The sequence below is a fragment of the Nonomuraea turkmeniaca genome, assembly GCF_005889735.1.
Lineage (GTDB): Bacteria > Actinomycetota > Actinomycetes > Streptosporangiales > Streptosporangiaceae > Nonomuraea > Nonomuraea turkmeniaca.
Map to the genome: position 1 here is coordinate 1 of NZ_VCKY01000072.1, position 42,825 is coordinate 42,825.

The 42,825-nt window shown below is 70.2% G+C and carries 46 protein-coding genes, 1 tRNA gene, 1 pseudogene and 1 riboswitch; of the genes and pseudogenes, 20 read left to right on the plus strand and 28 right to left on the minus strand.

The window, feature by feature from the left end; all coding sequences use genetic code 11:
* The coding region (locus ETD86_RS57100) for a hypothetical protein (protein WP_211370221.1) at window positions 1-196 on the minus strand (196 nt) is incomplete at its 3' end.
* A 70-nt stretch (window positions 197-266) separates the two neighbouring features.
* Between ETD86_RS57100 and ETD86_RS21925 the strand changes: the two genes are divergently transcribed.
* From ETD86_RS21925 to ETD86_RS21955, 6 genes and pseudogenes are all read left to right on the plus strand, one after another.
* The gene (locus tag ETD86_RS21925; protein ID WP_138668027.1) at window positions 267-1,700 is read left to right on the plus strand and encodes a protein kinase family protein; all 1,434 of its coding nucleotides are present in this window, start codon (window positions 267-269) and stop codon (window positions 1,698-1,700) included.
* Between the two features lie 49 nt (window positions 1,701-1,749).
* Window positions 1,750-2,862 (plus strand): DUF2510 domain-containing protein, encoded by a 1,113-nt coding sequence (locus ETD86_RS21930; protein ID WP_170223198.1) that lies wholly within the window; start codon window positions 1,750-1,752, stop codon window positions 2,860-2,862.
* A 68-nt stretch (window positions 2,863-2,930) separates the two neighbouring features.
* Window positions 2,931-3,524 carry an oligoribonuclease gene (gene orn, locus ETD86_RS21935; protein WP_138668029.1) on the plus strand — a complete coding sequence of 198 codons (594 nt, stop codon included), beginning with the start codon at window positions 2,931-2,933 and terminating at the stop codon, window positions 3,522-3,524.
* Window positions 3,525-3,628: 104 nt separating this feature from the next.
* Window positions 3,629-3,704 (plus strand) — tRNA-His (locus ETD86_RS21940).
* Between the two features lie 159 nt (window positions 3,705-3,863).
* On the plus strand, window positions 3,864-4,088 hold the full coding sequence (locus ETD86_RS21945) for a helix-turn-helix domain-containing protein (protein WP_138668030.1): 225 nt from the start codon (window positions 3,864-3,866) through the stop codon (window positions 4,086-4,088).
* Between the two features lie 222 nt (window positions 4,089-4,310).
* Window positions 4,311-5,531 (plus strand): annotated as a pseudogene (locus ETD86_RS21955) (NAD(P)/FAD-dependent oxidoreductase).
* On the opposite strand, the gene lat reads toward ETD86_RS21955, so the two are convergent.
* From lat to ETD86_RS21970, 3 genes are all read right to left on the minus strand, one after another.
* On the minus strand, window positions 5,521-6,795 hold the full coding sequence (gene lat / locus ETD86_RS21960; protein ID WP_138668033.1) for an L-lysine 6-transaminase: 1,275 nt from the start codon (window positions 6,793-6,795) through the stop codon (window positions 5,521-5,523). The pseudogene ETD86_RS21955 and the gene lat overlap by 11 nt on opposite strands.
* Window positions 6,796-6,893: 98 nt before the next feature.
* On the minus strand, window positions 6,894-7,541 hold the full coding sequence (gene trhA, locus ETD86_RS21965; protein ID WP_170223200.1) for a PAQR family membrane homeostasis protein TrhA: 648 nt from the start codon (window positions 7,539-7,541) through the stop codon (window positions 6,894-6,896).
* Window positions 7,542-7,561: 20 nt separating this feature from the next.
* Window positions 7,562-9,076, minus strand: coding sequence for a penicillin-binding transpeptidase domain-containing protein (locus ETD86_RS21970; protein ID WP_211370222.1), 1,515 nt, complete (start codon window positions 9,074-9,076; stop codon window positions 7,562-7,564).
* A gap of 70 nt (window positions 9,077-9,146) precedes the next feature.
* Between ETD86_RS21970 and ETD86_RS21975 the strand changes: the two genes are divergently transcribed.
* The 3 genes from ETD86_RS21975 to ETD86_RS21985 all read left to right on the plus strand — a co-directional run bounded on the left by ETD86_RS21975 (window position 9,147) and on the right by ETD86_RS21985 (window position 10,595).
* Window positions 9,147-9,968, plus strand: a complete 822-nt coding sequence (locus ETD86_RS21975) for a spermidine synthase (protein ID WP_138668035.1) — start codon at window positions 9,147-9,149, stop codon at window positions 9,966-9,968.
* A gap of 115 nt (window positions 9,969-10,083) precedes the next feature.
* Entirely contained in the window at window positions 10,084-10,404 is a 321-nt protein-coding gene (locus ETD86_RS21980; protein WP_138668036.1) for a MarR family transcriptional regulator, read from the plus strand.
* Window positions 10,401-10,595: a hypothetical protein gene (locus ETD86_RS21985; RefSeq protein WP_211370224.1), complete on the plus strand. Its 195-nt coding sequence runs from the start codon at window positions 10,401-10,403 to the stop codon at window positions 10,593-10,595. Before ETD86_RS21980 ends, ETD86_RS21985 begins: the two co-directional genes overlap by 4 nt.
* Here ETD86_RS21985 and ETD86_RS21990 read toward each other — a convergent pair.
* From ETD86_RS21990 to ETD86_RS22030, 10 genes are all read right to left on the minus strand, one after another.
* Window positions 10,588-10,917, minus strand: coding sequence for a nuclear transport factor 2 family protein (locus tag ETD86_RS21990; protein ID WP_138668037.1), 330 nt, complete (start codon window positions 10,915-10,917; stop codon window positions 10,588-10,590). The two genes, ETD86_RS21985 and ETD86_RS21990, sit on opposite strands and share 8 nt — an antisense overlap.
* Complete coding sequence (locus tag ETD86_RS21995) at window positions 10,914-12,023, minus strand: low temperature requirement protein A (RefSeq protein ID WP_138668038.1); 1,110 nt, start codon at window positions 12,021-12,023, stop codon at window positions 10,914-10,916. The genes ETD86_RS21990 and ETD86_RS21995 overlap by 4 nt, the downstream gene beginning before the upstream one ends.
* Before the next feature lie 73 nt (window positions 12,024-12,096).
* A complete protein-coding gene (locus tag ETD86_RS22000; RefSeq protein WP_138668039.1) occupies window positions 12,097-12,657 on the minus strand; it encodes a superoxide dismutase family protein in 561 nt (186 codons plus the stop codon).
* 103 nt (window positions 12,658-12,760) lie between these two features.
* A complete protein-coding gene (locus tag ETD86_RS22005; RefSeq protein ID WP_138668040.1) occupies window positions 12,761-13,036 on the minus strand; it encodes a 4a-hydroxytetrahydrobiopterin dehydratase in 276 nt (91 codons plus the stop codon).
* A gap of 9 nt (window positions 13,037-13,045) precedes the next feature.
* A complete protein-coding gene (locus tag ETD86_RS22010; protein ID WP_138668041.1) occupies window positions 13,046-13,909 on the minus strand; it encodes a carbohydrate ABC transporter permease in 864 nt (287 codons plus the stop codon).
* The gene (locus ETD86_RS22015) at window positions 13,910-14,824 is read right to left on the minus strand and encodes a carbohydrate ABC transporter permease (protein ID WP_138668042.1); all 915 of its coding nucleotides are present in this window, start codon (window positions 14,822-14,824) and stop codon (window positions 13,910-13,912) included.
* A 4-nt stretch (window positions 14,825-14,828) separates the two neighbouring features.
* Complete coding sequence (gene ngcE / locus ETD86_RS22020; RefSeq protein WP_138668043.1) at window positions 14,829-16,274, minus strand: N-acetylglucosamine/diacetylchitobiose ABC transporter substrate-binding protein; 1,446 nt, start codon at window positions 16,272-16,274, stop codon at window positions 14,829-14,831.
* Window positions 16,275-16,484: 210 nt separating this feature from the next.
* Window positions 16,485-16,643 (minus strand): hypothetical protein, encoded by a 159-nt coding sequence (locus ETD86_RS55335; RefSeq protein WP_170223202.1) that lies wholly within the window; start codon window positions 16,641-16,643, stop codon window positions 16,485-16,487.
* A gap of 71 nt (window positions 16,644-16,714) precedes the next feature.
* A complete protein-coding gene (locus tag ETD86_RS22025; protein ID WP_138668044.1) occupies window positions 16,715-17,929 on the minus strand; it encodes an aminotransferase class III-fold pyridoxal phosphate-dependent enzyme in 1,215 nt (404 codons plus the stop codon).
* The gene (locus ETD86_RS22030) at window positions 17,926-18,843 is read right to left on the minus strand and encodes a carbohydrate kinase family protein (protein WP_138668045.1); all 918 of its coding nucleotides are present in this window, start codon (window positions 18,841-18,843) and stop codon (window positions 17,926-17,928) included. The genes ETD86_RS22025 and ETD86_RS22030 overlap by 4 nt, the downstream gene beginning before the upstream one ends.
* A gap of 47 nt (window positions 18,844-18,890) precedes the next feature.
* Here ETD86_RS22030 and ETD86_RS22035 point away from each other — a divergent pair, with 47 nt between their 5' ends.
* Both ETD86_RS22035 and ETD86_RS22040 read left to right on the plus strand, forming a co-directional pair.
* On the plus strand, window positions 18,891-19,475 hold the full coding sequence (locus ETD86_RS22035; protein ID WP_138668046.1) for a TetR/AcrR family transcriptional regulator: 585 nt from the start codon (window positions 18,891-18,893) through the stop codon (window positions 19,473-19,475).
* Window positions 19,476-19,555: 80 nt separating this feature from the next.
* Complete coding sequence (locus ETD86_RS22040) at window positions 19,556-20,188, plus strand: class II aldolase/adducin family protein (protein ID WP_138668047.1); 633 nt, start codon at window positions 19,556-19,558, stop codon at window positions 20,186-20,188.
* A 26-nt stretch (window positions 20,189-20,214) separates the two neighbouring features.
* On the opposite strand, the gene ETD86_RS22045 is transcribed toward ETD86_RS22040, so the two are convergent.
* Window positions 20,215-21,804 (minus strand): DUF885 domain-containing protein, encoded by a 1,590-nt coding sequence (locus ETD86_RS22045; protein WP_138668048.1) that lies wholly within the window; start codon window positions 21,802-21,804, stop codon window positions 20,215-20,217.
* A gap of 22 nt (window positions 21,805-21,826) precedes the next feature.
* Here ETD86_RS22045 and ETD86_RS22050 point away from each other — a divergent pair, with 22 nt between their 5' ends.
* Window positions 21,827-23,035 (plus strand): DUF4032 domain-containing protein, encoded by a 1,209-nt coding sequence (locus tag ETD86_RS22050; protein WP_211370225.1) that lies wholly within the window; start codon window positions 21,827-21,829, stop codon window positions 23,033-23,035.
* 7 nt (window positions 23,036-23,042) lie between these two features.
* On the opposite strand, the gene ETD86_RS22055 is transcribed toward ETD86_RS22050, so the two are convergent.
* Window positions 23,043-23,645, minus strand: coding sequence for an NAD(P)-dependent oxidoreductase (locus tag ETD86_RS22055; protein ID WP_138668049.1), 603 nt, complete (start codon window positions 23,643-23,645; stop codon window positions 23,043-23,045).
* Between the two features lie 54 nt (window positions 23,646-23,699).
* Between ETD86_RS22055 and ETD86_RS22060 the strand changes: the two genes are divergently transcribed.
* Window positions 23,700-24,050, plus strand: a complete 351-nt coding sequence (locus ETD86_RS22060; RefSeq protein WP_138668050.1) for a winged helix-turn-helix transcriptional regulator — start codon at window positions 23,700-23,702, stop codon at window positions 24,048-24,050.
* Between the two features lie 33 nt (window positions 24,051-24,083).
* Here the strand turns inward: ETD86_RS22060 and ETD86_RS22065 are convergent, their stop codons facing one another.
* The 3 genes from ETD86_RS22065 to ETD86_RS22075 all read right to left on the minus strand — a co-directional run bounded on the left by ETD86_RS22065 (window position 24,084) and on the right by ETD86_RS22075 (window position 26,444).
* Window positions 24,084-24,923 (minus strand): alpha/beta fold hydrolase, encoded by an 840-nt coding sequence (locus tag ETD86_RS22065; protein ID WP_170223208.1) that lies wholly within the window; start codon window positions 24,921-24,923, stop codon window positions 24,084-24,086.
* A 43-nt stretch (window positions 24,924-24,966) separates the two neighbouring features.
* A complete protein-coding gene (locus tag ETD86_RS59645) occupies window positions 24,967-25,761 on the minus strand; it encodes a hypothetical protein (RefSeq protein ID WP_342779293.1) in 795 nt (264 codons plus the stop codon).
* Between the two features lie 182 nt (window positions 25,762-25,943).
* Window positions 25,944-26,078, minus strand: a riboswitch (cyclic di-AMP (ydaO/yuaA leader).
* A gap of 165 nt (window positions 26,079-26,243) precedes the next feature.
* Complete coding sequence (locus ETD86_RS22075) at window positions 26,244-26,444, minus strand: DUF5302 domain-containing protein (RefSeq protein WP_138668052.1); 201 nt, start codon at window positions 26,442-26,444, stop codon at window positions 26,244-26,246.
* Between the two features lie 183 nt (window positions 26,445-26,627).
* Here ETD86_RS22075 and ETD86_RS22080 point away from each other — a divergent pair, with 183 nt between their 5' ends.
* Complete coding sequence (locus ETD86_RS22080; RefSeq protein ID WP_138668053.1) at window positions 26,628-27,617, plus strand: rod shape-determining protein; 990 nt, start codon at window positions 26,628-26,630, stop codon at window positions 27,615-27,617.
* 17 nt (window positions 27,618-27,634) lie between these two features.
* On the opposite strand, the gene ETD86_RS22085 is transcribed toward ETD86_RS22080, so the two are convergent.
* Window positions 27,635-27,928, minus strand: coding sequence for a hypothetical protein (locus ETD86_RS22085; RefSeq protein ID WP_138668054.1), 294 nt, complete (start codon window positions 27,926-27,928; stop codon window positions 27,635-27,637).
* A gap of 57 nt (window positions 27,929-27,985) precedes the next feature.
* Between ETD86_RS22085 and ETD86_RS22090 the strand changes: the two genes are divergently transcribed.
* A complete protein-coding gene (locus ETD86_RS22090) occupies window positions 27,986-28,621 on the plus strand; it encodes a TetR/AcrR family transcriptional regulator (RefSeq protein ID WP_138668055.1) in 636 nt (211 codons plus the stop codon).
* 31 nt (window positions 28,622-28,652) lie between these two features.
* Here ETD86_RS22090 and ETD86_RS22095 read toward each other — a convergent pair whose 3' ends face one another.
* Genes ETD86_RS22095 through ETD86_RS22110 form a run of 4 tightly spaced genes read right to left on the minus strand, consistent with a single transcriptional unit; the run spans window position 28,653 to window position 32,373 of the window.
* Window positions 28,653-29,873 carry an ABC transporter permease gene (locus ETD86_RS22095; protein WP_246148075.1) on the minus strand — a complete coding sequence of 407 codons (1,221 nt, stop codon included), beginning with the start codon at window positions 29,871-29,873 and terminating at the stop codon, window positions 28,653-28,655.
* Entirely contained in the window at window positions 29,873-30,700 is an 828-nt protein-coding gene (locus ETD86_RS22100; RefSeq protein ID WP_138668068.1) for an ABC transporter ATP-binding protein, read from the minus strand. The genes ETD86_RS22095 and ETD86_RS22100 overlap by 1 nt, the downstream gene beginning before the upstream one ends.
* An 8-nt stretch (window positions 30,701-30,708) precedes the next feature.
* Entirely contained in the window at window positions 30,709-31,854 is a 1,146-nt protein-coding gene (locus ETD86_RS22105) for a peptidoglycan-binding protein (RefSeq protein ID WP_138668056.1), read from the minus strand.
* The gene (locus ETD86_RS22110) at window positions 31,855-32,373 is read right to left on the minus strand and encodes a hypothetical protein (protein WP_138668057.1); all 519 of its coding nucleotides are present in this window, start codon (window positions 32,371-32,373) and stop codon (window positions 31,855-31,857) included.
* 229 nt (window positions 32,374-32,602) lie between these two features.
* Between ETD86_RS22110 and ETD86_RS22115 the strand changes: the two genes are divergently transcribed.
* Window positions 32,603-33,259: a response regulator transcription factor gene (locus ETD86_RS22115; RefSeq protein WP_138668058.1), complete on the plus strand. Its 657-nt coding sequence runs from the start codon at window positions 32,603-32,605 to the stop codon at window positions 33,257-33,259.
* Window positions 33,256-34,455, plus strand: coding sequence for a sensor histidine kinase (locus tag ETD86_RS22120; RefSeq protein ID WP_138668059.1), 1,200 nt, complete (start codon window positions 33,256-33,258; stop codon window positions 34,453-34,455). Before ETD86_RS22115 ends, ETD86_RS22120 begins: the two co-directional genes overlap by 4 nt.
* On the opposite strand, the gene ETD86_RS22125 is transcribed toward ETD86_RS22120, so the two are convergent.
* From ETD86_RS22125 to ETD86_RS22135, 3 genes are read right to left on the minus strand one after another with little or no spacing between them, the layout of a single operon-like run.
* Window positions 34,449-35,723: a cytochrome P450 gene (locus ETD86_RS22125; protein ID WP_138668060.1), complete on the minus strand. Its 1,275-nt coding sequence runs from the start codon at window positions 35,721-35,723 to the stop codon at window positions 34,449-34,451. The genes ETD86_RS22120 and ETD86_RS22125 overlap by 7 nt on opposite strands.
* Window positions 35,720-37,900 carry an MMPL family transporter gene (locus tag ETD86_RS22130; RefSeq protein ID WP_138668061.1) on the minus strand — a complete coding sequence of 727 codons (2,181 nt, stop codon included), beginning with the start codon at window positions 37,898-37,900 and terminating at the stop codon, window positions 35,720-35,722. The genes ETD86_RS22125 and ETD86_RS22130 overlap by 4 nt, the downstream gene beginning before the upstream one ends.
* Window positions 37,901-37,914: 14 nt before the next feature.
* On the minus strand, window positions 37,915-39,117 hold the full coding sequence (locus ETD86_RS22135) for an aminotransferase class I/II-fold pyridoxal phosphate-dependent enzyme (RefSeq protein WP_170223205.1): 1,203 nt from the start codon (window positions 39,115-39,117) through the stop codon (window positions 37,915-37,917).
* Window positions 39,118-39,253: 136 nt separating this feature from the next.
* Between ETD86_RS22135 and ETD86_RS22140 the strand changes: the two genes are divergently transcribed.
* Together ETD86_RS22140 and ETD86_RS22145 are read left to right on the plus strand one after the other, a co-directional pair.
* Entirely contained in the window at window positions 39,254-40,387 is a 1,134-nt protein-coding gene (locus tag ETD86_RS22140) for a GNAT family N-acetyltransferase (RefSeq protein WP_138668063.1), read from the plus strand.
* On the plus strand, window positions 40,384-41,343 hold the full coding sequence (locus tag ETD86_RS22145) for an NAD-dependent epimerase/dehydratase family protein (RefSeq protein ID WP_246148076.1): 960 nt from the start codon (window positions 40,384-40,386) through the stop codon (window positions 41,341-41,343). The genes ETD86_RS22140 and ETD86_RS22145 overlap by 4 nt, the downstream gene beginning before the upstream one ends.
* Here ETD86_RS22145 and ETD86_RS55340 read toward each other — a convergent pair.
* Window positions 41,318-41,461: a hypothetical protein gene (locus tag ETD86_RS55340; protein ID WP_170223206.1), complete on the minus strand. Its 144-nt coding sequence runs from the start codon at window positions 41,459-41,461 to the stop codon at window positions 41,318-41,320. The two genes, ETD86_RS22145 and ETD86_RS55340, sit on opposite strands and share 26 nt — an antisense overlap.
* A 153-nt stretch (window positions 41,462-41,614) precedes the next feature.
* Between ETD86_RS55340 and ETD86_RS57105 the strand changes: the two genes are divergently transcribed.
* On the plus strand, window positions 41,615-42,825 hold a 1,211-nt coding region (locus ETD86_RS57105; protein ID WP_211370226.1), incomplete at its 3' end, for a serine/threonine-protein kinase.

Consider the following 42,825-nt stretch of genomic DNA (forward strand, 5'->3'; position numbering starts at 1 on the left):
CCGAGACCCGGACCACCAGCCGGCCGACCCAGTCCACGCGGCCGCCGACAACGCCGACGACCACAGAGCCGACCCCTACGGAAACGGACCCGGGAGACGAGGTGCCGACCGGGGAGCCCACGATCGACGCCGTCGGCAAGGCACAGTCCGGGCTCGTCGCGCTCGGCCTGATGACGTCCGGCGCGGTTCCGGTCACACTTGCGGTGAAACGCCGTATGGCGGGACGCCATAGAAGGAAGCGCTAGCAGCGCCGGGGGGCAACGGCGATGAACAACCCTGCGAACGATATCGCCGGATTCCGGCTCACCGAACACACCTGGATGACCGAGCTGGGCAACTGGATCGACGCGATCTCGCCCGACGGTCGCCGAGCCGGGGCCCTGCTGTTCGATCCGAGGGTCATCGGCCTGCCCGGCGTGCGGGACCGCGTCGTGCAGGCGGTCATGACCGACCAGCGGCTCGTGCTGAGCGGGATGACCGGCCTGATCCCGGTGGCGGACGTGGTGGCTGCGGGCGACCAGGTGTGGTTGCTCACCGGGCAGGCGGTCAGCCCGACCCTGGCCGACCTGCTCGCCGGCGGTCCCGTCGGCCCGGCGGCCGCGGCGTCCGCCCTGGTGGAGACCGCCCAGACGCTGATCGCGCTGCACGCCGCGGGGGTCACGCACGGCTCCGTGCACCCGGGCACCGTGGTGATCACCGCGGAGGGCGTCGCCCTGTTGTCCGAGCGCGGCCTGACCGACGCGATCCGCGGCCACGTGTCTCCGCCCGAGCGCGACACGGCCGGCTGGGCGGCGCTCGCCCGCGGGCTGGCCGCCTCCTTCGCGCCCGCCCCGCCACAGGCGGGCTCGCCCGGTTCAGGTCCGCAGCGGCCGGGTTCCTTCGGATCCGACCCGCAGCAGGCCGGCTTGTCGCAGGCGGCTCAGCTGTTCGAACGGGTCGCGGCCATGGCCGGGACGCTCGGCCTGGCCGCCGCGCGCAGCACGCTGCTCAACGAGCAGGCGGCGCTGCCCGGCGGCGCGATCAGCCGGGAGGGGCTGGTGCGGGCGGCGCGCGGCAGGTCGGCGTTCGCACAGCCCCGGGCGTACGCGCAACCGCCCGCCCTGCCCAGGGACGAGGGAGACATCGTCACCCTCCTGCACGTGCCCAAGGAGGGATCCTCGAGGCCGCTGCAGTTCGGGCCGGGCGTCGGCACGCAGGTGCAGCGGCCGGAGACCACGGCGGAGCGGATCTGGCGGGCGGGGCGGGACGAGGAGTCCACCGTGCACCGCCCCGGCGGCAAGCGGCCCAGAGCCTCGCGGGCGCGGCGCTGGCGGACGATCTGGGCCACGGCCGTCTTCGCGGTGATCATGGCGGGGGCGATCCTGGCCTGGTTCAGGCTGGGCAGCACACCCGAGCTGACGGTCCAGTCGATCGACGTGGTGGCGCCGAAGAAGACGCAGGGCTGCAACAGCAAGGTCCTGATCACCGGGAAGGTCGTCACCAACGGCGCGCCCGGCGAGATCACCTTCGAATGGCGCAAGAGTCTGGACGACGAGGTCGTCAAGGGATCGTTGCGCACGAGGTCCGACGAGACGTCCTATGAGCTGCCGCTGAGGTGGTCGCTGTCGGGCAAGAGCAACGTCAAGGCCACCGCCACGTTGCGGATCCTGACTCCGGGCCCGGTGCGCACGGACAAGGCCACCTTTACGTACAAGTGTTGATGCCTGTCTGGCAATGCATATCAAAGCGGTTCTTACTAATCTGGCGAACATGACCTCGCAGACCCCCGCGGGCTGGTACCCGGACCCGTACGGCGAGCCCCAGCTGCGTTGGTGGGACGGCAACCAATGGACCGACGCCACCCATGCGCAGGAGCCGGCGCAGCAGCCCGCCTCCGGGCCCCAGCAGCCCCAGCCGCAGACCGCCTCCGGGCCCCAGCCGCCTCAGCCGCAGGCCGCCTCCGGGCCGCAGCAGCAGTCGCCGCCGGCCTGGTCGGCGACGCCGGCGAACCCCACGCTCCAGTACGGGCAGCCCATCTTCGGGCAGTCCGCCTACGGCCAGCCGACACCGCCCACCCAGCAGTGGGGCGGCGCGCAGTTGCCCGGCCCCGGTTACGGCCCGCCGCCCAAGCAGAGCAACCCGCTGCCCTGGGTGTTCGGCGGGCTGGCGGCGCTGGTGGTCGTCGCGCTGATCGTGGTGGCCGGGATCTTCTTCGTCAACAGGAGCAACACCGAGATCGCGCTGCCGTCGCCGACGGAGACGGCGGAGTCGCAGGAGCCGCCCACCGACGAGCCGCCGCCCAGCCAACCGCCGCCCAGCCAGGGCGCCGAACAACTGCCGCAGCCGATCGACAGCCGGATCACCGACCCACAGGCCGGGGTCTCGTACCAGGTGCCCGAAGGCTGGACGGTGCCCGAGCGCATCAACAGTCCGACCCCGAGCCCGACGCAGCAGCTGTACACGGCGGGGGCGCAGGCCGTCTCGCAGGAGGACTTCGTCGAGGACGACGACTGGATCGGCAACGTCTACTCGGGACTGCTCAACGAGCTCTACCCCTACAGCGGCGCCTCTGGCCTGGGCGATACGGCGAAGGCCGTGTTCGTGGACTTCTCCACCAAGTACTACGGGCCGCCGCACGAGAGCAAGATCGTGGCGGACAAGGCCATGAAGGTCGGCGATCGGGACGCGTGGCTGCTGCAGTTCGAGCTCGACTTCACCAAGGTGTCGGAGGAGAAGGGCTACAAGTGGAAGAAGGAGAACGGGGCGATCGTGCTCGTCGATCGAGGCTCCGGTGAGCGACCGGCCATCTTCTACGTCTCTGTGCCCGACAATCTCGGCACCGACGTGGTGGGCAAGGTTTTGAGCTCGCTCAAGCCCGCGTGAATAGTGGCACTAGGCTGGTGGGGTAACAAGCGGGCGGATTGCTCCGAGCCGCTGGGCGAGGAGATTTCATGAGTGACTTGCTGGTCTGGATCGACTGCGAGATGACCGGACTCGACCTCGGGCGTGACGCTCTGGTGGAGGTGGCGTGCGTCATCACCGACAGCGAGCTCAATCAGCTGGACGAGGGCGTGGACGTGGTCATCAAGCCGCCGCCCGAGTCGTTGGAGCAGATGTCGCAAGTGGTGCGCGAGATGCACACCGCCTCCGGGCTGCTGCCCGAGCTGGGCAGCGGGGTGACGTTGTCGGAGGCGGAGTCGCTCGTGCTCGACTACATCCGCCGCCATGTGCCGGAGCCGAAGAAGGCGCCGCTGTGCGGTAACTCGATCGGCACCGACCGCACGTTCCTCGCCAGGGACATGCCGGCGGTGGACGCCTTCCTGCACTACCGGATGATCGACGTCTCGTCGATCAAGGAGTTGGTGCGGCGCTGGTATCCGCGGGTCTACTTCGCCGCGCCGGAGAAGCAGGGCGGGCACCGGGCTCTGGCCGACATCACGGAGAGCATCAGAGAGCTGCGTTACTACCGTGCGGCGATCTTCGTGGGGCAGCCGGGACCCGACTCGGCGACCGCGAGATCGCTGGCAGAGCGTGTCAGCGGCTAAAGGAGTGGCGTAAAGACTCCTGGATCCCGCTACACTTTTCCTGTGCCGCCATGCATGGCGATCTCAGAAGTCGGCATGAGATTGCGATGACACCGGTGGCCGTGGTGGGTGTAGCTCAGTTGGCAGAGCGCCAGGTTGTGGTCCTGGATGTCGAGGGTTCAAGTCCCTTCACTCACCCCAGTGCACGACAGCCGGTCCCAGACGGGACCGGCTGTTGTCGTTTTCTTCCGACAACGTCCCCAAATCATGACATTGCGAGTTATGCTCGCTGTCTACCGCTAACGCCGGAAGCACGGGGGCCCTCGGCGATCTGATCGTCTTCGCGCCCCCGGAGGCCGGATGAGAGTCGACGACGCAGCGTTCGATAGCGTGTTCACGTCCCTGAGCAAACGCGAGGCCGAGGTCATGGACCTCATCGCCACAGGCCAGTCCAACGGCCAGATCGCCCAACGGCTGTTCCTCAGCGAGAAGACCGTCAAGAACCACGTCAACCGCATCTACGCGAAGCTTGGCGTGGACTCCCGTGTCACCGCCATCGGCCTCTGGTTGTCCCGCCGGCAATAGCCGGTGCGGCCTTCCGACGCCGAGGCCGGAGCCGGACCCGGTCGATCGCGGCCGTGGGCGGACTGCCGTGCCCGCCAGGAGCATGGTCGTCCTGACGGGGCCCCGTCGTGCGCGGCTTGGCGATAGGCCTGTCCGCACACACACCGCGTCCGCGGGCCGCCCGTGCCGAACGACCTCCTGTGGTTTAACGGCGGCCCAAGGTGTCATAGAAGTCCCATGAACATGACGCGCAGAACGCGGGTGGTCGTCGTCGGGGCGGGCTTCGCGGGTCTGGAGGCGACACGGGAACTGGCCAAGGGCGGAGCGCTGGTGACGCTCGTCGACCGGAACCCGTACTCGACGTTCCAGCCGCTGCTCTACCAGGTCGCCACGGCCGGCATGGGCACGTCCGACGTGTCGTACCCGATCCGCACGTTCGCCGCCAGGTAGCCGAACGTGCGGGCGCGCCGGGCCGCGTTGAGCAAGGTGCTGGCCGGTGAGCAGCGGGTGGAGCTCGACGACGGCAGCTCGCTGGAGTACGACTACCTGGTGCTGGCGACCGGCGTCACGACCAACTGGCTCGACGTGGCGGGCGCGCGGGAGAACGCGTTGCCGATCTACTCGCTCAACGACGCGGCCGCCCTGCGGCGGCGGCTGCAGCACTCCATGGAGGACACGGCCGCGGGCCGGCGCGAGAGCACCCACGTCGTGGTGGTGGGCGCGGGCGCCACCGGCGTGGAGGTGGCCGGCACGCTGGCCGAGCTGCGGCGGCGGACGTTACCGCTGACCCATCCGGAGATCAAGCCCGCGCAGACGAGCGTGAGCCTGGTCGAGCGGTTCGACTTCGTGCTGGCGCCGTACAAGCCGCGGCTGCGGGACGCGGCGGCGGCCGCGCTGCGCAGACGGGGGACGCGGCTGCATCTGGGCTCCACGGTGGCGTCCGTTGAGCCGGACGCGGTGGTGTTGTCGGACGGGACGCGGTTGCCGAGCGACGTGACCGTGTGGGCGCTCGGCGTCACCGCGCCCGACTACGTGGCCGACTGGGGGTTGCCTCAGGGCAAGGGCGGCAGGATCACGACCACGGAAGAGCTGCGCGTCCCCGGCCACCCCGAGATCTTCGTGGCCGGCGACCTGGCCGGCCCACCCGCACCGCTGCCTCAGCTCGCCCAGCCGGCGATCCAGATGGGCCGGCACGTGGGCCGGCAGATCCTGGCGGCGGCGCGGGAGCGGCCGGTACAGGCGTTCTCGTATGACGATCCGGGCATCATGGCGACCGTGGGCAAGGCCGAGGCGGTGCTGCAGACCCGCAACGGGATGACGATGCGAGGGCTGCCCGCGTGGCTGGTGTGGATTTTCATTCACGTGGCGTACCTGCTGGGCGGGCGCAACCGGGTGACCGTGTTGATCAACTTCTTCTGGCGTTACTTCGGGCCGCGCCGCGCCGCCACCAGCGTCACCCAGTGAGGGCGGCCGACAGGGCGCTCAGGCCGTGGTCGAGGTCGGGCTCCGGGATGTTGAGCGCCGGGCGCAGGCGTACCGAGCGGGGGCCGCAGGGCAGGACGAGCACGCCGTGCTCTTCCCTGAGCCGGGTCACCAGGGCGTCGCGAGCGGCCTGGTCGGGCAGGTCGAACGCGCACATCAGGCCGCGCCCCCGGACGCCGGACACCGCCTCGGGACGCTCGGCCTCCAGCTTGGTGAGGCGTTCGAGCAGCACGTTGCCGAGCACGGCGGCGCGCTGGATGAGGCCGTCGCGTTCGATGATCTCCAGGATGCCCCGGCTGCGGACCATGTCCACCAGACCGCCGCCCCACGTCGAGTTGATCCGGCCGCTCAGCTGGAACACGTTGTCGGTGACCTGGTCGACCCTGCGGCCCGCCATGATCCCGCCGACCTGGACCTTCTTGGCGAACGCCACCACGTCAGGGGCCAGCCCCAGCTGCTGGTACGCCCACGGCGTCCCGGTCGTGCCGCCGCCCGTCTGGACCTCGTCGAGGATGAAGAGGGCGTCGTACTCGACGCACATGTGCTGCATGGCCTGCAGGAACTCAGGCCGCATGTGGTTGTCGCCGCCCTCGCCCTGGATCGGCTCGGCGATGAAGCAGGCGATGTCGTGCGGATAGCGTACGAACGCCTCCCGCGCCTGTGCCAGCGCACGTTCCTCGGCCGCCGCCACGTCGCCGAGGTGGATGGCGGGCACGTCGATGCGCGGCCAGTCGAACCTGGGGAACCGGTCGGTCTTGCCCGGCTCGGTGTTGGTCAGGCTCATGGTGTAGCCGCTGCGGCCGTGGAAGGCCCGCGTCAGGTGCAGGACCTTGGTGCCCAGCTCGCGGGAGCGGCCCTCGGCCTCGTTGCGGCGGCTCTTCCAGTCGAAGGCGGTCTTGAGCGCGTTCTCGACGGCCAGGGCGCCGCCCTCGACGAAGAACAGGTGCGGCAGCTCGGGGTCGCCGAGCACGCGGACGAAGGTGTCGACGAAGTCGGCCAGATGCTCGGTGTACATGTCGGGGTTGGCCGGCTTGTTGCGCGCGACCTGGCCGAGCAGCTGGACGAAGTCGGGGCCGAACGGCGGGTTCACGCCCAGCGGGGCGGAGGCGAAGAACGTGTAGAAGTCGAGGTAGCGGCGGCCGTTGCGGGCGTCGACGAGCCAGGAGCCGTGGCTCAGCTCCAGGTCGAGCACCAGACGGTAGCCGTCGACGAGCAGGTGGCGGGCAAGGCGGGTATGTACGTCCATGTCCACTCCACTGTGGGCAGATGGGCCGTACGTTCCTCCGGCGGAACGCCGACACACACGTAAAATTTACGGTACATCTACCCACAAAGCGGAGTTATTTATGCGTGAGAGTAGACCACGATCGACACCGCGACGTACTGGACGAGATAGGCGGCGATGGTGAACGCGTGGAACACCTCGTGGAAGCCGAACCAGCGGGGCGCCGGATCAGGGCGGCGCAGCCCGTACACGATGGCGCCAGCCGAGTAGAACACGCCGCCGACGGCCACCAGCACGACGGCGGCCACGCCCGCGCCCTCGAGCAACTGCGGCATCACGAAGATCGCGGTCCAGCCGAGCGCCAGGTAGAGCACGGTATAGAGCCAGCGCGGCGCGCTCATCCAGAACACCCGGAACAGCACGCCCGCCAGCGCACCACCCCAGATGATGCCCAACACCGCCACCCGGGCCACCCCGTCCAGGGCCAGCAGGGCGAACGGCGTGTACGTGCCCGCAATGATCAAATAGATGTTGGCGTGATCGAACCTCCGCAGGAACTCCGCCAGCTTCGGGCCGAGCGTGCTGCGGTGATAAGTAGCGGAAATGCCGAACAACAACGCCGACGTGATGGCGTAGACAGCGGAGGCCACACGGGCCTGCAACGTCGGGCCGAGCGCCACCAGCACGAACCCGGCGACCAGCGTCACGGGCAGCGCTCCAGTGTGCAACCAGCCTCGCAGCCTGGGCTTAACGGTGATGGTCGTCATGTAACCTACGGTACCGTAGGTTAAAGCCCATTAAGGAAGCGGGCGGCTATCGGGGCGGCGGTCGCGCCACCGGCGCCGCCGTGCCGGACGAAGACGCAGAAGGCCAGGTCGTCGCGGTAGCCGATGAACCAGGCGTGCGGCTCCTCGTCGTCGCCGACCTCCGCCGTGCCGGTCTTCCCCGCCACACCCTCGGGCAACCCGGCGTCGGCGGCCGTGCCGTAGTCGACCACGGCGGTCATCAGGTCCCTGAGCGCGGTCACGACACTCTCGTCCATGGGGACGTCCTCGTGCGGCGTGCCCTCGATGCGGCTGACCTGCTTCTTCGACAGCAGCCTTGGCGAGCGCCACGTGCCGTTCTGCACGGCGGCGGCCAGCGCGGCCATGCAGAGCGGAGTGGTGACGACCTCGCCGTGGCCGATCACGTTCTCGGCGAACAGGTCCACCTCGTCGGTGTCCGGCACGGTGCCGCAGCTCCCGCGGATGCCCGTCATGATCTGCCGCCCGAATCCCCACTCGTTCGCCGTGTCCACCAGGTCCTTGGAGGTCAGCCTGGTGGTGGCCTGCTCGATGAACGTCGTGTTGCAGGAATGGGCGAACGCGTCGGTGAAGGTCACGACCCCGCGATCCATGTCGCCGTCGTTGATGATGGTCCGATGGCCGGGGATGGTGTACGCGCTGGGGCACGGGACCTCCGCCAACGGTTCCAGGCCGCTCTTGAGCAGCGCCGCCGCCGTGATCGTCTTGAAGACGGACCCCGGCGGGAAGACGTCCCGGACGGCGCTGTAACCCTCCTCCAGGCGGTCGGCCAGCCCCAGGATCTCACCGGTGCTCGGCTGGATGACCACGATCGTGGAGTCCTCGACCCCGTCCAGCGCCCTGGCGGCCGCCGCCTGGACCGGCCGCGACAGCGTCGTGGGCTCGACGTTCGCCTCGGGCTGCTTGCTGAGCAGCGGCCGGTCGGGCTGCCCCGGCGCCTTCAGCACCAGCTCCCAGCCCTGGTTGGCCTCGGCGAACTCGGGTTTGAGCGGTTCGAGGTACGCCTCGGCGTAGCTGTCGTTGGGGATCGGGAGTCGCTCCCTCGTGACGAGCTCGGCCGCCGCCATGTCGATCTCGCTCAGCTCAAGCCTCCCCCCGTCCTTCAGCAGCGGGTGGAGCGTCTCGGGCGCCCATAACACCTTCCACACCCGGTCGCGCACGGCCAGCCGCAACGTGCTGTCGAACGGCCACGCCCCGAACTCGGCCAGCTGCCGCACCCCCGCGAACGGCACCTCGGCGGCCCCGTCCCCCACGCTCTTCAACGGCCCCGGAGACAGCTGGATGGACTCGACGCGCAGCTCATCGGACAACCCCCGATGCCGGGCCACGAAGTCGGGCGGCGGCTGGTAGACCAGCCGCTCCATGCCCGTGATGTCACCCTTGCGCCACGCCGCGAAGTACGCGGCCGCCGTCTGCGACGCGCTCCCCTTGACCCGGCTGGACGCCAAGACCGCGAACGTGCTCGCCCCGACTATCGCGACAACCGCGATAACGAGCACAATCAGCCTTCTGCGTCGCATACGGTTTCTCCCGGGAGGGATCAGCGTGACACGTGGACAGCGGGAACCGATGCCTGGCCTTTATCCGGTGACGTTCGGCGAGGTCGAACTCCTCCGGGACCTGGACAGGCAGGACGGCTGGGTGCTGTCCAAGGATGGCGTACCTCAGTCGTATGTTGATCTAAAAGATCCCACATTCCTCGAATTCGAGTACGTCCGCCTCATGGCGGACGTTATCGACCTTCTCCAGGACGGACCGCTCAGCTGTGTCCATGTCGGCGGCGGCGCCTGCACGATCCCCCGCTACGTGGCCGCCACCCGCCCCGGCTCCCGGCACATCGTGATCGAGCCCGACGGCCTGCTGGTCAATCTGGTACGCGAGCAGCTGGAGCTGCGTTCCGTGCCCCGGCTGAAGATCATCGTGGAAGGCGGCCGCGAGGGCACCGCCAAGGTGTGGGACGGTTCGGCGGACCTGCTGGTGCTGGACGCGTTCACCGGGGCGACGATGCCGGTGGAGCTGGCCACGATCGAGTACATGGGCGACATCGCCCGGGTGCTCCGCCCGGACGGCACCCTGCTGATCAACCTGGCGGACGGCAAGGGCCTGGCCTTCGCGAGACGCCTGCTGGCCACGGCGACCTCCACGTTCCGCCATGTGGCGTTGCTGGCGGAGCCGGGCATCATGCGGGGGCGCCGCTTCGGCAACCTCATCGTGGCCGCCTCACGGACGGAACTGCCGGTGGACCTGCTCACTCGGCGGGCGGCAGGCGGCCTGACCCAGGCCAGGTGCGTGCACGGGGAGGCGCTGACGAACTTCATCGCCGGGGCGTACCCCATCAAGGACGGCGACTCCGTCCTGGCCCCCGTCCCCCCGCCGGCCGTCTTCGGGTAGGCCGCGTCCCCGAATTCCTGGTCCGTGTCCGGACACATGCACGTACGGCTGGCGTGCGATATCTGGACTCGAGGCCGCGGCCGCCGTCCGCACCGCTTTTCAGGCCGTCGAGCGCATGCGGGCCCACGGCAGCGAGGGTCGCGGGCTCAGCTCCGGGGCGATGGACATCCTGTTGCGCCTGAGCACGGCGGAAGGCGGAGGCGTCAGCATCGGGGAGCTGGCCCAGTCGGCGGGCGTGAGCTCCAGGAACGTCACGGGCCTGGTGGACACGCTGGAGCGGGACGGGCTGGTGCGGCGGGTGCCCGATCGGCGGGACAGGCGGTCGGTGCTGGCGCAGATCACGGCGGAGGGCCGGGCAGCTTCCGCAGCCCGTTCATCTCCTCCGGCGACCCTGCCGGACATCTGGCCGGGCTGGAGGCGTTCCTGGGGGTGGTGACGGGGTTGGACCTGATCAGCGAGCTGTACGGCGACGCGGAGGCCACGCTGGTCTACGACGTGCACACGGCGACCCCGGCGGGCACCCAGCGCACGGCGGAGCACTTCCGGCTGCGCGGCGGGAAGATCAGCGAGATCCTGCTGATCTTCGACGCCGCGCCGTGGCAGCCGATGGCGTCCGTGATCAGGTGACCGGGAGCGCGGCGGCCGTCTGGCGCCAGATACTGCCGTCCTTCACCACGAGGGTGCCGTACGTGGTGACGCGGTTGCCGCCGATCGTCATCACCGCGTTGTAGAAGATCACGTCCTCGGTCACCTGCAGCGAGAGAATCTCCTCGACCTGGGGCTTCGCCGACAGATACGCCGTGAACAACTCCTTGATCTCGGCGGGGCCCCTGGCGACGCGGTCGAAGCGGATCACCGTGGCGTCGTCGTGGTATTGGGCCAGGAGGCCTTCGAGGTCCTGGCCGGCGATGGCGGCCAGCTGCCGGTCGAACAGGTCCTTGGTGGTCATGCGGCGCCTTCCGGTCGTGGGCGGAGCAGGTCGTAGGCCACCTGCGCGGCCGCGTACAAGAGGATGAGCGGGAGCGCCGCCGCGGTGGGCAGCGCGGACGTGGCGAGGGCGAGCACGGCGGCGCCGAAGCGGATGGCGGCGGCGCGGCGGTCGCGCGAGCACAGGTGCTGCACCCCGATCATGGCGAGCACCAGAGCGGTGGGCACCCCGACGGACCAGCTCGTGCTGGACGGGTGCGCGATCGTGTGCTCGATGCCGATCCCGAACGCCACCAGCCCCAGCGACAGCGGCAGGTGCGAGTAGACCCACACCTGCCCGGCCAGCCGGGTGCGCAGGACGACGGACTCGTCGAGGTGGCCGAAGTAGAGCCACCAGAAGCCCATCGCGATGGCCACGCCGGCCAGGGCGATCAGCAGCGTGCCCGGCGTGACGTCGTGGCCCTTGAGCCCGATGACGACCGCGGCGACCACCTCGCCGAGCACGATCACCACGAACAGGCCGAAACGTTCGGGCAGGTGCTCGGTCTGCGGGGGCAGCCTGCCCTGGTAGCGGCGCGCCAGCAGCGGCGTGGCCAGGTCGATGACGATGGCGGCGGCCCAGAACCAGTAGCGCGCGGGCGGCTCGACGGCGAGCGAGGCCAGCCAGAGGACCACGGCCACGGCGAACCCGGCGGCGTAGCGGGTGGCCAGCGGCCGCGCCTCGGGCACGTGGCGGCCGGCGCGGGCGTAGGCCACGATGAGCAGCACCCGGGCCACCGCGTACGCGATCGCGAAAAGGGCGGAACGCTGCTCGATGTCGCCCACGCTGGCGGCCATGGTCGCGACCGCGAGGATCTGGGGCAGCGCGAGCAGCCGGTGGCTGACGTCGTCGGTGTCGAACCTGTTGGCGTAGAAGACGTATCCGGCCCATGCCCACCAGACCGGCACGAACAATCCCACGAAGGTGAGGATCCGGCCGAGATCGTTGCCGCCGGCGAGCACGGCGGCCAGCTCCGCGACCGCCACGACGAAGACGAGGTCGTAGAGCAGCTCCAGCCAGGTGGCGCGGCGGTGCGCCTCCTCGAAGAGCCTTAATCGGGGTGGCTGCCACTGGCGGCTGCTGGTCACTGCTCTTCAACCTCCGTTATGTAATTGTGTAAGTATGCCCTCTTCCGCCGGTGCTCAGGGCATCGTTTCGCCTTCAGCTCAGGGTCAGGCAGGCGACTCGGTCACCTGCCTGACCGGCCTGAGGGCCGCTGGTGACCGTGGGCTTGGCGTGGATCACGAGCGAGCCGGGCAGGCGGTCAGGGGCCAGCACCCAGTCGTTGCGGGCGGAGGAGCGACCCGTGCCCTCGCCGTCGGTGGTGATGTCCAGCCAGACCTCACTGACCGGGTCGATCTTGCCCGCGTGGTGCTGGTAGTGCGGCCCCGAGTCGTTGGGCTTCTTGCCGCACGGCTTGGTGTGCAGGTGGGCGCCGTACGTGCGGCTGGGCAGAAGGCCCTCGACGACGAGCGAGGTGCGGGTCTGGCCGCCGGAGGACTCGACGCTGACGCTGGCCTGGGCGCCTTCCGGCACCAGCTTGCGGTCGTAGACGATGGCGTCGGTGTCGGCCGGTGTGAAGTCGCCGGCGCCGGACAGCGTGACCTGGCCGTCCGGGGACGCGCCCCGCGCGGGGGCGTTCTGCAACGGGGCGGACGGGCCCGCGCAGGCGCCGACGCCGGCTGCGGCGAGCAGGATGAGTAGGAATGCGGGCACACGCATGAGAACTCCCCATAGTCCGAGCCCTACGGCTGACGGGCTCCGAGAGAGCACCCACTCTAACGAGTAATCAGTCCACTACAGCGAGTATTCCGTGCGGAGTCTTTCAAGCGCCGTGTTCCGCCGCGATCTCGTCGATGACGGCGGCCAGAGTGAAGTCGAGGTCGGTGAGGCCACCCTGGTCGTGGGTGGTGAGCGCCAGATGCAGCGTGCGCCACCGGATGTCGATGTCGGGATGGTGGTTGAGCTCCTCGGCCTTGACCGCGATCTCGTCGACGATGCGGATGGCGGTGGGGAAGTCGGGCGCGGTGACCGTGCGCCGGATCTCGTCGCCTTCCCGCCGCCACTCCGGCAGGGTTTTGAGCTTGCTCTCGACGTCCATGACAGCACCCTATTTGAGCGCACCCGAGCCGAGCCCGGACTGGATCTGACGCTGGAAGATGATGTAGACGATCATTACCGGCAGGATCGTCATGCTGAGGGCGGCGAACAGGCCCGGCCAGTCCGCCTCGTACCCGGCCAAGGTGGAGATCTTGGCGATGCCTTGAGTCAGCACCCATTTGTCCGGGTCGCCGGCGAGGAGCACGAGAGGCAGCAGATACTGGTTCCACTGGCCGAGCACGTTGAAGATCGTGATGCTGATCAGGCCGGGCTTGGCCATGGGGACCATGATCTGGAAGAACGTCCGGGTGTGCGAGGCGCCGTCGATGAGGGCTGCCTCGGCGACGGCATCCGGCAATGTCCGGAAAAATGCCGCCAAGAAGAACACCGTGAACGGCAGCGAATAGGCGATGTACACCAGCACCAGGCCGACATGTGAGTTCAGCAGGCCGAACTGCTTGACGACGAAGAAGAGCGGCCCCAGCGCCAGGAAGACCGGAAACGCCAGACCGGCCACGAAGTAGTAATAAATCAGCTTGTTGCCCACGAACCGATAGCGCGCCAGCACATATGCCGCCATCGACCCGAACAACATCGTCCCGGCCGTCCCGAAGAACACGACGACGACCGTGTTGAGCATGTACTGCCCGATATGCGCCTTACCCCAGGCCCGGCCCCACGAGTCGAGCCGCAGGGCGCCGGGCAACTGCAGCGGGTCGCCGAAGATCTCGGTGTTGGTCTTGAACGACGCCAGGAACGTCCACGCCAGCGGCGCGAAGATCAGCAATGCCCAGACCGCCAGCGCCACGTGCGACAGCCCACTGAGCACACTGGGCCGCGGCCGGCCGATATCCCGCGCACTCCCTCGCGACATTTACAGCTCAATCCTTTCGCGCCGGGTCGTGCGCAGGGTCAGCACGGCGAACGTCACGGTCAGGAAGAACAGGGCCACGCCCATCGCGCAGGCGTACCCGACCTTGTTGTAGGCGAAGGCCGTCTTGTAGATGGTGACGGGCAGGATGGTCGTGGCGCCGTCGGGCTCGCCCTTGTCCCCCGCCAGCACCTGGATCAGCGCGAACCCGTCGAAGGCGGCGATGCCGAGGTAGATCCAGCCCACCTGGACGGTGTCGCGCAGCAGCGGCAGCGTGATCGAGAAGAACAACCGCGCGCGCCCGGCGCCGTCGAGCGCCGCGGCCTCGAAATAGTCCCGGGGAATGGCGGCCATTCCCGCGGAGAAGAGCACGACGTAGAACCCGACGGCCTGCCAGACCATCACCGCGATGATCGACCAGAGGGCGAGCCCGGGCTCGGTGAGCCAGCCGACGGGATCGACGCCGAGCCGGCCGAGCACCCCGTTGAGCACGCCGTCCTCGTCCGGCCGGTAGACGGCCTGGAACAACACCCCGACCACGGCCACGGCGAGCACCTGGGGGAAGAAGTACACCACCCGGTAGAACTTCGACCCCCAGACGCCTCTCATGCCCGCGCCACGCGTGCCGCCGCCCAGGTTCAGCAGGAACGACAGGAAGAGCGCGATGACGATGGTGACGATCGGCAGGACGAGCAGAAGGATCCCGTGATTGCGCAGGGCCCGCCAGAACACCTCGTCCTCGAACAACCGGCCGAAGTTGTCCAGCCCCACGTAACGCACGACCGAGGAATATCCGTTCCAGCTCGTCAGGGAGAGCTGGAACGCCTGGATGTAGGGGCTGATGACGAAGACCGAATAGAGGACGACGGGGACGACGAGGAATCCGGCGACGAACCCGTACCTGCGCAACCGCTCCATCGTGCTATTGGCTCCGCGTCTGCTTGGCGACGGAGTCGTCCTTCTTGATGGCGTCGGCCTTCTTCTGCATGTTGGCGCAGAACTTCTCCGGGGTGATCCGCCCGGCCATGACCACGTTGATCTGCTCGGTGCCGTAGTCGAAGAGCTCCTTGTACCAGCCTTCGAAGCGGGCGTCGGTGATGATGTTCTCGCCGGCCGCGTCCTGCGCCTTGGCCGCGCTGATCAGTCCGGCGGGCAGGTCCACGCCCTCGGCGGCGCCGTTCACCACCGTGAGGTTCTTGGTCTTCTCGGTGAAGCCCCGCGCGCCTTCCTTGGAGAGCATGATGCGCAGGTACTCGAGGCCGCCCTGGGGGTTCTTGCCCTTGGCGGCGACGACGAAGTTCTCGCCGACGCCGACCTGGATGGCGCCGTACGGCATCTTGTCGGCGGCCGTGACGTCAGGAATGGGGGCGATGGCGTATTGGAAGTCCAGCGGGATGTCCTTGGTCATCTCGTTCTCGATCCAGGACCCGACCGGGTAGAACAGCAGCTCGTTCTGCAGGTGCTTGATCTGGGTCTGCGTGTGGTCGAGGCCAAAGTATGCCTTGTCGCCATATTTCGCCTGAACGTCGGCCCACACCGTGACCGCCTGCTTCACGGGCTCGGCGTTCCAGGCGTTGTCCACCAGGTTGTCGATGTCGAGGATGATCTGGTTGCCACCGATCTTGGCGGCGGTGTAGAGCACGTTCCAGAGCTGGTAGTACGGGCCCTTCTGGCCGGGGTAGGCGAAGAGCAGGATGCCGTCCTTCTTCGCCGCCTCCCCCAGGGCCGTGAACTCGGCCCACGTCTTCGGGACCGCCCATCCCCTGGACTCGAACAGTTTGGCGTTGTACCAGAGCGCGCGGTGGGACACGCTGTAGTTCAGCACCAGGTCCTTTCCGTCGATCTTGGCGTTGTCGAGCACGGCGGGCGTGACGGTGTCGCGGACCTTCTTGGCGGGCTCGTCCACCGACGGGGCGTCGAACAGCGGGGTAAGGTCCGCCAGGTGGCCCTCGGCGGCCAGCGCGACCAGGTCCATCGCCTCGGGGCCGGAGTTGTTGAGCACGTCGGGCGCGTCGTCGCCGATGAATCGGGGGCGGAGCTGGGTGCCGATCTGCTGGGTGGCGGTGTGCTTGATCGTCACACCGGGGAACGCCTTCTTGTAGAGCTCCTCGTGCAGGTCCTTCGCGTACGCGTCGCCGTACCCGCCGCTGAAGATGACCACTTCGAGCGGTTTCTTCGCGTCGACCCCGAAGGGGTTCTTCGGGTCGGCGGAGGCGGCGATCGAGGTCGCTGGTGCGGCCGTGGGATCGCCGCCCGTGCCGGCGGTGGCGCAGGCGCTCAGCAGGCCCGCGCCGGGGCCGGCCACGAACGCGGTCATGCCGATGCGGCGGAGCAGTTGGCGCCGTGTGATCTCGCCCGGGTGGGTCATTGGGGGCTCCAGAATTAGGAAAGTTTCCTAACGTTTGCCCGAAGGTACGAACGGCCGCCGACCTGCGTCAAGGGCCGCAATCGAGCCGTGACCCGGCCGTGACCCCTCGCGTCATGCCCGTGACCTGGGGGCAGACGACAGCATCGTCTACCTGGGCGAAGAGGGCAAGAGCACACGGACTTCACCAAGGCGGCCCGCTGCTCGTGAGCATCAGTCCTCCCACCAGCCGCGCGGATCCGGGGCCGTGGACTTGGGCAGCGAGTCCGGCGGCACGTCGGGGTCCGCGCAGCGGCGTAACGCGTACCCCAGCAGCGGTCCGTACGAGGATCCGTAGATCTCCTCGAACCGGCTCTCGGGATCGGCTCCCATCCGGTCTCCTAACTTGGGGTCATTGACACTCACCCCATGTCCGGAATGCCGGTCGCATTACACGAGAGTCCTCAGCCGAAGTGGGCCCGGGTCTCGGCGAAGGCCTGGTCGGTGCCCTCCAATGCCTTCGCGACGTCGTCGTCCGTGTGCGCGGCCGACATGAACCAGTTGTGCCACGGGTGCAGGTAGACGCCGTGCCGCAGGCAGGCGTCGCTCCAGTACATGGCGACGGACAGGTCGGCGTCGCCGTCGAAGCTGAGCCACGGGATCGTGACCGGCCCCGTCTGGTTCACCACGAAGCCGTGGGACTTGGCCTGCTCGTTCAGTCCCTCGCGCAGGAGCGTGCCCGCGCGTCCCATGGTGGCGATGCCGTCCGTGTCGCGCAACGTCTCGATGGTGGCCTTGGCCGCCGCCATCGCGACCGCCGAGAACCAGAACGAGCCCGTCGAGTACAACGTCTGCGCCGGCCCGCGCAGCGCGTCGGTGCCGGTGACGGCGGCGATCGGGTAGCCGTTCGCCATGGCCTTGGACCAGGCGGTCAAGTCCGGGCGCACCCCGTAAGGCTCCCAGGAGCCGCGCAGGTCGATACGGAAACCGGCCCGCACGTCGTCGATCACCAGTGCCGCCCCCAGCCGATCGGCCAGGGCGCGGGCGCCGCGGGCGAAGGCCGGCTCGACCAGCTCCTGGTCCTCGAACGAGTCGTGCTTGAACGGCGTCACGATGATCGCCGCCACGTCGCCCTCCACGGTGGCCGCCGCGGCCTCCAGCGACTCAAGGGAGTTGTAGGTGAACTCGACCAGGTCGGCCCGCTCGTTCGGCGTCGTGCCCGCCAGGGAGGGCGTGCACCAGGGGTCGGCCCCGTGATAGGCGCCGTGGGCCATCAGCACCTTGGTCCGGCCGGTGGCGGCCCTGGCGACCATCAATGCCTGCGTGGTGGCGTCGGTGCCGTTCTTGGAGAACATCGCCCAGTCGGCGCTGGGGACGGTGTCGACGAGCAGCTCGGCCAGCTCCACCATGATCGCGCCGGGGCCGTTGAGGCAGTCGCCGAGTGCGGCCTGGCGGGCGGCGGCCTCTTCCACGCGCGGATGCCGGTGCCCGAGCACGATGGGTCCCCAGCTGCACATGAAGTCGATGTACTCGCGGCCGTCCACGTCCCACTGCCGGCACCCTTCGCCGCGCTCGAAGAACTGCGGGAAGCCGGGGGCGAAGAGGGCGGCGTTGAGGTGCCCGTACATGCCGCCGGGGACGACCTTCGCGGCCCGCCGGCGGAGTTCGGCGTCGTTCACGTGAGCATCCTTAGGGTCGAGTCGAGGTCGGTGAGGCCGGCGTCCGAGCCGAGGCCGGTGGCGACGCGGGCGGCGGCGGCCGTGCCCCACCGGGCGGCCGTCAGGACGTCCTGATCGTGGAGCAGGCCGGTGAGGAAGCCCGCGCAGTACGCGTCGCCGCAACCTGTCGTGTCCACCACGTCCGTCTTGAGCGCGGGCACCCGCTCGGCTCCCTCGGAGGTGACCACCAGGCTGCCTTCCTCGCCGAGGGTGACGAGGACGCCGCGCGGTCCGTCGGCCAGCAGGGTCGCGGCCGCGCTCTCGACGTCCGTGGCTCCGGTCATGAGGAGGGCCTGGGACTCGTTCGGCAGGACGTAGTCCACGTGGGGGAGGAAGGCGCGGGCCATGCCCAGTAAGTCGGCCATCTCCGACAGGAGGTCCATGGTGACGAGGGTTCCGGCCGCTCGTACCTCGTCCAGGAGGGCGAAGAACGCCGGATCCCCCAGGCCGAACGTGACGTCCATCCCGCCCAGGTGGATCGCCCGCGCGCCGCGCAGCACGGCGGCGTCCAGGTCGGCGTAGGTCACGGAGAGGTTCGCGCCCGGCACGTGGAAGCTGGGCCGACCGCCGTCGGGCCGGATGGGCAGGATCGAGGCGGCCGTCTGCTCCCCCGTCCTGCGGACCAGGCACGAGGTGTCCACTCCCCGTTTGGCCAGCACCATCAGCAGGAAGTCGCCGAGCTCGTCGTCACCGATGGCGCCCATCGTGACCACGTCGTTGCCCAGCTTGACCAGGTCGACCGCCGTGCCCGCGGCGGCGCCCGCGGCGGTGAGGCGGACCTGGTCGACCAGCACGGTGTCCTGGCCCTCGGGAATGTGATCGATGGGCCTGGCGAGGATGTCGACGATGTGGACGCCGACGGTGGCAACGGTCATAGTCTAAATAGACAGACGTCCGAATAAAAAGTCAATGGAGGCGACGGATGCCGAAGATCGTCGATCATGACGAGCGCAGGCGCGAGCTGTTGTCGGCGGCCCGCCGGGTGATCGTCAGGGACGGCATCGACGCCGCCACGACCAGGGCCATCGCCAAGGAGGCCGGGTACTCCAACGGCGTGCTGGCGCACTACTTCGCCGACAAGGACGAGATCCTGCTGTCGGCGCTGCGCGAGTCGCACCAGCGCATCAGGGCGCGGCTGGCGCGCAAGGTGGAGGGCGTGACAGGGCTTGCGGCCCTGCGCGAGCTGCTGCTGGACAACCTGCCGCTGGACGCCGAGCGAACCCAGGAGACCCGGCTGGAGGTGAGCTTCTGGAGCCGAAGCCTGGCCTCGGAGCGGCTGGCCGAGGTGCAGCGGACTGAGGCGGCCGAGCTTCGGGCCGCCGTACGCGAGCTGCTCGGTCAGGCCCGCGCGGCCGGCGAGCTGCGTGCGGACGACAACCTCGACGACCTGACCGAGCACCTGCTCGCCCTGGTCGACGGCCTGAGCCTGCACCTGCTGCTCTACCCGGGCCGGCTGACCCGCGTCGACCTGGAGCGGCTCATGCTGCAGCAACTCGACCGGCTGTGAGGGCACGCCGCCGCCTGGCGAGGGAGTGCCATGAGCAGGGTGATTGCTGTATTTCGGACGACCGACTACATTCCCACCATATGAGCCTCCGCGAGCAGCTGTGCGAGTACGGCCGGCGCGCCGTCGAGCTCGGTCTGGTCATCGGCACCTCGGGCAACCTGAGCGTGCGCCAGGGCGACCTGGTCGCGGTGACGCCGTCGGGGGCGGCGCTCGACCGGCTCACCCCCGAGATGTGCCCGATCGTGGACGTCGAGGGCTACCTGGTGGAAGGCGAGCTGCAGCCGTCGAGTGAGACGCCCATGCATCTCGCCGTCTACGAGACCACCGACGCGCAGGCCATCGTGCACACGCACTCGGTGTTCGGCACCGTCGTGGCGACCACGATGACCGAGCTGCCGCCGGTGCACTACAACGCGCTGCTGCTGGGCGGCGTGGTCAGGGTCGCCGAGTACGCCACGTACGGCACCCCTGAGCTGGCCGCCAACGTGCGGGCGGCGCTGACGGGCAAGCGGGCCGCCCTGATGGCCAACCACGGCGGGGTGACCATCGGGGCGACGCTGGAGGAGGCGTTCGAGGCCACCCGGCTGCTCGAGTGGCTCTGCGAGGTCTACGTCCGCGGCCTCGGCGTGGGCAAGCCGACCATCCTGACGGATGAGCAGCTGGCCGCGGTGGTCGAGCGCGCCTGCAACCCACCGCAGTTCCCCCGGCGTTAGGCCGGGGCCGCAGGGCTGACCCGGCCTTACTCCGTTCGGCGGGCTCCTTCGCCATGTGCCGCCTTCTCCGCCAGGCCCAGCGGCAGGCCGCCGGAACCGGCGATCTTGTCGTGGAACTCCTTCAGCGAGCCCTGGAACGACGCGCGGATGCGGTCGATCTCGATGGCGCCGGTGAGATAGGAGGGCGCCTGCGTCGGCCACGCGCAGTAGCGGTTCACCTCGCCCTGGGCGGTGCCTGGCGACAGCGACGCCTTCGTCGCCATGAACGTCTCGGCCTCCTCGATCGACATGTCCTCGCAGTGCAGCGCCGTGTCCACGACGATCCTGGCGGCGCGGAAGATCCGGCAGTCCAGGTGCGCCAGCTCGGTGGCCGGGGTGTCGAAGTAGCCCTGCTCGTGCAGGAGCTTCTCGACGTACAGGGCCCAGCCCTCGGTGAAGTACGAGGTGCGGAAGACCTTCCTGACCGTGCGCGGGTTGCCCGCCATGTACGACAGATGCCAGTGGTGCCCCGGATAGGCCTCGTGGACGGCGATCGACGGCATCTGGGCCCGCGAGTTCGTCCGCAGGCGCTGGCGCACCTGCTCGGGCGTGAAGTCGTCCGGCGTGTACGGCACGAAGAAGACGCCGGTCCGCGACCCCGCCAGCGGCGGCGGCGCCAGGTAGTGGGCGACGGACAGGATCGGCCGGGTGTACTCGGCGGACGGCAGCACGTGGCACTCCTCGCCGTCGGCGAACGTGACCAGGTCCCGCTCCCTGACGAACTCCCGTGCCCGCTGGGTCTCCGCCTCGTACTCGGCGCGCATGTCCGCCAATGTCGGCGGATGGTCGTCCATGAGGGACTCCATCGCGGCCCGCCAGTCCTCGGTCCCGTTGACCCGGACCGCCACCTCACGCATCCTGGCGTCCAGCTCGGCCCACGCGACCGTGCCCTTCTCGTGCAGCTCGGCGGCGCCGTACCCGAGGAGCTCGCGCTCGCGCAGCAGCGTGGAGTAGAGCCGCTCCCCCATCCGCCAGGTGCCACCGCACTGGAAGGCCTCCAGGAACGCGACAAGCTGGTCGAACGCCTCGGCGGCCGGCTCGGCGGCCGCCGCCAGCTTGGCACGCAGCTCGGGGTCCTCGACCATGCCGGGGATCGTCCTGGTGAGGAAGTTGCGGCCGGTGCGGGCCTGGCCGAGCCCTCGCTGGACCAGCAGCGGCGCGGCCAGGTCGGGGTCCAGGTTCGCACGGCAGGCCGCCAGCACGCCGGGCACCTCCGCTAACCGGGAGATCGCGGCCGGCACCAGCTCGGACTCGGGCTTGAGCCGCCGCTGGAGCGGCGTGTACATGGAGTTGAAGATCGGCGAGAGGTAGGCCGCGGGGTCACGGCGCCACTCGGGCCAGGACGCCAGCGCGATGGAGCCTCGCAGCTGCGAGCAGACAAGGTCTCTGTCGATCGCGTCGTCGAGCGACGCGGACTCGGCCGCCGACAGGCGTTCGAGCCAGCGGGCCTGCTCCTGCTCACGGAGGGTGAAGGCAGAGGCGGTGAAATCGCCCAGGGTGTGATCGTAGCCCTCGGCTCCCAGGAAGCCGGCCACAACGGGGTGGTGGGAAAAGTACCACTTGAGAAACTCGTCCACCGGTGCACCATATCCTGAGCAAATGCCCCTGCAGATGACTGGCGCGCTCGGCGACCCCGACCTCATTCGCCTCCCCTGGGACGTTCCACTCGAAGACTGGCCGCAACATCACCTGGTCGATCTCCCGCGCGGCATCTCGCGGCACGTGGTGCGCTTCGCCCGGCTCTCGGGCAAGGTGTACGCGATCAAGGAGATCAGCGAGCGCTACGCCAAGCGCGAATACCAGTTGTTGTGGGACCTGGCCCGGCTCGACGCGCCCGCCGTGGAGCCGGTCGCGTACGTCACCGGCCGCGAGCACGGGCTGGACGCGGCGCTGATCACCCGGCACCTGCAGTTCTCGCTGCCCTACCGTGCGGTCATGTCGGGCACGCTACGCCCCGACACGCTCACCCGGCTGCTCGACGCCCTGGCCGTGCTGCTGGTGCGGTTGCACCTGAACGGCTTCTACTGGGGCGACTGCTCGTTGTCCAACACGTTGTTCCGCAGGGACGCGGGGGCGTTCGCGGCGTACCTGGTGGACGCCGAGACCGGCGAGATGCACCCGATGATCAGCAACGGCCAGCGGCTGGCCGACATCGACGCCGCTCACACCAACATCTTCGGTGAGATGCTCGACCTGGAGGCCGGCGAGCTGCTGCACCCGTCGATCGATCCCATGGAGACCGCCGAAGACGTCGTCGCCCGCTACCACCGGCTCTGGGACGAGATCAACGAGAGCGAGATCATCGAGGAGGTGGACTGGCACCGCGTGGAGCAGCGGATCAGGCGGCTCAACCTGCTGGGCTTCGACGTGGCCGAGATGATGGTGCGGCGCAAGGTCGGCACCGGCCGGCTCATCGTCCGGCCCAAGGTCGTCGACTCCGGCCACCATCAGCGGCGACTGCTCCGGCTGACCGGGCTCGACGTGGAGGAGAACCAGGCGCGGCGACTGCTCAATGACCTCGACGGGTTCCGGGTGGCCAAGGGGCTGCGGCACGAGGACGAGGCCATCGTGGCGCACAGGTGGCTGGCGGAGGTGTTCCAGCCGACGGTCGAGGCCATTCCCGCGGAGCTGCGCGGGAAGCTGGAGCCCGCGCAGTTGTTCCACGAGATACTCGACCACCGCTGGTACCTGTCGGAGCAGGCGGGCGCCGACGTCGGGCTGGCGGCGGCCGTGAAGTCGTACGTGGACAACGTGCTCGTCCACAAGCCCGACGAGAAGGCGCTGTTGCCGGAGGACGCCGCCCAGTAAGCCCCGTTCAGTAAGCCACCGTGATGCGCCGGCGCGGGTGGGCGCCGTTCTCCAGCTCGTCCGCGACGGCGACCGCGTAGTCCTCGGCGGAGATGAAGCTGCGGCCCTCCGCGTCCACCAGCAGCTGGTCGCCGCCGATGCGGTAGACCCCGGTGCGGTCGCCAGGCGCGATCTCGGCGGCCGGTGAGATGAACGTCCAGTCCAGGTCCTCCACCTCCCGGAACAGGCGCAGCACGGCACGCCCCGCCAGCGCCTCCTTCTTGTAGATCTCCGGGAACTCGGGCGTGTCGACCAGGTCGACCCCGGGGGCGACCTGGAGGCTGCCGGCGCCGCCGACGGCGATCAGGCGGCGCACGCCGGCCACCCGCACGCCGTCGATCAGCGCGCGATAGGCGGCGACGAAGGGTGCTTCCGGCTCGGTGCCGTCGCGTGGCGGGCTGATGGCGGAGACGACGGCGTCATAGCCCTTGGCCAGGGTGGCGGAGTCGCGGACGTCGCCCCGGACAGGGCCAGAGCGGCTGACGCCGGTCACCTCGTGCCCGCGATTGGTGAGCTCTGCGACGATGCGCTGGCCGACCATGCCGGTCGCGCCAAAGACGAGAATCTTCATACCGGCAAGAGTATCCATCAGATACTGGTTACTTCATCGTGCTATAAGTACCTTATGGATACCGGTGATGTCTTCGACCCCAACTGCCCGACCAGGGTGGTTCTGGATCGGATTGGGGACAAGTGGTCGGTGCTGGTGCTGCTCAGCCTCATCGACGGGCCGATGCGGTTCACGCAGCTCCGGGCGCGGATCGGCGGGGTCACGCCCAAGGTGCTGACGCAGACGTTGCGGGCCATGGAGCAGGACGGGCTGATCACGCGGGAGGTGTTCGCCGAGGTGCCGCCGCGGGTCGAGTACACGCTGACGGATCTCGGGCGCTCGCTGCACGAACCGATCTCGGTGGTGGCCACGTGGGCGGAGCGGAACGTGGCCGAGATTCTCCGGTACCGCGAGAAGTCCGCCTGAGCGGCCCGCACACCGGTGCGGGCCGCCGGGAGTTCAGGAGCTCGTGAGCTTGGTGATCTCGGTGACGATGTCGGGCCACAGGGCGCGCGGCAGGTCGTGTCCCATGCCGGGATAGGTCACCAGCCTGGCTCCGGGGATGGCCGCCGCCGTGGCCCGGCCGCCCGCCACGGGGACGAGCGGGTCTCCCTCGCCGTGCAGGACCAGCGTGGGCACGGACACCTGGGCGAGCAGCTCCGTGCGGCCGCCCGAGGCCATGATGGCGGCCAGTTGCCTGGCCGTGCCCGCCGGGTCGAAGCACCGGTCGTAGGCCGTCCCGGCCATCGCGATGATCCGCTCGCGGTCCAGCTCGTAACCGGGCGACCCGATGACGGACCAGGTCCGCAGCGCCTGCTCCAGCACGCCGTCGCGGTCGGCGGGCGGCGTGGCCGTCAGCACCGCCAGTGCCTCCGCGGTCGGCGGGGCGGACTCCGGGCCGGGCGTCGACATGATCGAGGTCAGGGTCAGCACCCGTTCGGGATGCCGGATGGCGAGGGCCTGGGCGATCATCCCGCCCATCGACGCGCCGACCACGTGGGCGGCGGGCCACCCGAATGCGTCCATGAGGCCGGCGGCGTCGTCCGCCATGTCGTCGAGAAAGTACGGCGTAGGCGCCCCCGCCTGAGGGACACCCGCGTCGTGGAAGTGCGTGGACAGACCCGCGTCGCGGTTGTCGAACCGTACGACGTGGTGTCCCTGCTCCGCCAGGAGCCGGCAGAGCTCCTCGTCCCAGTGGATGAGCTGGGCGCCGAGCCCCATGATGAGGAGCAGGGGCCGTCCGGCCGGCGAACCGAAGGTCTCGTAGGCGATGTCGATGCCGTTGGCGGCTGCGCGCATGGTCACGGAGACCAGAATGACATTCTGGTCTCGCGCCGTAAAGTCAGCGCTTGACGAGCCTGCGCACGCGCTTGTGGCCGAGCACCACGCCGCCGCCGGCCAGGGCCAGAGCACCCGTGAGGAGGGCGCCGCCCACGCTGCTGGACTCCTCGACCTCTCGCGCGGGGGTGACGGAGGACACGGGAGCAGCCGCGACGGCGTTCGCGGGAGCGGGTGCGGCCTTGCCGCCCGCCGGCTCCTCGGTGGGCTTCTCCTCAGCGGGTTTCTCGGCTGGCTTCTCCGCCACGACCTGCGGAGGCTTGGCCGGGTTGGTGTCTCTCTTCGCCCAGGCGCGGGTGGAGAAGGGCACCGGGTAGTTCTTCTTGCCGAGGCCGTCACCCCACTTGGTGATGACGTAGTCGATTTTGATGTGCCCCTGGCCGCCGACGCCGTCCACGCCGAGCGTGCCGGAGTTGAACGAGCCGCCGGTCAGGTCGGCGAAGGTCTTGGCGTCCAGGTCGAGCATGATGCCGCGGTTGGAGGGCACACCCGGGCCGCGGTCGCCGACGAAGAACGGCATCTTCTTGCCCTTGTAGACCACATATCCCTCGGTCAGCAGCGGCCAGCTCGGGCTGGCCGCCATACCCTTCTGCATGGGCTTGCCGCTGGCCGGCAGGCCCGTGTCACCGTTGCGGCCGGAGGAGTCGTCCCAGAAGTAGGACGCCGTGGTGGAGCCCTTGAGCAGAATCTTCTCGTCAGTGTCGGAGTCGGCGCGCGCCGACGCGCAGGCGATGGTCATCGTGCCGACGGCGGAGGCGGTGAGCAGGGCGATGCAGGGCAGGCCGAAGAGAGCAGACATGAAGAGTGAGGTCCTTTGCGAGGGGACAGGGACACACGCTCACGAAGAGAGGGCATAGCGGGGCAGAACGCCGAAAACAGTCGCTACGCGGAGCGCGGAAAGAGCCTTGGGGGGAAGGGGCCGCTCAGTAGGCGATCGGCACTACGCGGTCTGGGGGTACGACGCGGTGATACACGAATGCTGTGTCCTCTCCATCACGCCTACCGGGTTAGCTGACGGGTTCGGGCGTGGAGATGCCCTACCGGCACGTGGCCGGATTCACCCCAACGAATTGGGTCCCCGGTTCCCGACTGATCGGGATTCGGCGCCAACCGGCTGTCCCTCCTGGGTAAGGGCCACGTCACCGGCTGGTCAATGGCCAACACTGTAACCACGTATTCCGGACATAGGCAAACAAACCATCAGGAATCAGTCTAAAGATCTACCTATACTGGCAAAGCAAAAGGGGGTACGGCATGCCGTACCCCCTCGAAATTTCAGGCTCAGCCGCCGCTCTTGCGCCTGAACGATCTTTTACTCGCAGCCGGACCGTGCGCCCCGTGGATCTTCGATGGGTCGCCGCCCCTGCCACCCGCGCCCGAGCCCGCGTGCTGGTTGCGCTTGCGCTCCAGCGCCTCGCGGAACTTGCGCTTCATCTCGTCCTCGGGAACTTCGCTGTTTTCCGGCTCGGGTGTATCCGCCATGAGGACCTCCATGGTGTTGGGGACAATCACAGCTTCGCACGGCCCCGCCGATGGCGCGAAACCGGGGCGGCCGCCTTGCCTGTCGACCTCGGATGCCTTGAGTAAAGACGAACTGTTCCTGGTATTGCGTTGGGGCGCATCCGGAAAGAGAAGCGACATGATGGTCAACCCCCCGGAGCGGCAATGAGCGTCATCGGCAACGACCTGGCGATGGACCTCGGGGCGGCGAACACGCGGGTGTACGTCAAGGGCAAGGGCATCGTCCTGGACGAGCCCTCGGCCGTCGTGTGCGACGCCGAGACGGGCAAGGTCCTCGGGTACGGCGCGACGGCCGCCGGCGTGCCCGGCGTGACGTGCTGGCCGATCAGCGACGGCCTGCCGGCCGACAGTGAGCTCACCCGGCGCCTGGTCCGGCATTTCATCTGCAAAGTACACGGACATCCCTTCGCCCGGCCACGCGTGGTCATGGCGCTGCCCGACGGCTGCACGCCGATCGACCGGGCGGCGCTGCGGGACCTGGCGTTCGAGGCGGAGGCGCGCGACATCCTGCTGATCCCGCACGCATTGGCGGCGGCGCTCGGCGCGGGCGTGCCGATCAAGGACTGCGCCGGGCGGATGGTCATCGACATCGGGCGCGACGCGGCCAGGATCGCGGTGCTCTCGCACGGGACCGTCGTGGCCTGCGGCACGGTGCCCGTCGGCGGCCATGCCATGAGCAGGTCGATCGCCCGCCTGGTCGAACGCGAGCACGGGCTGCTGATCGACGAGGACGAGGCCGAGACGGCCAAACGGCGCGCGGGCAGCGAATGGAAACCGCTGGACCGGCAGGTGCTGGTCCGCGGCACGGACACCGAGACCGGCCACGAGCGGACGGCGGCGCTGCCCGTACAGCTGATCTACGAGGCGACCAGGCAGCCGGTCGAGACCATCGAGCGGGCGGCAGTCGGGATCGTGGAGGAATGCCCGCCGGAACTGGTGGCCGATCTCGGGGAACGGGGAGCGGTGCTGGTGGGGGGTGGCGCGCTGCTGCGCGGGCTGTGCCGGCGGCTGCGTACCGCCTTGTGCATGCCGGTGCGCCGGGCCGAGCGGCCTCTGGAGTCCGTGGCGCTCGGCCTCGGACAGTGCGTGGACGACCTGGGACTGATCGCCAAGCTCAGAGGCGCCGCCAAATGAACCCTGGCCCGGCGAACCTAGCGTTCGTCGACCAGTTCCCCCGTCTCTGCCGACGGATCCTGGGCCACCTCGAACGCGGCCTTCGCCTCCGGCAACGTGTGCGCGACCTCCATCGCGGCCTCCAGGTCGGCCTGCGACTCCCAGCGCCAGATGTCCACCCAGGTGCGTTCGTCGATCCGGGTGAGGCTGGCCTCCGTGGGCCCGGATCTCCGGGCCCGGAGTGCGGCGATGAGGGCCACGCGCCGGGTGAGCACCTCTTCGGTGGCGGCGGGGTCGGCGGTGAAGCGGGTGGTGCGGATGATCGCTGTCACTGTAGTTCCTTTCTAGAGTTCGTATCTAGCTAACGTAACTAGAGTTAAACTACAGCCATGGCTGACGTCAAGAGGGTGAGCAAGCGCACGCAGAAATCCAGGGAGACGCGCAGGCGGATCCTGGAGGCGGCCGGGGAGTTGTTCGTGCGTGACGGCTACGGCACCACGAACCTGCAGGATGTCGCGGACAAGGCGGGCGTGGCCGTGCAGACGATCTACTTCGTCTTCGGCAACAAACGCTCACTGCTGAAGGAGCTGGTGGACATCACGATCGCGGGGGACGACGAGCCGGTGGCGACCATGGACCGGCCGTGGTTCCGCGCGGCGATGGCCGCCGAGCGGGCCGATGAACACCTGCGGGCGCATGTGCGCGGCGGGCGGGGCGTGCTCGAACGGGTCGCGCCGATCATGAAGGTGCTGAGCACCGCCGCGGCGATGGATCCGGAGGTGGCGGCACTCTGGTCGTACGACGTGGATCCGCGCTACACGGTGCAGCGGGCCGCGGCCGACGTGCTCATGACCAAGCCGGGGGCACGACCCGGCGTCTCGGCCGCGTTCGCGGCCGATGTGCTCTACGCGCTGCTCAGCCCGGAGCTCTACCTGCAGTTCGTCGAGGATCGCGGCTGGTCGCCCGAGCAGTGGGAGGAGTGGGTCCACCGGACGCTGGCCGCCCAGCTCCTCCAACCGGCGTGAGGCGACGGCGCGCGCCCGATCGGGCGCGCGCCTACGGCGTGGACAGTGCCTCCGTCGGGGACAGGCGGGAGGCGCGGATCGCCGGGTAGAGGCCGGCCATGGCGCCGATGGCCAGCGTCGCCGCGAGGCCGCCGACGGTCGCCCAGGCCGGGACCACGGAGGGCCAGCCGCTGTAGAGCGCGTACCCCATCGTGACGGCGGTCCCCAGGAGCACACCGCCCGCTCCCCCCAACGCCGACAGCAGCAGCGACTCGGCCAGGAACTGGGTACGGATCTGGCCGCGGGTCGCCCCGAGCGAGCGGCGCAGGCCGATCTCCGCGCGGCGTTCCAGCACCGAGATGACCATGGTGTTGGCCACGCCGACACCGCCCACGAGCAGAGCCACCGCGCCCACGCCCAGCAGGAGGTTGGCGAACGCCTGGCTGGTCGCCTGCTTGGCGGCCAGCGCGTCGGACGGGCGGGAGACGTCCACCTCGTTCGGCGCCTCGGGGTTGGCCGTGCCGGCCAGGACCTGCCGTACCGCCTCCAGCTGGGCCTCCTCCGAGCGGGTGTACAGCGTGGTCGGGTGCCCGTCGAAGTCCAGCCGTTCCTCCGCCACCGGCCAGCCCACCATGACCCCGGCGTCCAGGTCGGTGGCGAGCGCGACCGGGTTGAGCACGCCGACGACGCTGAAGCGCTGGCCGCCGACGACCACCTGCGTGTCCTGGGTGACCGAGCCGATCCCGAGCCGCTGGGCGGCGGACGAGCCGAGCACGGCCGCCGGATACCGTTCGGTGGCCTGGTTGAGCCAGGTCCCGCTGCGCAGGGTCGCGCCGACGGTGGCGGGCAGGTCGAGGCGGGCGGCGTACGTGCTGATGCCGCCTGTCTGGGCCTCGGGGATCTGCTCGGACCGGTAGACCTTGGCCTCGGAGACCTTCGCCACCGCGGAGGCGGCCTCCACCGGGCCGATGCGCTCGATCATCGCCTCGGCGTCCTTCGGCATCTGCGCCGCCTCGCCCCTGAGCGTGGTGCCCGACGAGACGGTGAGCAGGTTGGTGCCGAGGGCGGAGAGCGTACGGTCGAGCTCGGCGCCCGAGGAGGACGAGAGCCCGACCACGCCCACCATGGCCGCGATGCCGATGGCGATGCCGAGCGCGGACAGGAACGCCCGCAGCGGGCGTGTCCGCAGGCCGACCGCGCCGACCCGCATCACGTCGCCCGGCCGCATACTGGCCGGGGCGAGCTTGGGCCGTTTCACCTCGACGACGGTCATCACGCCACCCCTGATTCGGCCATATCCGACGTGCCCGAGTCCGGCACGATGCCCGACCTGCCCGAGTCCGGCACGATGCCCGACCTGCCCGAGTCCGGCACGATGCCCGACGTGCCCGAGTCCGGCACGATGCCCGACGTGCCCGAGTCCGGCACCATGTCCGGCACGGCGCTGTCCGCGATGATCTCACCGTCACGCATGCGCACCTGACGGGGCAGGCTGGCGGCGATCTCCCGGTCGTGTGTGATGATCACGATGGTGGTGCCGGACGCGTTCAGCTCGTGCAGCAACTCCATGACCCCGGTGCCGGACACCGAGTCCAGTGCGCCGGTCGGCTCGTCGGCCAGCAGCAGCGGCGGCTCACCCGCCACGGCCCTGGCGATGGCCACGCGCTGCCGCTCGCCGCCGGACAACTCGTGCGGCTCGTGGTCCATCCGGTGCCCGAGTCCGACCCGTTCGAGCGCGGCCGCCGCCCGGCGGCGCCGCTCGGACCTGCCCATGCCGGTGTAGATGAGGCCGTCGGCCACGTTGTCCAGCGCGGGGACCTTCGCGGCGAGGTGGAAGTGCTGGAAGACGAAGCCGATCGTGGTGGCACGCAGCGCCGAGAGCTGACCGTCGGACAGCTTCGAGACGTCGTAGCCGTCGATGTGGATGGTTCCCGAGGTCGGCCGGTCGAGGGTGCCGACCACGTTGAGCATGGTCGACTTCCCCGACCCCGACGGGCCGGCGATGGCCACGAGCTCGCCGTGCTCGATGCGCAGCGACACCGAGTCCAGCGCCGTCACCCCGCCGGGGTAGGACTTGGACACATCCGTCAGCGCGATCATGGGGTACGTCACTTCGGCATCCCCACAGTCATGCCTTCGGTGAGCCCGTCGCCCTCGACCTCGACCCGCCCGCCGGCGAACAACCCCGTCTCGACGGCGATGTACCGGGACCTGCCGCCTTCGATCACCTCCAGGCCGAACCCGCCCTCCTGCAGCGCCACGAGCGCCGCGACCGGCACGGTCAGCACGTTCTTGCGCTGGGAGGCGGTGAACGTCACGTCCACCGACGCCTTGTCGAGCCCCTTGGCGGCCTTGGCGTTGCCGATCGAGACCAGCGCCTCGACCCGCGTCTCGGGGTCGGCGTCCTGGCTCTCGCCGGGCACGATGACCGTGGCGACCTCGGTGACCTTGCCGTTCACGCTCTTGCCGTCGGGCAGCTCGACTCCGACCTTGGCCCCCTTCTTGGCCATCCGCTGGTCCTCGGCCTCCAACTCGACGGTGACGACCTTGGACGTGCCCGTGTACGTCAGGACCTTCTGGCCGGGCTGGGCCGGCTGGCCCTCCTCGGACTCGATGCTCTCCACGCGTACCTTGCCGGGCGCGAAGACGACACGGCCCAGCTCGACCACGCCGGTCTCGTCCAGGCCGCGGTCCTCCTGCCACTCCAGGACGGCCTCGTAGGTGTCATACGTGTACTCGTCGTCGACCGTGAAGCCGTCGTAGCCGAGCTTGCTGAGGTTGCGCTCCAGGTTCTCCACGTCCTTGCCCTCCACGCCGATCTTGAGGTCGCGGTAGGCGGGCGTGTCGCCGTACATGAGCGTGACGGGGTCGTTGTCCAGCCGGTACAGCGACTTGCCGCGGGTGACCTGCCGGCCGCTCTCGGGCAGCCAGGTGATCGTGCCGGGCTTCCTGGTCACCGCCGTGGTGACGGGGCCGTAGCCGAGCTCGCCGTCGGCGTCCATGGTGTCGTTCAGCGTCTGCCGTGCCACCGTGGCGGTGGCCGGGGGCAGGACGGCGGCCGACTGGGTCGGGCCCGAGGCGCCCTCCAGCAGGCCCGCGCTGTTGATCGCGACGAACCCGCCGCCCGCGGCGACCATCACGATCAGCAGCCCGACGACCGCCTTGCCCCGCCCGCGACGGCGGCGCGGGCGGGGCGGCGTCGCGTCCGGCTCCGCCTTTCCGTCGATGGTGGCCCCACCCTTCACAGGCCCCATTTACATGCCTCCCATGCCCGCCTCGGACATCTCCTTCTGGCACTTCTCCTGGGCGGACTTGAAGTCGGGGTCCTGGCCGACGTCGCCGGTGATGCGCATCATGCCGCCCTCGGGGTCCGGGTACTTCTCCACGCCGTTGTCCCGCATGCACTGTGCGACCTTGCGGAGGGCCTCGGCCCGCTTGGGGTCGCCGCCGCCCGCCCGCTGGCCGCTCGGGGCGTACTGCTTGCAGGCCTCCTGGGCCTTCTCCATGGTCTCCCTGGGCGTGTTCTTGTCGAGCCGCATCATGATGCCCTTGCCCGGCTCGGGATCCGGCATGTCGATGCCGTTCTCGCGCATGCACTGGGCGTACTTGAGTCCTCTCTCCTGCGGGTCCTCGCTCGGCTTCGGGCTGGCCGCGGCCTGGTTGCCGGTGCCGGTCACCGAGGCCACCTCCGAGCCGCCGTCGCCACCGCCGCCGCAGCCCGTCAGCAGAATGGTGGCGGCAGCGGCCAGTGTCATGAGACCTCGTGCTCGCATGGATGATCTCCTCCGTCGAATCAATGCCGTTCGAGGGGAGATGCAATAGGACCCGCCGTTTCCTCAGCGTTTCCGCCCGTGCCGATTTCTTCCGGTGCCGATTTCTTCCGGTGCCGACTTCTTCCTGTGTTGCCTTCTCCCACGTCGCCTTCTTCGGGCTTACTTCGACCAAATGCCCCCTAGGCCACACTCGGCTCTGTAAGCGGAAAGAAAGGGCCTGAGGTACGCCATGCGGGTGCTGGTGGTTGAGGACGAGCGCATGCTCGCCGGCGCGATTGCCGAGTGGCTGCGCGAGGAGACCCACGCGGTCGATCTGGCACACGACGGCGAGGCGGCGCTGGAACGGATCGCAGTCAACGACTACGACGTGGTCGTGCTGGACCGCGACCTGCCGCGGGTGCACGGCGACGACGTGTGCCGGGAGCTGGTCGCCTCGGAGTCCGACGCGCGGGTGCTGATGCTGACGGCCGCCGCGCAGCTCGACGACCGGGTGACGGGGCTGTCCATCGGGGCCGACGACTACCTGTCGAAGCCGTTCGCGTTCCCCGAGCTGGCCGCCCGCGTTCTGGCGCTGGGGCGGCGCTCGCGGCCGGCCGTGCCACCGGTGCTGCGCCGGGCCGGGATCACGCTGGACCCGGCGCGCAGGGAAGTGTTCAGGAGCGGGCGGTTCGTGCCGCTGTCGAAGAAGGAGTTCGCGGTGCTGGCCGAGCTGATGCGGGCGAACGGCAATGTGGTCTCGGCCGAGCAACTGCTGGAGAAGGCGTGGGACGAGCACGCCGACCCGTTCACGGGGGCGGTCCGGCTCACCATTCTCAAGCTGCGCCGCAAGCTCGCCGACCCGCCGGTCGTGGAGACCGTGCCCGGGGTGGGGTACCGGATCGCATGAGACCACCGCGCCTCCAGCCCACGTTGCGGCTACGGCTCACCCTCGTCTACGGCGCCGTCTTCATGCTCGCCGGGCTGACCTTGCTGGGCGTCACCTATTTGCTGTTCAACCAGCAGTTGACGCAGTCGTTCGAGAGCCGGTTCGCCTCGGAGCCCGGCCGGACCAAGAACCTGTTCTTCGTCAAGGACGGCGTCGTGCTGCATGGCCAAGCCGCGGTCGAGTGGCTGCGGCAGCAGGAGCTGGAGCTCCGCAGCGCCGCCGTCACCTCGCTGCTCACGCAGGGCGCGATCGCGCTCGTCGTGGTCGGCGGCTCGGCCGTCGGGCTCGGCTGGGTGGTGGCGGGGCGGGTGCTGGCGCCGCTGCACCGGGTCACCGACACCGCCCGCCGGATCGCCGCCGAGCCCATGGCCGAGCGCGGCCTGCACGAGCGGATCGGCCTGGAAGGGCCGGAGGACGAGGTCAAGACGCTGGCCGACACGTTCGACATCATGGTGGAGCGGCTGGACCACTCCTTCGACGGGCAGCGCAGGTTCGTGGCGAACGCCTCGCACGAGCTGCGTACCCCGCTGACGCTGAATCGGGCGCTGGTCGAGCTGGCCATGCACCGCCGTACGGCCTCGGCCGACGTCAAGGAGCTGGGCGAGAGCCTGCTGGAGATCAACGCCCGCCACGAGCGGCTCATCTCCGGGTTGCTGCTGCTGGCCAGGTCGGAGCAGGAGATCGCGGACCGCTCGCCGGTGGACCTGGCGGACGTGGCGGCGCACGTGGTCAGGCAGACCGCCGGGGACGCCGCCGAGGCCAAACTCACCGTGTACGAGGTGACCGCCCAGGCGCCGACGACCGGGGACGCGCTGCTGCTCGAACGGCTGGTGCACAACCTGGTCGAGAACGGCATCCGGTACAACGTCGACGACGGCACCGGGTGGGTGCGGGTGGTGAGCCGTACCGTGTCGGAGGGGAGGGTCGAGGTGGAGGTCAGCAACACCGGGCCGGAGGTGCCGCCGTACGACATCCCGCTGCTGTTCAAGCCCTTCCACCGGCTCGGCGCCGAGCGGGTGGTCACGGCGCGGAGCGCGGGACTGGGGTTGTCGATCGTGCGGTCGGTGGCGCTCGCGCACCGCGGCGACGTCAGGGCGCGTCCCCGTGAAGGCGGCGGCCTGGTCGTCACCGCCTCACTCCCCCGCGCCCGTCACTGATCGCGTGGCCAGAGGATCAGCCGGCATCCCCGGCCGGGTGTGTTGGAGATCGCTCGCCACCTGACCGGCTCGTCCCGCGCGTCGGCGGTCCGCAGCTCCGCGTGCCGGGCGAAGACATGCAGGAAGGTCCTGATCTGCATCATGGCCAGATGATCCCCGATGCACGTGTGGGTGCCGCCGCCGAACGGCATCCAGCCGTACCCGCTGGGCCGTTTGCCCAGCCAGCGTTCCGGGCGGAAGGCCGCCGGGTCGGGGTAGAGCCCGGGGTTGTGGTGCAGGGCCATGAGATGCACGGCGATCACGGTGCCGGGCCGGAGCGTCCGCGGGCCCAGCCGGTAGGGGCGCAGGGTGCGGCGGCCGATGAAGGTGACCGGCGGCCGGACGCGGAGCGCCTCGTAGACCACCGCGGCGGCGTACGACTCCCCATCGGCCGCGTCGGCCTCGGCGGTCAGGCGGCGCAGCACCTCCGGGTGCCGCGCGAGCCGCTCGAAGACCCAGGCGAGGCCGGTGGCGGTGGTGGTGCGCGCGCCCGCGATGACGCTCATCAGCTCGTCGCGGAGCGCCTGGCGGGTGAGGCGCGCGCCGCGCTCGTCGCAGGCGCGCATGAGCACGCCGAGCACGTCGTCGCGGTCCTCGCCACGTCTCCTGCGGCGGTCGACCTCAGCGTGGATGAGCCGGTCGCACGCGGCGTTCAGCCGACGGTACGACGGCCAGGCCTCGAGGGCTCCGACGTGCCGCAACGCGTACCGGACGGTGATCTCGTAGGAGTCGGCCCGGTTCAGCAGCCGCCGCAGCGGCGTGCTCCACTGGCGCAACCTGTGCGGGTCGTCGATGCCGAGCGCGACCTCCAGAATGGCGCGCAACATGGCGACGCGCAGCCTTGGGAGCAGCTCGAAGGGCGTGGCGGCCGGGCAGGCCAGCACCGTCTGCCTGGCGATCCTGGCGGTGCTCTCCCGCAGGTTCTGCAGGGCCGGGCCGCGCAACGCAGGTTGCATCACGGAACGCAGGCGGCGGTGGTCGGCGTCGGGCAGCACGGCCAGTCCCCGGCGGCCGATGACGGGCTCCTGGACGCGGTTGGCCGACGCCGCGTCGATGACCTCCCCCGAGCTCCGCATGACCTGCCTGATCAGAACGGGATCGCGGAGCAGCGCCACCTCGCCGACCCCGGGCAGCCAGGTCGTGATCACCTCGCCCGCCTGGTCGAAGGCACGCTCGACGGCCCGGCCGCCGAGGAGGAGGTAGGCGGGCATGAGTGGATGCGTGGTCACGATTCTCCTTGGAGCGCGACGAGCTCCCGGCGCTGCGCGCTGGCCGTGGTCCAGGGCGTCCACCAGTTGGCCCGGCCGGCCAGGCGCATGACGGCCGGGACGAGCAGCGTGCGGATGAGGGTGGCGTCCAGCAGGACGGCGACGGCCAGGCTCGCGCCGAGCATCTTGAGCGGGGCCAGGCTTGAGGTCGTCATGGCGGCCATGACGACGGCGAAGATGACGGCGGCTGAGGTGAACAGCCGCCCGGTGTGTTGCAGCCCGTCGGCCACGGCCATGATGGTGTCGCCGCTGCGGCGGTGTTCCTCGGTGATGCGGGCCAAGAGGAAGATCTCGTAGTCCATGGACAGCCCGAACGCCACGCAGAAGATCATGACGGGCACCAGGGCGTCGATGCTGCCGGTGAGCGTGAAGTCACCGACGAGCCAGCGCAGGTGGCCGTCCTGGAAGACGTGGACCAGCAGGCCGAAGGTGGCGCCCAGACTGAGCACGTTCATCAGCAGCGACTTGACGGCCAGCACGATGCGCCGCGTCAACGCCGTGACCAGGATGAACGTGACCACCGCGATCAGCGCCAGCGCCGGCGCCAGGCGGCCGGCGATGCCCTGGCGCAGATCGGCCAGCTCCGCGCCCGGGCCCCCGACGAGCGCCTCGCCGGGCGCGGGGACTTCGCGCAGGCGCACGGCCAGGTCGGCGTTGCCGACCGAGTACGGCTCGTACACGCTGGAGATCGCCAGCCAAGTGCCCGTGCCGTTGGTGAAGCGCAGGTCCGCCTGCGAGATGACCGTGTCGCGCAGGTACGTGCCGGTGACCGTGCTCACCTGGGCGACGCCCTCGACGGCCGCGACGCGGCGGGCGTACTCCTCCAGCATCCACTCGTCCCGCACCCGGGGCAGGACGATGAAGCCCGCACCGACGCCACCACCGCCGTCAAAGTCCTGCCGGAGGTCCCGGGCGGCCTGCGCCGCCGGCGCCTGCGGGGGCAGCACCCGGTCGTCGAACGTGCCGAACCGGGCGCCGAGGAACGGGCTGGCCAGGACGGCCAGCACCAGCGCGGTGGGCACGGCCACGAGCAGCGGACGGCGCATCACCGACACGGCCACGCGGAACCACCCCATGCCCGCACGACGCCGGCGACGCCTGCGTCGCCGCACGGACAGGCTGTTGACCCGCTCGCCGAGCAGGGTCAGCACCGCGGGCAGGACGACGAGACTGCAGACCGCGGCCAGGACGGTGATGGCGATGCCGCCGAAGGCGATGGAGCGCAGCATCGTGAAGGGGAACAGCAGCAACGCGCTCAGCGACAGGGTCACGGTCGCCGCGGAGTACGCCATGGCGCGGCCGGTGGTGCTCATGGTGACCGCGACGGCGGCCCGCGCGTCGCGCCCGGCGGCGAGCTCCTCGCGGAACCGCGTGAGAATGAACAGGCTGAAGTCGACCGCCAGAGCGAACCCGAGCATGCTGGCGATGCTCATCGCGAACACCGACACCTCGGTGACCTCGGTCAGGCCCCGCAACACCGCCATCGTGCCGACCACCGCCAGCCCGCCGACCAGCACCGGCAGCAGCGCCGCGACCAGGCCGCCGAACACGAACAGCAGGATCACCAGAGTCAGCGGGGCGGCGATCAGCTCCGCGGTCCGCAGATCGGCGTCGCTGCGGTCCTGGATCTCGACGCGTATCTGGGCCTCGCCGGTCACCTGGACCGTGAGCGGGCCGTGCCGGCCGGCCAGCTCGCCGGTCAGGCGGCGGGCGGTCTCGCTGCGCTGGCGGTCGTCCCCGCTCAACAGGGCCGCGATGAGCGCGCCGTGTCCGTCACGGCTGCGGAGCGCGGGATCGCGACCATCACGGCCGCGGAGCGCCGGATCGCGACCGTCCCAGTAGGACGTGACCCGCAGGACGGCAGGATCGTCCCCCAGCCGCGTGGCCAGCCGGCGCGCCGCGGCGGTGGTGCGGCGGTGGTCGACCGGCAACGCGCTCCGTACGAGCAGGATCAGGTGTGGTGTGCCGCCGCCGAAGGAGTCCTGCAGCAGCTCCTCGGCCCGCTCCGACTGAGCCCCGGCCGGCACCGTGCCCACGGTGGCCAGGTGCCGGTGCACGTCGTGCCCGGCCAGCAGGGCCGGCAGGAACAAGGCGGCGGTCAGCCACAACACGAGCTTGCTGCGCCGGGTGCGCGTCATGGTCGGGGTCCTTCTCAGGGAATGAGGTGCATGACCCGGCCGGCCGTGGCGAAGGCGGACAGGATCCGCTCGGCCTGGGCGTCGGTATGGGCCGCGGTGAGGCCGAGCCGGATGAGCGCCTGCCCTTCGGGCACGGACGGCGGGATCATGGCGGTGGTGAAGACACCCTGGTTGAACAGCTCGTTCCAGAACAGGTAGCACGGCAGGGTGTCGCCGATGTGCACGGCGACGATCGGCGTGCCGGAGTGGAGGATCCTGAAGCCCATCCCGGTCAGCTCGTCGCCGATCTCGGTGGCGGTGGCCAGCACCCGCTGCCGTCGTTCGGGCTCGTCGGTGATGATGTCGAGCGCGGCGAGCGTCGCCGCGGCCGACGCGGGCGGCAGCGCGGCGGAGAACACCATCGCGCGGGCGTGGTGGCGCAGGTGGACGATGACCTCCTCCGGCCCGGCGACGGCGCCGCCGATGGTGCCGAAGCTCTTGGAGAACGGCACGGTCTGCACGTCCACGGCCGATTCCAGGCCGTAGTGCTCGGCGGCGCCGCGACCGTGCGCGCCCATCACGCCGGCGTCGTGGGCGCTGTCCATGACGACGCGGACCCCGTGCCGGGAGGCGGCCTTGGCGATCCCCGGCAGGTCGCACAGGCCGCCCGTGGGCGAGAACATGCCCTCGGTGACGATCAGCGCGCCGCGGTCCTGCGCGCCGCGGTCCTGGTCGGCGCGCGCGAGCAGCGACTCCAGGTGCTCGATCTCGTTGTGCCGGTAGCGGCGCAGCCTGGCCTGGCTCACGAGCAGCGCGTCCACCAGCGAGGCGTGGATCAGGGCGTCGGCGAACACGAGATCGTCGCGGCCGACCAGCGCGGCCAGCGTGAGGTTCGCCAGGTAACCGCTGGCCAGCACCATGGCCGCGGGCCTGCCGAGGAACGCCGCGAGCCGGGCCTCCAGCTCCTCATGCAGCACCGTCGAGCCGCTGCTGGCCCGGGCCCCGCCCGTGCTGAGCCCCCACGTGCCGATCGCCCGGCACGCGGCCTCCTTCACCCGTGGGTCCGCGGCCAGGGCCAGATAGTCGCCGGAGCCGGCCATGATCAGCGTACGCCCGTCGATGACGACCTCGCCGGCGGCCGGACGCTCCTGGACCACCCGGTAGTGAGGCACGATCCCGCGCCGCCGGCCATACTCGAAGGCTTCGTGCGGACGGCATCTGGTGAACACATCGATCATCTCTTTGTCGCTCTTTCCGTCGCGTGCGCGGTGTCCTCGTACCTGGATCATGCCCCATAATTGACACTTAGAGTAGTCGATCAACTACCCTTGGTGCGTGATGGGGCTGGTCGAGCGGTGCGGCGGGGGACTTGCGGTGAGCGACAGAGTGATCGTGGAGCCGGTCGTCACGCGCCGCGATCGGGAGCGCTTCCTCGACCTGCCTTACCGGCTGCACGCGGGCGAGCCGCACTGGGTGCCGCCGCTGCGGCGGGAGGCCGGGCGGCTGATCAGCCCGCGGCACAACCCGTTCTTCGCGTACGGGACGGCGCGGTTGTTCGTGGCCCGGCGCGGCCCGCAGGTGCTCGGCCGGATCGCCGCCGTGCACAATCCCCGCCACAACAGCCGGTTCGAGGCGGCCGACGGCTTCTTCGGCCAGTTCGAGTGCGCCGACGACGGCGCCGCCGCTCGCGCGTTGATCGACGCGGCCGGTCACTGGCTCCGCGGACGCCGGCTGACCAGCATGATCGGGCCGGTCAACCTCACCACCAACGGCGAATGCGGCGTCCTCGTCGACGGCTTCGACACGCCGCCGCGGCTGCTCATGCCGTACAACCCGCCCTATTACGGTCCCCTGCTGGAGGCGGCCGGGTTGCGCAAGGCCAAGGACCTCTGGGCCTGGCGGCGCGGCATGCGGCCCTTCGACGAGCGCTTCAGCCGGGTCGCGGCCCGGCTCGAGCACCGTGCTCGCGTCCGCGTTCGCCCGATCGACCTGCGGGACTTCGACGATGAGCTGGCCCGCATCCGGCACCTGTACAACTCCGCCTTCGACGGGTTGTGGGGATTCGTGCCGATGACCGAGGGCGAGTTCGGCGCGCTGGCCCGGCAGCTCAGGCCGATTCTCGACCCCGGCCTCGTCCTGATCGCCGAGTCCGGCGGGGAGCCGGTCGGCGTCAGCATCTCGCTCCCGGACCTCAACCAGGCCCTGCCTGCCGCCCGTGGCCGGCTCACCACCTGGGGGCTGCCCCTCGGCCTGCTCCGCCTGCGCCGCGCCGCCCGCTCGATCGACGCGATGCGGTCGATCGTCGTGGGGGTCCTGCCGGAGCACCGGGGCCGCGGCGTGGAGATCCTGCTCTACGCCGGCACCCTGCGGGCCGCCGTGTCCGGCGGCTACCGCGACATCGAGCTCGGCTGGACGCTGGAGGACAACAGCGCCATCGTCGCCAGCCTGCGGGCCGCGGGATGCACGCCCGCCAAGACGTACCGCCTCTACCGCGGGGACCTGCCGTGAGCCGATATCTGCTGACCGGGGCGACCGGGTTCGTCGGCGCGCGGCTGGTGCCGATGTTGCTCGCGCGCGGCCACGCGGTCACCGCGCTGGCCCGGCCGTCCCCGCGCCTCGACGGCCTGCATGAGCGGGGCGTGCGGATCGTCGTCGGCGACCTGGCCACCGGAGAGGGCATTCCCGAGGCGATCGACGGCGTGGACCGCGTGATCCACCTGGCCGGTGTGGTGCGGAGCCGCACCGCGGCCGGGTTCGAGGCCGTCAACCACTACGGGACGCGCCGCCTGGCCGCCGCGCTCGCCGCCCGGCCCCGGCCGCCCCGGCTGGTGTTCTGCTCCTCCCTCGCCGCCGCGGGCCCCACCACGCCGTCCGGCCGGCCGTCGGCGCCGGTGTCCTGCTACGGCATCAGCAAGCGAGCCGGTGAGGAGGCGGTACGCCAGCACGCCTCGCGGCTGGCGGCCGTCATCCTGCGCCCGGCCATCGTGTACGGCCCGGGCGAGCCTGCCCTGATCCCTGCCCTGCTACCGATGATCCGCCTCGGCCTGGTGCTCAAGGCGGGGCTGGGCCCGCGCCGCTACAGCGCCGTCTATGTGGACGACCTGTGCACGGCGCTGCTCGCGGCCGCCGATCACGACAGCACCGTGCGGCCCGGCGATCCCGACGCCGGCCTCTACCCCATCAGCGACGGGACCCCGTACACGTGGCACGACATCTGCCACGCCCTGGCCCGGGCCGCCGGCCGCCCGCCCCCGCGCCTGCTGCCCGTCCCCATGCCCGTCGTCCGCGCCGCCGCGGCGGTCGCCGAACTCGCCGGCCAGGTCCCGGCGCTCAACCGCGACAAGGTCCGCGAGATGCGTCATCCCGACTGGACGTGCAACCCCGGCAAGGCCGCGCGCGATCTCGGTTTCAAGCCCACCACCAGCCTGCTGGACGGGCTCACCGCCACCCTTGCCGTGAGGTGACGCAGTCCCGCGTGTCCAGCCCCGTGAGCTCGCCCTTCTCGGGGAAGAAGGCGTTCATCGTGGAGCCGATGCCGGCTCTGGGCGTCCTGACGCCCTTCGGCGCGAAGAGCACGGCCACGCCGGCCTTCTTGGAAGATGTACAGGCCCACGCTGTGGTGGTTTTCGTGTGCTCCGCGACTTCACCACAAATCCGAGAAATGGGTCGCTTCAGGAAATGAGTCGCTATCGTACGTAAAGATCCACCGCACCCGTCCCTGGAGTCACTTCTCTCATGGCGCATGTCGAACCGCTGCGGGAGGACGATCCAGCGGCCGTAGGGGTCTATCGCCTGCTCGGCCGGCTCGGCGCGGGCGGGCAGGGGATCGTGTACCTCGGGCAGGCGCCCGACGGCAGGCCGGTGGCGGTCAAGGTGCTGCGGGACGGCGCGGGGTTCGACGACCGGCTCGCCAAGGAGATCGAGGCCGCGCGGCGGGTGGAGCCGTTCTGCATCGCGCAGGTGCTGGACGCGTCGCTGGGGCGGCGGCCGTACATCGTGACCGAGTACGTCGAAGGGCCGTCGCTGCAGCAGGCCGGGCGGCACGCCGGGGCCGACCTGCAGCGGCTGGCCGTCGCCACCGCCACCGCGCTCGTCGCCATCCACGAGGCCGGCGTCGTGCACCGCGACTTCAAGCCCGCCAAAGTGCTCCTCGGGCCCGGCGGGCCCCGGGTCATCGACTTCGGCATCGCCAGGGCCGCGGACGCCGCCGCCACGGTCACGAGCAGTATCGTCGGTACGCCGGCGTACATGGCGCCCGAACAGCTGGCCGGGCAGGCGGTGGGGCCCGCAACGGACGTGTTCGCGTGGGCGTCCGTCATGGTGTACGCGGCCACCGGCACACCGCCGTTCGGGCAGGACACGCTGCCGGCGATCATCAACCGGATCCTGCACAACGAGCCGCAGCTGGGAGATCTCCCGCACCCGCTGCGGTCGATCGTGTACGACTGCCTCGCCAAGGACCCGCGTGCCCGGCCCTCGATGCGGGATGTGCTGCTCCGGATGCTGGGCGGCCAGGACCCGGCACCAGGCGCAGGGCCGGTCCCGGTGTCCGCACCAGGTGCCGGGCCGATGGCGGCGCACGGCCCAGGACCGGTGCCGGGCGCAGGACCGATGCCCGGACCCGGGCCGATACCGGGACCTGGGGCTTTAGCCGGCGTTCCGGCGACCGGTGGTGGTCGTGGCGGCAGGCGGAGGCGGAGCGGTGTGCCGGTGGCCATCGGCGTGTCGGGAGTCGTGGTGGCGGCGCTGGTCGCCGGTGTCGTGTGGCTCGCCCCCTGGGCGGGTGTCCGGGCCGGCTCGCTGCAGCTCGCGCTCGCCTCGCCGACGCCATCCGCCCCTGCCACGCAGCCGCCCGCGACGACGACACCGACGCCGACGCGCAAGTCCACGCGTAAGCCCATCCGGACCCCCACCCGGACGCCCATGCGGACGAAGACCGCCAAACC

Excerpts from the sequence above, each read along its gene's own strand:
- ETD86_RS21925 (WP_138668027.1), top strand. The coding sequence starts at position 267 with ATGAACAACCCTGCGAACGATATCGCCGGATTCCGGCTCACCGAACAC.
- ETD86_RS21930 (WP_170223198.1), top strand. The coding sequence starts at position 1,750 with ATGACCTCGCAGACCCCCGCGGGCTGGTACCCGGACCCGTACGGCGAG.
- orn (WP_138668029.1), top strand. The coding sequence starts at position 2,931 with ATGAGTGACTTGCTGGTCTGGATCGACTGCGAGATGACCGGACTCGAC.
- ETD86_RS21945 (WP_138668030.1), top strand. The coding sequence starts at position 3,864 with ATGAGAGTCGACGACGCAGCGTTCGATAGCGTGTTCACGTCCCTGAGC.
- lat (WP_138668033.1), bottom strand. The coding sequence starts at position 6,795 with ATGGACGTACATACCCGCCTTGCCCGCCACCTGCTCGTCGACGGCTAC.
- trhA (WP_170223200.1), bottom strand. The coding sequence starts at position 7,541 with ATGACGACCATCACCGTTAAGCCCAGGCTGCGAGGCTGGTTGCACACT.
- ETD86_RS21975 (WP_138668035.1), top strand. The coding sequence starts at position 9,147 with ATGCCTGGCCTTTATCCGGTGACGTTCGGCGAGGTCGAACTCCTCCGG.
- ETD86_RS21980 (WP_138668036.1), top strand. The coding sequence starts at position 10,084 with ATGCGGGCCCACGGCAGCGAGGGTCGCGGGCTCAGCTCCGGGGCGATG.
- ETD86_RS21990 (WP_138668037.1), bottom strand. The coding sequence starts at position 10,917 with ATGACCACCAAGGACCTGTTCGACCGGCAGCTGGCCGCCATCGCCGGC.
- ETD86_RS22000 (WP_138668039.1), bottom strand. The coding sequence starts at position 12,657 with ATGCGTGTGCCCGCATTCCTACTCATCCTGCTCGCCGCAGCCGGCGTC.
- ETD86_RS22005 (WP_138668040.1), bottom strand. The coding sequence starts at position 13,036 with ATGGACGTCGAGAGCAAGCTCAAAACCCTGCCGGAGTGGCGGCGGGAA.
- ETD86_RS22010 (WP_138668041.1), bottom strand. The coding sequence starts at position 13,909 with ATGTCGCGAGGGAGTGCGCGGGATATCGGCCGGCCGCGGCCCAGTGTG.
- ETD86_RS22015 (WP_138668042.1), bottom strand. The coding sequence starts at position 14,824 with ATGGAGCGGTTGCGCAGGTACGGGTTCGTCGCCGGATTCCTCGTCGTC.
- ngcE (WP_138668043.1), bottom strand. The coding sequence starts at position 16,274 with ATGACCCACCCGGGCGAGATCACACGGCGCCAACTGCTCCGCCGCATC.
- ETD86_RS55335 (WP_170223202.1), bottom strand. The coding sequence starts at position 16,643 with ATGGGAGCCGATCCCGAGAGCCGGTTCGAGGAGATCTACGGATCCTCG.
- ETD86_RS22030 (WP_138668045.1), bottom strand. The coding sequence starts at position 18,843 with ATGACCGTTGCCACCGTCGGCGTCCACATCGTCGACATCCTCGCCAGG.
- ETD86_RS22035 (WP_138668046.1), top strand. The coding sequence starts at position 18,891 with ATGCCGAAGATCGTCGATCATGACGAGCGCAGGCGCGAGCTGTTGTCG.
- ETD86_RS22040 (WP_138668047.1), top strand. The coding sequence starts at position 19,556 with ATGAGCCTCCGCGAGCAGCTGTGCGAGTACGGCCGGCGCGCCGTCGAG.
- ETD86_RS22050 (WP_211370225.1), top strand. The coding sequence starts at position 21,827 with ATGCCCCTGCAGATGACTGGCGCGCTCGGCGACCCCGACCTCATTCGC.
- ETD86_RS22055 (WP_138668049.1), bottom strand. The coding sequence starts at position 23,645 with ATGAAGATTCTCGTCTTTGGCGCGACCGGCATGGTCGGCCAGCGCATC.
- ETD86_RS22060 (WP_138668050.1), top strand. The coding sequence starts at position 23,700 with ATGGATACCGGTGATGTCTTCGACCCCAACTGCCCGACCAGGGTGGTT.
- ETD86_RS22065 (WP_170223208.1), bottom strand. The coding sequence starts at position 24,923 with ATGCGCGCAGCCGCCAACGGCATCGACATCGCCTACGAGACCTTCGGT.
- ETD86_RS59645 (WP_342779293.1), bottom strand. The coding sequence starts at position 25,761 with ATGTCTGCTCTCTTCGGCCTGCCCTGCATCGCCCTGCTCACCGCCTCC.
- ETD86_RS22075 (WP_138668052.1), bottom strand. The coding sequence starts at position 26,444 with ATGGCGGATACACCCGAGCCGGAAAACAGCGAAGTTCCCGAGGACGAG.
- ETD86_RS22080 (WP_138668053.1), top strand. The coding sequence starts at position 26,628 with ATGAGCGTCATCGGCAACGACCTGGCGATGGACCTCGGGGCGGCGAAC.
- ETD86_RS22090 (WP_138668055.1), top strand. The coding sequence starts at position 27,986 with ATGGCTGACGTCAAGAGGGTGAGCAAGCGCACGCAGAAATCCAGGGAG.
- ETD86_RS22095 (WP_246148075.1), bottom strand. The coding sequence starts at position 29,873 with ATGACCGTCGTCGAGGTGAAACGGCCCAAGCTCGCCCCGGCCAGTATG.
- ETD86_RS22100 (WP_138668068.1), bottom strand. The coding sequence starts at position 30,700 with ATGATCGCGCTGACGGATGTGTCCAAGTCCTACCCCGGCGGGGTGACG.
- ETD86_RS22105 (WP_138668056.1), bottom strand. The coding sequence starts at position 31,854 with ATGGGGCCTGTGAAGGGTGGGGCCACCATCGACGGAAAGGCGGAGCCG.
- ETD86_RS22110 (WP_138668057.1), bottom strand. The coding sequence starts at position 32,373 with ATGCGAGCACGAGGTCTCATGACACTGGCCGCTGCCGCCACCATTCTG.
- ETD86_RS22115 (WP_138668058.1), top strand. The coding sequence starts at position 32,603 with ATGCGGGTGCTGGTGGTTGAGGACGAGCGCATGCTCGCCGGCGCGATT.
- ETD86_RS22120 (WP_138668059.1), top strand. The coding sequence starts at position 33,256 with ATGAGACCACCGCGCCTCCAGCCCACGTTGCGGCTACGGCTCACCCTC.
- ETD86_RS22130 (WP_138668061.1), bottom strand. The coding sequence starts at position 37,900 with ATGACGCGCACCCGGCGCAGCAAGCTCGTGTTGTGGCTGACCGCCGCC.
- ETD86_RS22135 (WP_170223205.1), bottom strand. The coding sequence starts at position 39,117 with ATGATCGATGTGTTCACCAGATGCCGTCCGCACGAAGCCTTCGAGTAT.